This is a genomic window from Roseovarius bejariae (assembly GCF_009669325.1).
Taxonomy (GTDB): domain Bacteria; phylum Pseudomonadota; class Alphaproteobacteria; order Rhodobacterales; family Rhodobacteraceae; genus Roseovarius; species Roseovarius bejariae.
On the sequence record NZ_SZWE01000001.1, the window covers coordinates 1,900,493 to 1,958,163 of the forward strand.

A 57,671-nucleotide genomic window follows, 5' to 3' on the forward strand; every position below is an offset into this window, starting at 1 on the left:
GAAAAGGCCCGCGAACTGGGCGCCGAAGACAGCCTTATTGATTTCGAAGGCCTGACACCCCAGATGGTACAGGCATTGGCCGAGGATGGCGTGAAAACGCTGGAAGATTTCGCAACCTGCGCCGACTGGGAGCTTGCCGGCGGTTGGACCACCGTCGACGGTGAACGCGTCAAGGACGAAGGTTTGCTTGAACCCTTCGATGTGTCGCTTGACGAGGCGCAGAACATGGTCATGACCGCGCGTGTCATGCTGGGCTGGGTCGATCCGTCGGAACTCGAAGCCGAGGCCGAAGAAGAGGCCGAAAGCGACGAGGCCGAAGATGTCTTCGCATCCGAGGAGGCCGGGGCCTGATCCGTCAGGCCCCGAGAGGCACCTGATGGGTCGCGGCGGGCAACCCAAGGATCGCACGGACGGTCCCGAACGCAAGTGCATTGCCACCGGCGAGGTGCGGCCAGCGTCGGGGTTGATCCGGTTCGTGGTCGGTCCCGAAGGGCAGATTGCCCCGGATATCGCCGGGAAACTGCCCGGGCGTGGCATCTGGGTGTCGGCTGATCCTGCGGCCTTGAGCAAAGCGGCGCAGAAGGGCCTGTTCGCCCGCGCCGCCCGGCAAGCCGTCAAGGTCCCCGAGGATCTTCCGGCACTGGTCGAACAGCAACTGGCCGAGCGCGTTGTGAACCTGATAAGCCTCGCCCGTAAGGGTGGGCACGCCGTATCGGGGTATGAAAAGGTCAAGGATTGGCTTGCCAAGGACGAGGCCGAAATTCTGATCCAGGCGAGTGACGGATCAGAGCGTGGAAAATCGAAATTGAGCACGCCATATGGCGGTTCTTTCATTGGCTGGCTGACAGCCGAAGAACTGGGGCGGGCTTTTGGGCGACAAACCGCGGTGCATGCGGCACTGCACGCTGGAGGTTTGGCCCAACGTGTTGTAGAGGAGGCGGCAAGGTTGAAGGGCCTGCGCGTCTCGAACGGCGAAAAGACCCGCCGGAAAGGAAGTAGAAGCTGATGAGCGACAACGACGGTAAGAAAACATTGGGTGTGCGTGGCGGTCCCCGGTCGGGGAACGTGAAGCAGAGCTTCAGCCATGGGCGGACCAAGAACGTCGTGGTGGAGACGAAGCGCAAGCGCGTTGTGAAACCGGGCGCCAAGCCGGGTGCGGCCGGGGCCTCGGGGAACAAGCCGAATACGCCTGTGGGCGACCCCAAGAAGCGGCCCGCCGGTATCTCCGACTCCGAGATGGAGCGCCGCATGAAGGCGCTTCAGGCCGCGAAAGAACGCGAGGCGGAAGAAGCCGCCAAGCGTGAAGCCGAGGAAAAGGCCCGCGAGGAAGAGCGCCAGCGCCGCCGCGAAGAGGCCGAGGCCAAGGAACGCGAACAACGCGAGGCCGAGGAACGCGCCAAGGCCAAGGCCGAGGAAGAAGAACGCAAGCGCCGCGAGGCCGAGGAAGCCGCCCAGAAAGCGGCCGCCGCCCCCGCGCCGGAACCTGCGCGCGCCGCGCCCAAACCCGCACCGCGCAAGGAAAAAGAGCGTGAGCAACAGCAACCGCGCGGCGGCAAGGGCCGTCGGGGTGGTGACGATGGTCGCCGCTCGGGCAAGCTGACCCTCAATCAGGCGCTTTCGGGCGGTGAAGGCGGGCGTCAGAAATCCCTCGCCGCGATGAAGCGCAAGCAAGAGCGCGCGCGCCAGAAGGCCATGGGTGGCGGCGAACAGCGCGAAAAGGTCGTGCGCGACGTGCAACTGCCCGAGGCGATTGTCGTTTCCGAGCTGGCCAACCGTATGGCCGAGCGTGTCGGCGATGTCGTCAAGGCACTGATGAACAACGGCATGATGGTCACGCAAAACCAGACCATCGACGCAGATACCGCCGAACTGATCATCGAGGAATTCGGCCACCGCGTTGTTCGCGTGTCCGATTCGGACGTTGAAGACGTCATTCACCAAGTCGAGGACAAGGACGAAGACCTGAAACCGCGTCCGCCGGTGATCACCATCATGGGCCACGTGGACCACGGGAAAACCTCGCTTCTGGACGCCATCCGCGACGCCAAGGTCGTGTCGGGCGAGGCCGGGGGGATCACCCAGCACATCGGCGCCTACCAGGTGACTACCGATAGCGGCGCGGTCCTGTCGTTCCTCGATACACCCGGCCACGCGGCCTTTACCTCGATGCGCTCGCGCGGGGCTCAGGTGACGGATATCGTCGTGCTGGTTGTCGCCGCCGATGACGCGGTCATGCCGCAGACCATCGAGGCCATCAACCACGCCAAGGCCGCCGAAGTGCCGATGATCGTGGCGATCAACAAATGCGACAAGCCCGAGGCGAACCCCGATAAGGTCCGCACCGATCTCTTGCAGCACGAAGTCATCGTCGAGGCGATGTCGGGTGACGTGCAGGATGTCGAAGTGTCCGCCGTCACCGGGGCTGGTCTTGATGAACTGCTCGAAGCGATCGCGCTTCAAGCCGAGATTCTCGAACTGAAAGCCAACCCCGACCGCGCCGCCGAAGGCGCCGTGATCGAGGCACAGCTTGACGTTGGCCGTGGCCCCGTTGCCACCGTTCTGGTCCAACGCGGCACCCTGCACCAGGGCGACATCTTCGTCGTGGGCGAGCAATACGGTAAGGTCCGTGCCCTGATCAATGACCGCGGTGAGCGTGTGAAAGAGGCCGGGCCGTCGGTTCCGGTCGAGGTTCTGGGTCTCAACGGTACGCCCGAGGCGGGCGATGTCCTCAACGTCGTCAAATCCGAGGGTCAGGCCCGCGAAATCGCCGAGTACCGCGAAAAAGCAGCCAAGGAAAAACGCGCTGCCGCCGGGGCCGGTACCTCGCTGGAACAGCTTCTGGCGAAGGCCAAGGAAGACGAGAACGTCAAGGAACTGCCGGTTCTGGTCAAGGCCGACGTGCAGGGCAGCGCCGAGGCGATCGTTCAGGCGATGGAGAAAATCGGCAACGAAGAGGTGCGCGTGCGCGTGCTGCACTCGGGCGTTGGTGCCATCACCGAATCCGATGTCGGTCTGGCCGAGGCCAGCGGTGCGCCGGTTCTGGGCTTCAACGTCCGGGCCAATGCCCCGGCCCGCAACAGCGCCAACCAGAAGGGCGTCGAGATTCGCTACTACAGCGTGATCTACGACCTCGTGGATGACGTGAAAGCGGCGGCCAGCGGTCTGCTCGGGGCCGAGATTCGCGAGAAATTCATCGGCTACGCCGAGATTCGCGAGGTCTTCAAGGTCACCGGCGTCGGCAAAGTGGCTGGCTGTCTTGTCACCGAAGGCATCGCGCGCCGCTCCGCCGGTGTGCGCCTGCTGCGTGACGATGTGGTGATCCACGAAGGCACGCTGAAAACCCTCAAGCGCTTCAAGGACGAAGTCAGCGAAGTGCAGTCGGGTCAGGAATGCGGCATGGCCTTCGAGAACTACGAAGATATTCGCCCGGGCGATGTCATCGAGATTTTCGAGCGCGAGGAGATCGAACGCAAGCTCGACTGATCTCAGCCAACAAGCAAATAGAGAAGGGGGCCTGCGCGGCCCCCTTTTTCGTGCCTACCCTGCGATCCGGGGCCGCCCGCTGGCCTCGACCGTGATCGTCGCCTCAAGAAACACCTCACGCGCTTCTGCCTGCGCCGATTTGATATCCTTCGATACGATCACATGCACATCCAACGCCCCCGCTGCGTCGGCGTCACGACGCGCTTCCTCCTCCAGAATGCTGCGCAGGGCCTCCATGGCCTCCTCCGCATTGGTGAAATCCTTGGGGTTCTCGTCGGTATGCACCCGGAACTTGCCTTCGGCGGGGCAAGTCACCGTACCCGCCCGCCGGATCGTCACGCGCCCCACCACCGCGCCGATGGCATTGGCCACTGCCGCGTGCTGCGGCAGGATCATCCGACAGCCCAAACGCTCCCCGACCGCCGGATAGTAACTGGGCGCCGAGGCCCCAAGCCCCACCACCGGCACATCAAGCCCGGTGTCCAGCCGCACCAATCCGCGATGCCCATCAAGGCCGCGCTGCATCAGGACATGCCGCGCCAGGTCGGCGGGGGGTAGGCCAAACTCTACCTCTTCTTCGGCAAAAGCAGTCTCTAACAAGGCCAAACTCGTCTGAAACGTCAGTCGATCCACGATCATTTGCGCCAACTTCGCTGGTTCGGGACAAAGACGCGTGCCCACCCCCGTGCGCTTGCGCCCAATCAGCTCCAGCGCCTTCTGCGCGGCCTCGCTATCCCACGCATCCAGCCGCCCCAGAACATGCGCCGCGTCCGACGGCGTGACACCCGACACCTGCACCAAGCCCCGCGCTACAAGCCGCTTTAGCGCCCCTGCTTCCATCCGGGTTCTCAGAACCTTGCCAAGCGGCTGTACCGTGTCGCCGATACGCTCCAAAAGTGCGGCATCGCGGGTCTGCAACCCGCCTGCCTCCATCCCCGGCACGGCCCGAACGAACCGCGTGTCATATTCCCCCGGCGCCGAGTTGCGCAGTTGTTCCTCCAGCATGTCATGCACGACCTCCGGCGCCTCCTGCGCCATCAGGCTGACCGGCACCACCCGGCGGGGGCCAAGCGTGACGCCGCCTTGCAACCCCTCGTCGTTGACATGCACTTCACTATCGCCGCCAAGGCCCGTGGTGCGCATCGCCACGGCCTCCACCATGGTGCGCCACGGCCCCACCTGCGCGCCCGCCGGGTCGATCATCGGCCGCCCATCGCGCAGCACGGCCACATCCGTTGTCGTCCCCCCGATGTCCGAGACCAGCGCATGATCCGCCCCGGTCATCCACCGCGCGCCGACGATACTTGCCGCTGGCCCGCTCAGGATCGTTTCGATGGGTTTTTCACGGGCCTGTTCTGCCGAAATCAGTGCACCATCGCCCCGCACCACCATCAGGGGTGCGTCAATGCCGAAATCCTGCAACTTCCCCTCGGCCTTTTCGATCAACCGCGCGATCATTCCGATCAGCCGCGCATTGAGCAGCGCCGTCAGCGCCCGCTTCGGCCCATTCAGCTTGGCCGACAGGTGATGGGAACACGACACAGGCCGCCCCGTCACCTCCCGGATAAGCTCCGCCACGCGCTGTTCATGCGCGGGATTGCGGGTGGCGAACTGGCTGGCCACGGCATAGGCAGACGCCGCCGGATCAGTCTCTAACCATGCCAAAAGCGTCGTTTCATCCAGCGGCGCGGCCTCACTCCCGGCATAGCTATGCCCGCCAGCAATCACCAGTGCCGGGTCGCCCGCCAAGACCTCCTGTAAGCCATGCGCGGCCAAATCGCCCTCGCGAAACCCGACATAGACCAACCCGGCCCGCCCGCCCTGACCCTCGACCAATGCGTTCGTCGCCAGGGTGGTCGAAAGCGAGGCCATGCCGATGTCACCCACATCCGCGCCGCTGGTTTGCAACACGGCCTCCACCGCCTTGCCGATCCCTTCCGACAGGTCATGCCGCGTGGTCAATGACTTGGCGCTGGCCACCACGTCCCGCTCGTCACGGATCAACACCGCATCGGTGTAGGTGCCCCCGGTATCCACCCCCAAAAGCAAAGCCATGCACGTCACTCCTCATCACGTTCGGCATGGGTTTAGCGTGTTTGAGGGTCTATTCCATCCCGTTTGCGGCATGGCGCAGTCGCTTGACCGCCCATCGCGCCGCATCCGCCACCGTGGCGTCGGGATCGTCGCACAGCCCCTGCGCCACACCAATCAGCGCCGGGTCGCCGGAATTGCCAACCGCATAAAGCACATTGCGCACGAACCGATCCCGCCCGATCCGCTTGATCGGGCTGCCCGAAAACCGCGCACGAAACCCGGCATCGTCCAACCCGGCCAACTCCGCCAGCTTCGGCGCGGTCAAATCCTCGCGCGCATGGTACTTCACCTCACGCGCCTCTTGGGCAAACTTGTTCCAAGGACAGACCGCCAGACAATCGTCACAGCCATAAATCCGGTTACCCATCTTGCCGCGCAGTTCCTCGTCCACCGGGCCCTTATGTTCGATCGTCAGGTAAGAAATACAGCGCCGCGCATCCAGCTGGTAAGGCGCCGGAAAGGCCTCCGTCGGGCAAATATCCAGACAGGCCCGGCATGACCCACAATGATCCACTTCCGCAGGATCAGTGTCGATTTCCAGCGTCGTGAACACCGAGCCGATGAAAAACCAACTGCCCAGCTGACGACTCACCAGATTGGTGTGCTTGCCCTGCCATCCCAACCCCGCAGCCTGCCCAAGCGGCTTCTCCGGCACAGGCGCGGTATCGACAAACACCTTCACCTCGCCACCCGCCTCGGCAATCAACCACCGCGCCAATCGCTTCAGCCGCTTCTTGACCGTGTCGTGATAATCCTTATTGCGCGCATAAACCGAAATGGTTGCCAGATCGCCCCGCTCCAGCGTCGCCATCGGGTCGTCCTTCGGCGTATAACTCTCGCCTAACACGATCACCGACCGCGCCTCGGGCCACAGCGCATGAGGATCCCCCCGCCAATGGCTCCGCTCGGCCAGCCATCCCATCTGCCCGTGGTACCCCTTGTCTAGAAATGCGGCCAAACGCGGCGGCACCTGCCCCACGTCCCATGGCCGGCAGATGCGGCAGGCATCGAACCCTTCCTCAAGGGCCCGGGCCACCAATCTGTCCTTCAACCCGTCCATTTCATCTTTCCCGAAATACTCTGGGGGGAGGCCGCAGGCCGGGGGGCAACGCCCCCGATCTCAGAAATCCAGATCGGCATAATGCGGCGGCTGCGGGAAGCCGGGCACCTGGTCGGCCAAAATCCCCCGAAACGCCGGGCGTGATTTGATCTTGGCGTACCAATCCTTCACCGTATCACTGCGGTTCCAATCCACGTCCCGGATATAATCCAGCGAACTCAGATGCGCGGCGGCGGCGAAATCGGCCAGCGTCATCACGTCCCCCGCCAGCCACCGGCGATGGTCCAGCAGCCACGCCATGTAATCCAGATGATATTTGATCGCCTTGGCCCCGGCCTTGACGTTGGTACTGTCCGGGAAACCCTGTTTCATCACCTTCTTGTTGACCCGCTCGTACAGCAGTTTCGAGGTGACCTCGTGATGGAACTTGTCGTCGAACCACGATACCAGCCGCCGCACCTCATACCGTGCATCGGCGCTTTTCGGCATCAGGCTCGGCTCGGGGTATTTCTCTTCAAGGTATTCGCAGATCGCCGCGCTTTCGGCCATGGTCTTGCCGTCGATCTTCAGGATCGGCACTTTCCCGGCAGGATTGCGCCGTAGGAAATCGGGGTTTTCCTCCCAATAGCGCTCCTCGACCAGCTCACATTCGATCTTCTTCTCGGCAAGGCTCAGCCGGACCTTGCGACAGAATGGAGACAACGGAACGTGATACAGCTTGGCCATGCGTCATTCAAACCTTGCGTCGAAAAAGGGATACCCCTCCATGCCGTGAAAGCGCGGGGTTTTCAATCCTCGAAGCATGCCGCGCGACCGTCACGGCGGATCGTGGCCGCCCCGTCCATGATGCCCGCCGCCCGTGTCCTGAGCCAGCGTGAGGGCCGTGCCGCATTGCGGTCTTTGGGGGCGGGCAGCACCGCGGCCAGCCGCGCGGCCTGTACCGGGGTCAGGGCCTCGGGGCCGACGCCAAAGTAATGCCGCGCGGCGGCCTCCACGCCGAATACGCCTTCGTCGAACTCGGCCACATTGAGATAAACCTCGATGATCCGCCGCTTGGGCCAGATCGCCTCGACCAGCGGGGTAATCGCCGCCTCCAGCGCCTTGCGTGGCCATGAGCGGCCATGCCAGAGATAGACGTTCTTCACCACCTGTTGGCTCAGGGTCGAGGCCCCGCGCGTGCCGCCATCGGCGATAGCATCGCGGATGGCCGACATATCGAAACCCCAGTGCTGACAGAAATTCGCATCCTCGGCCGCCACGACCGACCGCGCCATGACCGGGGCCACCCCCTCCAGTGGCACCCACTGTCGGTCCAGCGTGCCCAGCCGCCATTTTTCCTGCATCATGTAAATCGTCACTGGCGGGTTGATCACGCGATAGGCCGCCACGGCCAACAGAACGACAGCCGCAACCACAAGGAACAACCGAAACAGCCACCGCCGCAGCCAGCGCAGCGGTTGAAACCGGCGTGCTTTGGTTTTCCTGTTGGTTTTGGATGTCCGCTTGGCCATATCTCACTTGCTATAGCGCGGTGCCGTGCGATGCAATTGTCGCGCCCCGGTCAGGCGGCGCTATTGATGTCGGATGTCTCGAACCCATCACGATCCGCTTCGAAGATGTGCCGCGGTATCGCACCCAAGCGCATCAATCTTTTGCCAAGGCGATGATGCCGCCCCTCGATCGCCAGATTGACGAGTGTCGGCAACGCGCCTTTCCTTTTCAATTTGATGGCAAGGCGATGCCCATACCCCGGGAGGATAAGATGCGACACTCTTTGAGAGGGTGGAAACCGAAGGGCATGGATCAACTCATCGGCCTCATCGCCGTGCAAGATGAAATAGGCCGTCTTCTCAGGCCGCAAACCTTGCACAGCAGGAAAGCGGAAATTCTCGATCTGCCGCCGGAAAAAACGCCAGCGGCGCTCCTCTGGCACGATGGCGGGATCGACTGAATACTGCGGGGTAAAGGCCAGGATCGTATCGAATGCCACGTCGCGCGACAGGTGCAACAGCATCGTTGCCCCCATCGAATTGCCAAGACCCACCAGGCGCTTTGCACCGATCTGCAAGGCGACGTCTTCAATGGTTGCGATCAGGCGTTCGGCCATACCGGGGCTGTTCAACCATGATCGGCTTTCGTCGATCACGAACAGCACATGATTTTCACCCTCTGCGGTCGCCATCCCGGAAAATTCCGGGGGCGGAGGCGTCTTGCGGTCGGTCCCACGCCGGAACAACTGATGACCAAGGTGTCATTGCGGCCCGGTGCGTACAGAACACGCAGCGGCCCGTCATGAACGATGGTTTTGACAGTCTCCGACACGAATAAGCCCCGCTTGCGTTTGACAATGCCGCAGCATTGTTCGCAAACGGGGCTTAAATAAGACTTAAATGGTGCCTTATCGCGTTATTATTCGGCCGGGATGGCATCCTCTTCTATGCCCAGCGGATGCGCCAGCTTGTCCAGCATCTCGGTGGGGCAAACCTGAAGGAAGTTGCCCTTCTCCACGTCCCAGTATTGCAGGATTTCCTGTGCCTTGCGGCTGCCGGTTTCGGCGGCGTGGCGTTCCACCAGTTCCTCCAGCTCGGCAAGCCAATGGTCCTGTGTGACCGGGCAAGTGACCAGCGATTCCATGTTGATCAGGTTTGCGACGGTCCCCTCGGGATCATAGAGATAGGCCATGCCGCCGGTCATCCCGGCACCAAAGTTCGCGCCGATGCTGCCAAGGATCACGGCAACACCCCCGGTCATGTATTCACACCCGTTAGAGCCACAGCCCTCGACCACCACTTTCGCGCCACTGTTCCGTACCGCGAAACGCTCACCGGCACGGCCAGCCGCGAAAAGATAGCCTTCGGTCGCGCCGTAAAGCACCGTGTTGCCGATGATCGTGTTGTCGGCGGCGACAAGCGGGCTGGCTTGTTGCGGGCGCACCACGATGGTGCCCCCCGACAGGCCCTTGCCGACATAGTCGTTGGCATCGCCCGAGACCTCGATCTTCAGGCCCGGCGCCGCAAAGGCGCCCAGCGACTGCCCCGCACTCCCCGACAGTTTCACCGTCAGGTGGTTGGGTTGCAGGCTGTTGCGCATGCCGAAGTTCTGCACGATGTGGCTGGAAACCCGCGTGCCCACCGTCCGGTGCGTGTTCTGCACCGCGTAGTGAAGCTGCATTTTCTCGCCGTCCTCAAGGAACCGCTGTGCATCGCGCACGATCTCGGCGTCCAGCGTGTCGGGCACCGGGTTGCGTGGGCGATCCCGGTCATAGGTGATGTCCTTGGCGCCATCCACGGTGATCAGCATCGGGTTGAGGTCCAGATCGTCGAGATGCGCGTTGCCGCGGCTGACCTGTGTCAACAGGTCGGCCCGCCCGATCACCTCGTCCAGACTGCGCGCGCCGATGCTGGCCAGCACCTCGCGCACTTCCTGCGCGTAGAAGGTGATCAGGTTCACCACCTTGTCGGCATTGCCGGTGAACTTGGCGCGCAGGCTTTCGTCCTGCGTACACACGCCCACGGGGCAGGTGTTCGATTGGCACTGACGCACCATGATACAGCCCATGGCGATCAATGCGGCGGTGCCGATGCCATATTCCTCGGCCCCCATCATCGCGGCCATGACGATGTCGCGCCCGGTGCGCAAACCACCATCGGTTCGCAGGGTGATCCGGTCACGCAGCTTGTTCATCGACAGAACCTGATGCGCCTCGGTGATGCCCATCTCCCACGGCAGACCGGCATATTTAATCGAGGTGGCCGGGCTGGCCCCGGTGCCGCCATTGTGCCCCGAGATCAGGATCACATCCGCCTTGGCCTTGGCCACACCGGCGGCAATCGTGCCCACGCCCGATTGTGCCACCAGCTTCACGGTGACCTTCACCGTCGGGTTGATCTGCTTGAGGTCATAAATCAGCTGCGCCAGATCCTCGATGGAATAAATATCGTGGTGCGGCGGCGGTGAAATCAGGGTCACACCCTTGGTCGAATGCCGCAGGCGTGCGATCAGGTCCGTCACCTTCATCCCCGGAAGCTGACCACCCTCACCGGGCTTGGCGCCCTGCGCCACCTTGATCTCAAGCTCCTCGCACTGGTTCAGATACTCGGCGGTCACGCCGAACCGGCCCGAAGCGACCTGCTTGATCTTGGCGCTGGGGTTGTCGCCATTGGGCTCGGGCACGAAATGCGCCGGGTCTTCCCCGCCTTCGCCACTGTCCGACCGCGCGCCGATCCGGTTCATCGCCACGTTCAGGGTCTTGTGCGCCTCGGGGCTGAGCGCCCCAAGGCTCATCCCCGGCGTGACAAACCGCTTGCGGATCGCGGTGACGCTTTCCACCTCTTCCAAGGGGATCGCATCGCCCATCGGCTTGATCGCCATCAGGTCGCGCAGGTGAATCGGCGGGTTGGCCTGCATCGCGGTCGAATACCGCTTCCACAACTCGTAAGAGGCAGTGTTACAGGCCATCTGCATCATATGCATGGTCTGCGCGCCCCAGGCATGGGTCTCGCCGCTCTTGCGCATCTTGTAGAAGCCGCCAATCGGCAACACATCCTTGCCGCCCTGGAAGGCTTGCCGGTGCACCTCCTCCAGCTTGCTTTGAATACCGCTCACGCCGATGCCGCTGATCCGGCTGGTCAGGCCCGGGAAATACTCGTTGCACATCGCCCGGCTCAGGCCGACGGCCTCGAAATTAAGGCCCCCGCGATAGGACGAGATCACCGAAATCCCCATCTTCGACATGATCTTCAGAAGACCCTGATCAATCGCATCGCGGAAACGCGCGACATTCTCGGTCAGCGTGCCATCCAACAACCCGCGATCAATCCGGTCGGCAAGGCTGTCCTCGGCCAGATAGGCGTTGACCACGGTCGCGCCCGCACCGATCAGCACGGCGAAATAATGCGGGTCGATGCATTCGGCCGACCGCACGTTGAGGCTGGTAAAGGTCCGCAGCCCCTTGCGCGTCAGGTGGCTGTGCACCGCGCTTGTCGCAAGGATCATGGGCATACCCACGCGGGCCTCACCCAGATGTTGATCAGTCAGCACCAGATGTCCCGCACCGCTGCGCACCGCGTCTTCGGCCTCGGCCCGGATACGCTCAAGCCCCGCCCGCAGCGCGCCTTCGCCCGCTTCGAAGGTACAGTCGATCTCAACCACGTCCCCATGGAACTGACGCATCAACTCGTCCCACTGGGCATTCCCCACGAAGGGGCTTTCCAGCACAAGGATTTCCGTCTGCGCGCTCGATTCATCCAGCACGTTCTTGAGGTTCCCGAACCGCGTTTTCAGGCTCATCACCCGGAACTCGCGAAGCGAGTCAATCGGCGGGTTCGTCACCTGGCTGAAGTTCTGGCGGAAGAAGTGGCTCAGCGGGCGATAGGTTTTCGACAAGACCGCGCTGGGCGTGTCGTCGCCCATGCTGGCAATCGCCTCCTTGCCGTCCTCGGCCATGGGGGCAAGAATCTGTTCCAGCTCCTCCACCGAATAGCCCGCCGCGATCTGACGACGGCGCAGGTCCGACCCGGTGAAAAGCGGTACTTCGGCAATCCCGGCCAGCTTTTCGTCAAGGTCGTTGATCTTGCCGACCCAATCGCCAAAGGGCAGGGCGCGGGCCAGCTTGTCCTTGATTTCCGTGTCGTGGAACAACATGCCCTTTTTCATGTCCACGGCCAGCATCTGACCGGGGCCAAGCGCGCCTTTCTCAACGATGCTCGCCTCGTCCACGTAAACCATCCCGGCCTCGGACCCGGCAATAACAAGGCCATCACCCGTCACAACGTAACGCATCGGGCGCAGCCCGTTCCGGTCCAGCCCGGCACAGACCCAGCGGCCATCGGTCATCGCAAGGGCGGCGGGGCCGTCCCACGGCTCCATCACCGAGTTGCAGTAGGAATACATGTCGCGCCATGCAACGGGCAGTTCCTCGGCCTGCTTCGACCAGCTTTCCGGCACCAGCATGGTTTTGGCCATCGGTGCGCTGCGGCCCGCACGCACCAGAACCTCGAACACCGAATCCAACGCGGCCGAGTCGCTCGACCCGCCCGGCACGATGGGCTTGATGTCATCCGCCATATCGCCAAAGGCACTGGAGGCCATGCGGATCTCGTGGCTTTTCATCCAGTTGACGTTGCCCTTGAGGGTGTTGATCTCGCCGTTATGGGCCAACATGCGGAAGGGTTGCGCCAGCCACCACTGCGGGAAGGTGTTGGTGGAATAGCGTTGGTGATAGATCGCAAAGGCGCTCTTGAATCGCTCGTCTTGCAGGTCGGGATAAAACACCGCCACCTGCTCGGCCAGCATCATGCCCTTGTAGATGATGCTCCGGCAGGACAACGAGGCGATATAAAGCCCGTTGATGCTTTGCGCGGCGGCGGCTTTCTCGATCCGGCGGCGAATGACGTAAAGCTCGCGCTCGAATTCCTCTTCCTCAATCCCCTTGGCATTTGAAATCAGGATTTGTTCGATCTCGGGGCGGGTCGCATTGGCCTTTTCCCCAAGGCAGGACACGTCAACCGGCACATGCCGCCAGCCATAGATCGAATGCCCCATGCGCAGCACTTCGGTTTCCACGATGGTCCGGCAGGCCTCCTGCGCGCCAAAATCGGTGCGCGGCAGGAACACCTGACCCACGGCCATCAACTGATCTTCGCGAGGCTCGTGGCCGGTGCGGCGAATCTGGTCATAGAAGAAAGGAACGGGAATCTGCACATGGATACCCGCGCCATCGCCGGTCTTGCCGTCGGCGTCCACGGCACCGCGGTGCCAGATCGCTTTCAGCGCCTCGATCCCGGCCTCGACAACCTTGCGGCTGGGTTTGCCATCGACCGACACGACAAGGCCCACCCCGCAGGAAGAATGTTCCTCGCTTTCGTGGTACATGCCGTTTTCCGAAAGCCACTTGCGCTTGGCTTCCTCGGTGGCTTTCCAGTTCAGATCCAGTTTCGTCATCGTTTACCCTTCCTTCGTCCGGTGGGTCAGGGCTGTTGCCCTGTTTGGTGTTCTTTGTGTCCGTTTCGTACGACTCGTACGAAGGTCAGTTCCGACTCCCCGATTTTCGTACGAAACTGCGGGGGTCATCGTACGAGTCGTACGAAAATTTACTCCGCCGCGACGGTCTGCGCCGCGTTCAGATGGTCAAGAATTGCCGCCGCGCTGTCGCGTCCGTCACGGATCGCCCAAACCACCAAGGATGCGCCACGCACGATGTCGCCCACGGCATAAACGCCCTCCATGGCGGTCTTGCCGGTGCCGAAATCGGCCTTGACGGTGCCCCAGCGTGTCACTTCCAATTCCTTTTGATTCCAAAGGGTTGGCAGGTCTTCCGGCTCAAAGCCCAGCGCCTTGATCACCAGATCGGCGGGTTCGTCATGCTCTGCACCTTCGATGGGTTCGGGGCTTTGGCGGCCTGTAGCGTCGGGTTGACCAAGGCGCATTTGCTGCACTTTGACCGCGCTCACCGGGTCGCCAACAAAGCCTTTGGGCGCGCTAAGCCATTCAAAAATAACGCCTTCTTCCTCGGCGTTCTGCACTTCGCGCTGCGATCCCGGCATGTTGTCCCGGTCCCGGCGGTAGAGGCATTTGACCGATTTCGCCCCTTGGCGAATGGCCGTGCGAACGCAATCCATCGCGGTATCGCCACCGCCGACAACCACCACGTTCTTGCCTTCGGCGTTCAGTTCGCCGCTATCGTATTCAGGAACGACATCGCCAAAAGACAAGCGATTACTTGCAGTTAGATAATCCAGTGCCCGCACGATCCCTTGTGCGCCAGATCCCGGCCCTTGCAAATCGCGGCTTTTGTAGACGCCCGTGGCGATCAGCACGGCGTTGTGCTTGTTGCGGATATCTTCGAACGTGATGTCTTCGCCCACGTTGCAATTCATCACGAACTCAACGCCACCTTTTTCAAGCTGCTCCATGCGCCGCATGACCACGTCTTTTTCCAGCTTGAACCCTGGAATCCCGTAGGTCATCAGCCCGCCACCGCGATCATAGCGGTCATAAACCGTCACCTGTACACCTTCGCGGCGCAGCACGTCTGCGGCGGCCAGGCCGCCGGGGCCGGCACCGATTATGCCAACGGATTCAACACGTTCCGCCTTGGGCGCGATGGCTTGAACCCAGCCTTTGTCCCATGCGGTATCAGTAATATACTTCTCGACCGCGCCGATCGTCACGGTGCCATGACCCGATTGTTCGATCACGCAGTTGCCTTCGCACAAACGGTCCTGCGGGCAGATACGCCCACAGATTTCCGGGAAGGTATTGGTGGCCTGGCTGAGATCATACGCCTCCTGCAACCGTCCCTGTGCCGTCAGGCGCAGCCAGTCGGGGATGTTGTTGTGCAGCGGGCAATGGCTTTGGCAGTAGGGCACGCCGCATTGGCTGCAACGGCTGGCCTGCTCTTTCGCCTTCGCATCGGCAAACTCGGCGTAGATCTCATGGAAATCCTTGTTGCGTGCGTCCGCCGCCCGTTTCTCGGGCATGTCACGCTCAACATTAACGAACTTCAGCATCGGTTGCTTTGCCACGGCATGGCCTCCGGAATTGACTTGTGCCGAGCCTGTCTAAAGCAACCCCTTGATAAATTAAAGTCAGAAAGAGTTACCTAATGTTAAAAAATTCCGTCTTCTGCGAGCGCACAGGTAGTATTTTGTTCATAAATTTAGTCCGAATCGGACTTAAATCATGACTTTCCTCACAATCTCAATCAGTTATAGCTAGACCAGCTTTCCTTGCGGGACTTCGCCGATGCCGCTGTTTCATCTTCTGTTGGTCGCCATAATTCAGGGCGTAACCGAGTTCTTGCCGGTTTCGTCCTCCGGTCACCTGATTCTGTTGCCGAATCTCACCGGCCTTGATGATCAGGGACAAGCGATTGATGTGGCGGTCCATGTGGGGACGCTGTTCGCGGTTATTCTGTATTTCTGGAGCGATGTCAGGGGTGCCATAGCCAGCCTGCCGCGCGCATTGACCGGCAAGATTGACACCGAAGGCTCCAAGCTGGCCTTTCTCTTGCTCGTATCGTCAATTCCTGTTGTGGCATTTGGTGTTTTACTCACCCTGACAGGTCTGGACGATGAGATGCGCTCAATCACCGTGATCGGTTGGACAATGCTTGTATTCGGGATCGTGCTTTATTGGTCCGATCAGGCGGGTGAAACCACGCGAGATGCAAAGGATTGGTCACTGCGTGATGCCATGGTCATGGGCGTGTGGCAGGCGATTGCCCTTATTCCCGGCACCTCGCGTTCGGGCATTACGATCACCGGGGCAAGGTTCATGGGGTATGGCCGGTCTGATGCGGCGCGCCTGTCCATGTTGATGTCGATACCGGTGATCATAGAAAGCGGCACGCTTTTGGCCGGAGAGGCCGCGTTGGAAGCCAACGCCGCCGTTTTGCGCGACGGGGCGATTGCGGCCGCGTTCGCCTTTATTTCAGCGCTTTTGGCGCTGACGCTGATGATGCGGTTATTGCGCAGCGTCAGCTTCACGCCCTATGTGATCTATCGGATCGGTTTGGGCGTTGTGCTGTTGGGTATCGCCTACAGTTAATTGGCGCGCAGGTTGCCAGCCGATTCCTTGATCGCCTCGTATTGGCCCGCCGGACGGAAGCGCCAGAGGTAATCGGGCAGAACCGCCTCAAGAGAGGTGGGTTCGATTCCGAGATCGGCAAAGCCCTTGGCATCGTTCGAGACGATGTTATCAGTCTTCAGGCTGCGCACTTGATCGCGAGTGATCTGCGGTGGGATAAGGCCAAGGCTTATGCTTTGAACCAATTCCATGACACCTCCCATGATGCTGGCCATCCAGAAGGGTAGATTGATGATGATCCGGCGACGACGGATTACCTGCAACATGTGCTGCATCAACTCGCGGAATGTGTTCACGTCGGGCCCACCCAGTTCGTAAATCCCAGGTGCAGCTTCGCCCATCACGCCCTTGGCGGCGGCATGGGCCACATCATCCACATAAACCGTCTGGAACTTGGTATTGGCCCCGACCACTGGCAGGAAGGGGCTGAAGCGGGTCATTCCAGCGAAGCGGTTAAAGAAGTTGTCCTCTGGACCGAAAATCACCGACGGGCGCAGGATCACGGCGTTCGGGAACGACTCAAGAATACCGGCTTCACCCTGCGCTTTTGATCTGGCGTAGAGGCTGTCTGACACGGCATTGGCACCGATGGCCGAGATATGCACCATCCGCTCGACACCTTCCTCAGATGCAAGCCGCGCAATTCGCTCGGCGCCTTCATGCTGGATAGCGTCGAAATTGTTACGGCCTTTGCGATCAAAGGTTCCGACGCAATTCACAACCGCATCCGCCCCCTGCATCACCGAGCGGACGCTTTCATCGTCACGGATGTTGCAGAATACCGGCTCGACCTGCCCGACAACGCCATAGGTTTTGACATGCATCGCCTCGTTGGGCCGTCGCACGGCCACGCGAACCCGCCAACCCGCTTGTGCCAGACGTCGCGCGATGTAGCGGCCCACAAATCCCGATCCGCCATAGATGGTGACAAGTTTCGACATGGGTGGCCTCCGGCGCTTGATGCGTATTCGATCACTTTCCTACCCTTGAAGTGCGGTTTGGACAAGGCGATATGATGAATGCGGGGATTGTCGCAAAATCGCCGTTGACAGTTCCTTGGGGCAAGGATACATGCCTGCCTCACGACACCTGCCCAGGTGGCGGAATTGGTAGACGCGCTAGCTTCAGGTGCTAGTGTCCGTATGGACGTGGAGGTTCGAGTCCTCTCCTGGGCACCATTCGTAAATACCCAAAAATCTAGGTATTCAGGATTCGCTAGTGAACAGAGTTCCTATGATTCTCCGTGGACCCCGGAAATTGGATAGGGAATATCGGGGCGGTCTGCGGTAACCTACCGCCCCTGGTTTTGCGATACGGAAATTAAGGGGTTTTACCCTCCCCCACATCCCAGAACAGACCCGCCATCAGCCTAAGTGCATCACGGCACACCGGCTTGAGCACATGTTCATCCGGCGCGTGTTGCGAGCATCCACGGTAAGAATGAGGCACCCAGACGGTGGGAAGGCCCAGGATGTCGGCAAAGGCGTCGTTGGGCAGGGACCCGGCAAGATTGGGCAGGATATGCGGGTTTTGGCCCGCGGTTTTTTCAAGCGAGGCGGCCACGAATTTCACCCAAGGATGATCCGGCGCCAGCCGGGTCGCACGGAAAAAGCCGCGGTCATGCGGGACGATCTGCACGACTTCGAACCCAAGTGCATCAAGGTGGCGTCGCAGCGCAGTAATGATGTCTTCCGGGTCGGTTCCGACGACATAGCGAAGTTGACAGGTGGCGCGGGCATGCGCCGATATGGCGTTGACCGGCGCCTCGGGGACACCGCTTTTCATGGCCAGTATCGCGAAGCTGTTCCAGCCATAGGCGCGTTCCGCCGGTGTCAGGCTCTTCTCGCCCCAGTCTTCGTCTATGGATGGCCCGTCACCCCCGGCAATCGGCAACCCGCGCAAGGCGGCGCGCACGTCATCGGTGAGGCTGTCGGGGCGCCATTCGGGAATACGGATCTGGCCCCGGGCATCGGTGATCATGGCAAGAGCTTGCGCCAGGATCATCGCCGGGTCGGCCAGAAGCCCGCCCCAGTTGCCCGAATGATGCGCGCCGTCGCGCAAATCCACGACCAGATCAAAGGTTACCCCGCCCCGCGATCCCATGAACATCGTGGGTGTCTCGGGTTGCAGGCGCGGCCCGTCAGACGCGATCAGGACATCGGCAGACAGGTCATCCTTGTGGGCCTCGAAAAACTCGGCCAGTCCGGGTGATCCGGTTTCTTCCCCGGTTTCGATCACCACGCGGCAGTTGAAGCCAAGCTTGCCACGGGTCTGCAAGACCGCATCAAGGGCGGCGATATTGATCAGGTGCTGGCCCTTGTTGTCGGCGCTACCCCGACCATAAAGGCGCTCGCCTTCTTCAACCAGTTTGAAAGGATGCAGGCCCTCGCGCCACTGGTCTGTCTGGGCACGGATCACGTCACCATGCCCATAGGTCAGAACGGTGGTCAGGTCGTCGCCCTCGTGCCGTTCGGCCACAAGGATCGGACCCGCGCCTTCGACCGGGTTGGGATGAATTTCACAGGAAAATCCCATGGCACTCAGGCGTTCGGTCATCGCCTTGTCCAGATAACGCGCGAGTTCAGGGGCCTGATCGGGGTTCTGGCTTTCGGTTTCGTAGGCGACAAGATCGCCCAGTTCGTTTTGGAAACGGCCGTCGTCAAAATAGGCGGAAACGGTGTCGATAGCGGAAGTGCGTGTCATGGTCTACCTGTCAGGTTCTTCACAAATGGCGTCGCCCCAGGGCGACATGATTTCGGTGCAGCCGCTGTTGAGACGGCCTTTACGCATGACGCCTGCGGGGCAGGCGAAGGCATAGGGGAACGGGCTGCGGCGGGTGGTGACAACCGGGTGCTGGGCTGCCAGTGCGTCTGTCACTGCGGCTGGCAGCGTGTCGTCTGCGACAATGGTGTTGCCACCCGAGACATCAATGCGCGGGTGGTGGAAGGCGGCCTCGGCATCCATGCCGAAGTCTGCGACGAACGAGGCCATCTGCGACATGGCCGAAACGATCTTGCGGCCCCCCGACGCCCCGTAGGCAAAGCGCGTCTCGCCAGCCTCGCCCAGAATTGGGCAGACATTCATCAGGCAACGTTTGCCCGCCACAAGCGAATTGGGCCGCCCTTGAACCGGATCGAACCACATGATCCCGTTGTTCATCAGGAACCCTGTCGAAGGCGACACCACGCGTGACCCGAAGATCGACAGAAGGGTCTGGGTTTGGCTCACCATGTTGCCGTCCCGGTCCACCACCGAAAAATGCGTGGTGCAGCCTGCATGTGTTTCAGTTTCGCCGGTGTCCCCCATGGTCTGAAGGCGGGTTTCATAGGCCCGGAACAGGCCTTCGGAGGTGGCAACGAAGGAGGTCGCATCGGGTGCCGGGCCGAATTCGGTTCCTGCCATGGAATCGAGTGTTTGCTGGAAAGTGGGGCCAGCTGTCAGGCCGGGCACCACATGGAACCTTGCATTGCGATAGTCGAAGCTGAGCGGCGCGGAAAACTCGGCGTGATAGGCCCGCAGATCATCATGGCCCAAGCTTCCGCCCTTGGCCTGAATGTCGGCGGCCATGGTCGCGCCAAGATCGCCGTCATAGAATTCCCGCGCGCCCTTGCGGGCCAGCCGTTCAAGACTGTCCGCCATGCGCGTCTGATCCAGCCGCTGTTCGGCCAGTGCAGTCCAGCCACTGATTTTCGGCCACTGCCCGTCTTCAAGGAAAAGTGTCGCAGCGTCCGGGTCCTTGGCCAACTCACGGGTGGCCGAGGCGATGATAAGCGCCGCATACCAGTCGACAAGAAGCCCCTCGCGGGCAAAATCCACGGCGGGCGCCAGCAGGTCGGCCCAAGGCATCCGGCCATAGCGCTCATGCATCTGGCCCATGCCATCGACGACCCCGGGCACTGCCACGGCAGTTGCGCCTTGCACATTGCGGTTGCCCTCGACTTCCTGCCAGGGAAACAGGTCGCCCGCCACACCGTTGCCGGACAATGGGTAATCCGCAGGGTTCAGGCCCGAAGGCGCACGCATCCCATAATTCAGCGCCTCTGCCCGACCTTCATCGGCGCGCCAGAGCATCAGTGCCCCGCCACCCGCCGGGCCACTCATCCAGGGTTCGAGAACGCCAATGGCAAAGGAGGTCGCGATCGCCGCATCGACGGCATCACCGCCCGCGGCAAGAACATCCGCCCCCGCCTGGGCGGCCAGCCGGTGCTGGGCCGCAACAACGCCGTGTTCAGTCTCGATGACGGTTTTCCGGGTCTGCGCCGTGCGCGACAGGTTCACGGACATCTCAGGCAACCTTCGCGTCGTGCATGGGGCTCTGCGGGTCAAGCAGGTGGCATTCCACACGGCCACGCGCTGTTTCAACGGGGCGTGGTGCCACTTTCTTGCAGAGATCCGTGGCCATGGGGCAGCGCGGATGGAACTGGCATCCCGCAGGCGGGTCGATCGGGTTGGGATAGGCCATGCCAAGCTGGGTGTCGGGAACGCCCAACCCCGGTTCGGGTGTCAGGACCGATTTCAACAACGCTTGGGTATATGGATGACCCGCCTCGTCGAAGAGGCCCGCCACGTCCGATTCCTCGACGATCCGGCCCAGGTACATCACCGCGACACGTGTCGCGAGATGCTCGACCACGGCAAGGTCGTGGCTGATGAACAGATAGGTCAGGCCGAATTCCCGGCGCAGGTCGCCAAGCAGGTTGAGAATCTGGCTTTGCACAGACACGTCCAGTGCCGATGTAGGCTCGTCGCAGATGACGATTTCGGGCTTCATGATGAGGGCCCGTGCAATTGCAACGCGTTGGCGCTGTCCGCCCGACATTTGGCTGGGGAATGTGTTCATGACCCGTGCGGGCAATCCAACAATGTCGAGAATTTCGCGCACTTTGCGGTCCCACTCCTGCGGGCCGCCCACACCATGGACGCGCAAGGGCAGCGATACGATGTCGAAGATGCTTTTGCGCGGGTTCAGTGACGAGTAGGGATCCTGAAAGATCGGCTGGATACGCCGCGCGAGGCTAAGCCGGTCCTGTGCAAGAATCTCCTTGCCGTCGATCAGGACCTGACCGCTCGTCGGTGTTTCCAGCCCCAGCAAGATCTTGGCGAGGGTGGATTTGCCGCAACCCGATTCGCCCACAAGGCCCAACACTTCGCCACGCGGTAGGGACAAGGATACATCGTTGACGGCGGTCAGGGGCTTGGCCTTGCCGAAAATACCCTGCTTGACGCGGTAGGTCTTGGTAACGTTACGCAGTTCCAGAACGGGGGGTGAGGTCTCAGGGCTCATGCGGGCACCTCCTCTTCGGCGTGACGTTTGCCGTCTGCATGGATGCAGCGGAATTCGTGGCTGTCATCGCCGTGCATCGGGATGGTCCCCTGACAGGCGCCTTCGGCATAGGGGCACCGGGTCCGGAAGGCGCATCCATGCACATCGCCGACCAAGGACGGGACGATGCCCGGGATCGTGCCAAGCTCGCTGCCGCGTTCGGTCTTGCCGGGCAAGGGAATGCAGCGCAGAAGCCCCCGTGTGTAGGGGTGCGAGGGTGTGTTGAACACCTCGGCGGCCGGGCCGGTCTCGACCAGTTCACCGGCGTACATCACCGCGACCTTGTCGGCGACGCGCGCCACCACGCCCAGGTCATGGGTGATCAGGATCATCGCCATGTTCATTTCGCGGCCCAGATCATACAGCAGCCGCAGGATTTGGGCCTGAATGGTCACGTCGAGTGCCGTGGTCGGCTCGTCGGCGATGATCAGTTCGGGTTCACACATCAGGGCCATGGCGATCATCACCCGCTGGCGCAACCCACCCGAAAGCTGGTGGGGATATTGCGACAGACGGCTTTCGGCGGCGGTGATCCCGACCTTCTCCAGCAGTTCCACGGCACGGGCACGGGCAGCTTTGCGGCCAACGGGTTTGTGCAGCAAAAGTGCCTCAATCAACTGATCCCCGATCGTGTACGCCGGATTGAGTGAGGTCATCGGCTCCTGGAAGATCATCGACATCCGCCCGCCCCGCAGCGCGCGCATTGTGCGCGGGCTGGCATTGATCAGGTCGGTCCCGTCGAACTCAAGTTGATCGGCGCTGCGGCGGATGTTGTTTCCCAACAAGCCCATCACCGCCAGAGAGGTCAGTGATTTGCCTGACCCGCTTTCGCCGACGATACAAAGGGTCTCGCCACGGTTCAGGTCAAAGTCGATGCCCCGAACGGCGTGCAGTGTGCCCGCTCCGACCGGGATGTCGATTGTAAGATTGCGGACGCTTAGCAAGGGTTTGCTCATTGTGTCAGCTCCGGTTTTCCGGGGCGGTCACGTCACGCAGACCGTCCCCCATGAGATTGATCGCCAGCACCAGCAGGAACAGCACCGCCCCGGGGATAAGCACCATCCACGGTTCAAACAGCATCATGTTCTTGCCTTCCGAGACCATGAGGCCCCAGCTTGGCGTCGGTGGCTGAACGCCCAGGCCCAGGAAGGACAAGGCTGCCTCCAGCAGGATGGCGTGCGCCATCTCCAGCGTGACCACGACGATCAGGTTGTTGGCGATGTTGGGCATGATCTCGGACAGGATCACCCGTGGGGTCGAGGCCCCGATGGCCCGGGCGGCGGCGACGTATTCGCGGCCCCGGACCTGAAGCGTCGAGGCGCGCATGACGACGGCGAAGCGATCCCACAAAAGAAGCCCGAGAACCACGATCACCACCTGCAACGATCCGCCAAGGATCGCCACGACGGCAAGGGCCACCAGAACCACCGGCATGGCCAGCCGCACGTTGATCAGGAAGGTCACCACCATATCGACACGGCCACCGAAATATCCGGCGGCCACCCCCATCGCGGTGCCGATCACACCCGAGATGAGCGCTGCGATGGCCCCGATCATCAACGAGACACGCGCCCCGTAGATCAGGCGTGACAGGTAATCACGCCCAAGGTGGTCGGTGCCCAAGGGGTGCTCCCAGCTTCCGCCGAGGAAGACAGGCGGTTCCATGCGGCTCATCAGGCTTTGCGCATAGGGATCATGTGGCGCCAGAAGCGGCGCGAAGATCGCCACGACAAGCAGAACGCCCAATACGCCTGCGCCGATCAAAAGGCCCTGATGCCCGAAGATGCGTTTGCGCAGCATCTGTGCCGGGGTCGGGCCGGTGATCTCCTGCAAAAGAGGGTCATTTGTTTCGGTCGTGGCCATATCAGCTACTCCGCATCCGAGGGTCCAGCCACGCGTTCAACACGTCTGCCAGAAAGGTGAAAACGATGTAGAACATCGAGAAAACAAGGATCAGCGCCTGCACCGTGGGCAGGTCATTCCGTGCGATGCTTTCCCATGCCAGATACCCGGCCCCGTGCAGGGCAAAGATCGATTCGACAACGATCGAACCACCCAGCATGAAACCCATCTGAACAGCCGCCAGCGACACCACCGGGATAATGGCATTGCGCAGGGCATGGCGGAACAGCACCCTGCCCTCGGACGCGCCCTTGGCGCGTGCCGTTCGGATATACTCGGACGACAGAACCTCAAGCATCCCGGCCCGTGTCAGGCGCATGATAGCGGGCATGGCATAGTAGCCCAGAACGATGGTGGGCATGATGAAATGCATGGGCGATGATGCGCCCGAGGGCGGAAGCCAGCCAAGTTGGATGGCAAAAATCACGATCAGGATCAGGCCGAACCAGAAGCTGGGCATCGCCTGTCCGGCGACCGACAGGAACAGGGCCAGCCGGTCGATCAGGGAATTCGGCCGGATCGCGGCGGCAACACCAAGCGGCACCGCCGTGAGCAGGGCAAAGGTGATACCGCAGACACCCAGCGTCATGGTCACGCTGAGGCGCTCGACGATCAACGACGAGACGGGCAAGCGGAAGTAGTAACTTTCGCCAAAGTCGCCCTGAACCGCAGAGAGCAGCCAGTCGAAGTATTGCACCAGCATCGGGCGGTCAAAGCCGTAAAGCTTGCGGATGGCTTCGATGTCTTCGCCACTGGCGGTTTCACCGGCCAAAGCCGCGGCCGGGTCGCCTGCCAGAAAGAGAAGCGTGAAGCTGATGAAGGAGACGGTGAAGGCCACCATGATGGCCAGCCCCAGTCGTTTGGCAATAAAAATGAGCACGGGCAAACCCTTTTTGCATTGCTCGCACCAGTGCGAGGAGTCTGTCAGGTGTCAGGCTGTTCGGAAGAGAAGGGCGGGCGCGGGTTAACCCGCGCCCGTTTAGATCACTTCCAGGACATGGTCGTGAATCGCAGGACCTCGTCGGCCGTCGGCGTATACTCGACCTCGTTGGTGAACACGTAGTTCGTGTTGTACGAGAACATCGGTGCCCAGTAGGCCTGTTCGGTGATGCGCTTGATCGCTTTGGCATAGTGCTCGATCCGCTGTTCGGGGTCGGTCGAGCTATCAGCCACGTTCAGATCCGCAAGCACCTGATCGTCACGTGCATCGTCCAGCGAGCCATGCTTGAAGAACTGGCTGACCATGGCCGATGCGTCATTGATCGAAAAACTGCCCCAGGTCAGGAATGCCAGTGGCACGTCGCCCTTCATATTCAGTTCGCGCAAAGCGGAATACTGAAGGAATTTGAAGTCCGTCTTGATGCCGACCGCGTTCAGGTAGCTGATGATGGCCTCGGCGTACTCGCGGTTGCGATAGGCGTAAAGCTCGGTGGTGAAACCGTCGGGATACCCGGCCTCGGCCAGCAGCGCCTTGGCTTTCTCGGGATCGTACTCATAGGTTTGCGCCGCGTCTTGCTCACAGCCGAACTGACTGGGGAAACACGGTGTCCAGACGACCTTCGATTTCCCTTTCAGAAGCGCATCAACCAACTCCTGCCGGTTGATCGCGTGGTTGACGGCTTGCCGCACACGCAGATCCGAGAACGGCGTATCGCCAGAGCGGCCAGCCGCATCCATCGACAGATACCCGACCCGCATCGTGGATTCGTTCTTTACCGTAAACTGGCCCATCTCGGCCAGTTTCTCGGCCTGATCCGCAGGAACCTGCCAGATTACATCAAGTGAGCCACTGAACAGCTCGGCCATCTGAGTGTTCACGTCGGGGATTGTCCGAATGTCGATATTGGTGACTTCGGGCTGTCCTTTGGGGCTGTCGTGGTAGTTCTCGTTTTTCTCAAGCACAAAGTGCTGCCCGGGAACCACGGAGACAACCTTGTAGGGGCCGGTCCCTACGGGCTCAAGGCCCATGCCGCTGGGCCCGACCTCGGCGTAATACTGATCGGGGTACATCGACACCGGGCCGGACAGGAATTCGATGGCCGCCGGGAACTTGTCTTTCAGGTTGATGCGAACCGTATAGTCGTCGATCTTCTCGGCGGACTCCATCCAGTTCACGTTGCGCTGTGTCTTGACGCCGTTTTCCTCTTTCGAGACGAAATTCACGGTATAAACCACGTCATCGGCGTTGAACGGTTCACCGTTGTGGAAGGTGACGCCCTCGCGCAGCTTGAGCTCCAGCGTGGTGTCGTCAATCCATTCCCACGATGTGGCCAGATTGCCGGTATATTCATTGGTCACCGGATCACGATAAATCAGGCCGTCCCAGATGGCGCGTTGCAGGACAACGCCTTCGCGCGACGAGTTGAAGAAGCTGTCGACATTCTCAAGCTCCTTCGTGAATGCCACGCGCAGCGTGTCATTGGCCTTTTCGGCCGAAGCAGCACCCGCCGCGGCCACCAGCGCAAGGCCAGCGATGGAGGATTTCAACCAGGATGGTTTCATGATGGTCTCCCTATGGTCTGTGGCGCCCCTTCTCGGACAGCCAGTGGATTTCTTTCTTGACTCGTGTATTACATTACGATACGAGCAACTTTTATATGATCCATTAACGCGGTCTGTCACAAAACCGTCAACCCCCTTTCGGTCGTTTTGGGGTAAGCTTTCCGGTAATTGCATGAAAACAAAACAGAACACGCTCTATGTTGCTTCGGTTGCCAAGGGGCTGCGGCTCTTGCAGGCCTTCGACGAAGGCCATACCGACCTTTCCCTGGGGGAGTTGGCCCGACGTAGCGGCTTGGACAAAAGCGCGACTCAACGTTTGGCGAATACGCTTCACATCGAAGGTATGCTGGACAAGGACCCGGATACCCGGCGCTTCCGACCCTCTCACGCCTGGTTGCAGCTGGCCTATGCCTATTACTGGTCGGATCCCCTCGTGGGGCAAGCGATGCCCAAGCTGATCGATCTTGCACAGGAATTGGGCGAAACGGTCAACCTTGCCGAACTGTCCGGTGATCATATCGTTTATGTCAGTCGCCTGCCGTGCAAGCGTACATACTTTGCCGCCACGATCATCGGGCGGCGTCTTCCGGCCCTGTCCACGTCCGCAGGGCGCGCAATGTTGTCAACCTTCCCGGAAGACAAGCGAAACGAAGCGATCGAAAATTGGCCGATCAAGAAGTTCACCGCCAGCACGACGACCGATCGCAACAAGGTCCGTGAAAGCATCGAGCAGGCCGTCGTGGATGGTTTCGCCATATCCAGTGGCCAGATGATATTGAACGAAATCGGTGTAGCGACGCCGATCATCGGCCCGGAAGGGCGCGCCTATGCGGCAGTGCAGTGCTCGGTATCTGCACACGTCTGGACGCGTGAAAAGATCGAACGTGAAATACTTCCCAAGCTTCAGGATACGGCGAATGCCATCTCGCCCTCTTTTCAGTCATACCGGGCAAGCGCGGTGTGATCACCAGACCGGCCTCGGAAAGAGGGTGATGAGGCCTGCGCGGGCGAGGGTCAGTAGCAAACATACCCTTGGCTTGCCTCTTTCGCGCCATGCTGCAAGTATTGCGCGGCACGGAACTCAGGCGTGTGCGAGAGACCGTGCGCGAGGGGGATCGCCTGCGGCATTCGGGGGAGGCCGAAGATGAAACTGGGATATGTCCTTGCCAAGGAGCGCGGCGCCACTGACCGTCTGTTGGCGCGGCTGGCCGACAGATGCCTTGCCCGTGGCTTGCGTCTGGCCGGTGTGGTGCAGACCAATACCGCCTGTTCCGATTCCTACCTTTGCGACATGGATGTAAAGGTTCTTCCCGATGGCCCGGTCTATCGAATCTCGCAATCATTGGGCCGCGAGGCGCGCGGGTGCCGTCTTGACCCCGCCGCGCTTGAGGCCGCCGTTGGCGAGGTTTCGAAAACCCTGTCGTCGCGGCCCGACCTTTTGATCGTCAACAAGTTCGGCAAGCACGAGGCGGATGGCCGTGGATTTCGCGATATCATCGCTCAGTGCCTTATCGACGGCGTGCCCGTGATCGCTGGCACAAACAGCCTGAACCTGCCTGCGTTTCAGAGCTTTACCGATAACCTGGCCGAGGCCGTCCCCCCACAGGACGACGCCCTGCTGGCTTGGGCCGAGGCTGCCATTGCCGAGAAAAACCGCGCCGCATAATCCGTTCTTGACCGGGGTCAGGCGTTGCCGCCTCGCGCCGTGGCCAAATCGGCCAGAATTGGACAGTCGGGGCGGTTATCGCCTGCACAGGCCTTGACCAGATGTGCTAATGTCTGGCGCATCCCTTGAAGTTCCGCGATCTTGGCGTCGATTTTCTCCAAGTGGCCTTCGGCGATCTGTTTCACGTCAGCGCTTGCGCGTGCCTTGTCCTCGTAAAGTTCCAATAGGCTGCGGCAATCCTCGATCGAAAACCCAAGCGATCGTGCCTGCCCCAGGAATCGCAGTTTGTGCAGGTCATTCTCGGAAAAATCGCGGTATCCATTCAGGCCGCGATCCGGCTGAATCAGGCCGATATCCTCATAGTAGCGGATGGTTTTGGCTGGCAGGCTGGCGCACTTGGCCGCATCTCCGATGTTCATCGCGTGCCTCCTATTCCGCCGGGGCGGGTTTGACCGTTGCTTTTTGCGGCATGGCTCCATCCTTCGGCTTGCTTGCCGCTTTCATCCCCCGCAGGCGCAGCGCGTTGGACAGGACAAATACCGATGACAGGGCCATGGCCCCCGCCGCCAGCATCGGCGACAGCAACACATCGAAGGCCGGATATAGCGCCCCTGCGGCCACGGGAATCAACGCCACGTTATAGCCAAAGGCCCAAAACAGGTTCTGTTTGATGTTGCGCATTGTCTGGCGTGACACTTCAACGGCGTTGACGATGCCCTGCAAGTCACCTGACATCAGAACCACATCGGCACTTTCGATGGCCACGTCCGTTCCCGTGCCGATGGCCACGCCGATATCGGCATGGGCCAGCGCGGGGGCATCGTTGATCCCGTCGCCTACGAAAGCCACGCGCCGTTCACCTTCGCGTAGGCGATCAAGGGCTGCAACCTTCCCATCGGGCAGGACATCAGCGACCAGTTGGTCTATGCCGACATCATCTGCAATCGCCTTGGCGGTGCTTTCCTTGTCGCCGGTGATCATCGCCACATGCAGGCCGCGGGCGTGCAGTGCCTTGATCGCGGCGGCGCTGGTGGGTTTCACGGGGTCCGAAACCGCCAGAAGCGCGGCCAGTTCCCCGTCGATCGCGGCGAATAGCGCGGTGCGTCCCTTGGACGATAGATTTGCCTCGGCCTTGGAGAGCGGTGCAGGGTCAATCCCCTCGCGCTCCATCAGACGGCGGGCCCCGACCAGAACGTCGTGCCCGGATACCGTGGCGCGCACACCATACCCGGTGATGGACTCAAAGCTTTCGACCTTGGGCAGGATTACCCCCTCGGCTTCGGCCGCATGGGTTATGGCCTGTGCGATGGGGTGTTCCGATTGCGCCTCGACCGCGCCCACAAGGCGCAGCACATCGGCCCGATCAAAACCCTTCGCCAGTTCCAGATCGGTCAGGTCGGGTCGCCCTTCGGTGACGGTCCCGGTCTTGTCCAAGGCCACCACATCCACCGACGCTAGCTGTTGCAGGGCATCGCCCTTGCGGAACAGAACGCCCAGTTCCGCCGCGCGCCCCGTGCCGACCATGATCGAGGTGGGCGTGGCCAACCCCATGGCACAGGGACAGGCGATGATCAGTACCGAAACTCCAGCCACAAGCGCCAGCGTCAGTGCCGGATCGGGCCCCAGGATCAGCCAGACAGAAACGGTGAGCACGGCCAGTGCCAGCACCGCAGGTACGAACCAAAGCGTGATCTTGTCCACCAGCCCCTGAATCGGCAGTTTCGCGCCCTGTGCCTCTTCGACCATGCGAATGATCTGGGCCAGTGTGGTATCGCGGCCCACCCGTGTTGCACGGAATTGCAGACTCCCTGCGCCGTTCACCGTGCCACCCGTTACCTCGTCGCCGGGGGATTTTTCCACCGGGATCGGCTCCCCGGTGATCATGCTTTCATCAACGTGGGCCGTGCCCTCGATCACCTCGCCGTCCACGGCAATCCGTTCGCCGGGGCGGACGAGAATGGTCTCACCCACGGTGATTTCGGCGATGTCCACATCCTGTGGTTTTCCATCCCGGATGACCCGCGCCGTTCGCGCCTGCAAGCCCATAAGCTTGCGAATGGCCGCCCCCGTGCGCCCCTTGGCCCGGGCCTCAAGTGACCGGCCCAGAAGGATCAGCACGACGATCACCGCCGCGGCCTCGAAATAAACCGCACGAACACCTTCAGGCAGCAGCGCGGGCAGGAAGGTGGCGATACAAGAGTACAGGAAAGCCGCCGAGGTGCCGACCGCGACAAGGCTGTTCATATCCGGCGCGCCTTTGAACAGCGCGGGGAAACCCTTGGCATAAAAGATCCGTCCCGGACCGATCAGAACCAATGACACAAGCACGAACTGCAATATCCAACTGGTCTGTTGGCCGATGGTGGAGTGGATCAAATCCTTGAATGCCGGAAAGACATGACCACCCATTTCGATGATGAACACAGGCAGGGTCAAGGCCGCCGCGATGGCGGTCTTGCGAAACATATCCCGCGCTTCTGCTGTTTTACGGTCGCTTGCATCTTCGGCCACCGTGTCGGATTCCGCCGGTGTCGCCGGATAACCCGATTCACGCGCCGCCGCCATCAGGTCGCCTACAGATGCGATTCCGTCCACGAAACGTACCGTGGCCGTTTCCGAGGCGAGGTTGACGTTGACGTCCAACACCCCGTCAACCTCGGCAAGGGCCTTGTCCACCCGCCCCACGCAAGAGGCGCAGGACATCGATTCGACATTCAGAACCACTGTTTCGATACGTGCCGGATAACCCGCTTCGTCGAGGGCCGCGATGGCATCCGACAACTGGCCATTCTCGGTCAGGTCAAACTGTGCCCGCTCGTTGGCAAGGTTGATCGAGACATTCTCGACCCCCGGCACCGCGGCCAGGGCGCGTTCGGCTCGGCCCATGCAGCCGGCACAGGTCATGCCTTGAATACTCAGGGTCAGGTGGCGGGACATGGCGGAACTCCTTCTTGTTCCAGCTTCAGATAAGGCTTCCAGTTACAGGAAGGTCAAGGCTTACAAGCAAACTATTTTCAGGTCATTCGGTGGATTTCGCTGAAAGTTGCCCCCGAACACCCCAGATTCCCCTTCATTTGCGCGTCAGGCTGCCGCACAAAGCGTCTTGAACCCCGAATCATATGGCTTACCTGCCTTTAAAGGGCGTGGCCTGATACGACGTGACCCAAGACAAGGGCCGGACACCGGCGGCCCGCCAAGGAAACACAACATGGCAAACCACCTATACAAAAACGATCTGCCCGACGGGCTTGACCTTGGGCCTGTCGTGGCAATCGACTGTGAAACCATGGGCCTTAACCCGCATCGTGACCGGCTCTGCGTGATCCAGATGTCGGGTGGGGATGGTGATGCCCATCTGGTTCAGGTGGAGCAAGGCCAGACCGAGGCCCCCAACCTGTGTGCGATGCTGGAAAACCCCGATGTGCTCAAGCTGTTTCACTTTGGCCGGTTCGACATTGCCGCGATGTATAATGCCTTTGGTGCACTCACCGCGCCGGTCTATTGCACCAAGATCGCCAGCAAACTGGTCCGGACTTACACCGACCGGCACGGCCTCAAGAACCTGCTGCAAGAATTGCTGAGCGTGGATATTTCAAAGCAACAGCAATCCTCGGATTGGGGCGCGCCCGCGCTGACCACGGCACAGCTTGATTATGCTGCCTCGGATGTCCTCTACCTGCACCGCCTGCGCGAAGAGCTTGACCGCATGCTGGCCCGTGAAGGCCGCACCGATATGGCGCAGGCCTGTTTTGATTTCCTGCCGATGCGTGCCAAGCTTGACCTTGCAGGTTGGCCCGAGATCGACATTTTCGCGCATTGATCATGCTGGGGGCCGATAATTTTCATTCGCGACTCGTGGCCTGGATGAAAATCATCCTGCCGCTTTTGGCGCTTGGGCTTTTATCGACCCTGTTTTTGATTTCGCGCACCGTCGACCCGACAAAGAACATACCGATCACCAGTATCGATCTTGAACAGCGGGCCGATGATCTGGGCGCGACGAACCCTTCGTTCGCGGGTGTGACCAACCGCGGCGATCAAATATCGGTACGGGCCGATCAGGCCAAGCCCGATGCAAATGACCCCGAACACCTGATGGCTCGGACCGTCGTTGCACAGTTGAGGCTGACCTCGGGCACGGTGATCGACATCACGTCGAATCGTGCAGAGATGAACCAAGGCACGTTGACCGCGAACCTTGAGGGGGCTGTTCATGTCGTCACGACCAATGGGTACGACCTGACGACCGAGCGTCTCAATACAAGGTTGGATCGCCTTTTCGCTGAAACCCCTGGCCCCGTTCAGGGCGCCGCGCCGGTCGGTACGATTGAGGCAGGGCGTATGTTGCTACAAACCAACGATGATTCCGGCGCGGCACATTTACTTTTCACCGATGGTGTCAAGCTGCTATACACTCCGCAAAACGTTAAGGAATAATTCCCGTGTCCCGATTTTTGCGGCTTGCCGCGTTCCTGTTTGTTACCGTGCTGCCCGTGCCCCTTATGGCACAAGGGGCGCAAGTGGCCTTCGGAAATACGCAACAGAACTCGAACCTGCCGGTCGAGGTGACAGCGGACAACCTGGACGTCAATCAGGCCGATGGTACGGCTATTTTCACTGGTAACGTCTTGATCGGACAAGGCGAAATGCGCCTCTCCGCCCCGCGCGTCCTTGTCGTTTACAACGAGGACCAAAGCCGTATCAAACGGCTTGAGGCCACGGGTGGCGTGACCTTGGTGAGTGGTGAAGACGCCGCCGAGGCGCAGCAGGCCGATTACAACATGGATAACGGGGTGATCGAAATGCAGGGCGATGTCCTGCTGGTCCAAGGGCCGCAGGCCCTGACCGGGGATCGCATGTTCGTCGATACCCGCGCCGGGACTGCGCGGGTCAGTGGCCGGGTCAAGACCATCCTGCAACCCTCCGAGAATTGACAGATGGCCAAGCCCGATCTTCATATCGCCCATGAAAACACAGGGCTCCAGGTTAAGAATCTGCGCAAAAGCTACAAGAAACGCGTTGTTATTCGCGATGTGTCGCTGGATTTGCAGCAGGGCGAGGTCGTGGCACTTTTGGGCCCCAACGGGTCGGGCAAAACCACAACATTTTATGCCATTGCCGGGCTGATCTATCCCGAAGGCGGGCATGTCCTTCTGGATGGGCGCGAGGTGACAAACCTGCCGATGTACCGTCGCGCCAAGATGGGCATTGGCTATTTGCCACAAGAGATGTCGATCTTTCGCGGCCTCTCGGTCGAAGATAATATCATGGCCATCCTCGACATCTCGGAATCCGACCGGCACAAGCGGCGTGAGCGGCTTGAGGAATTGCTATCCGACTTCTCGATCGAGCATCTGCGCCGTGCACCCGCCCTGGCCCTGTCAGGGGGGGAACGCCGCCGCGTGGAGATTGCCCGCTGCCTTGCGGCTGATCCGAAATACCTGCTTCTGGACGAACCTTTTGCCGGGGTCGATCCAATTTCGGTTGGCGATATCCGGCATCTTGTCGCTGACTTGAAGAAACGTGGCATCGGCGTGCTGATCACGGATCACAACGTGCGCGAAACGCTCGAAATCGTGGATCGCGCCTATATTTTACATGATGGTAAGGTGCTTATGTCCGGCAGCCCCGAAGAGGTGGTTGAAAACGAAAACGTACGCCGTGTCTATCTTGGCGATAGCTTCCGGATTTCGTGATCCTGATTGGATACAACTGTCATCCGAATGTCATTGACAAGATGGGGCCAAAGGGCCTCAAATAGGGTATGACATTCGATCATTCCGCGCTGTTCTCGCAAGTGGCCCCATCGTTCGGGCCTAAACGAACACAAGCCATTCGAATGTCATGTTTCCGCATCCGAACTTGATTCTCGTACAGGCGCCAAGCGTCATGTTCGCGGGTTCGGAATGTTCAAATGAAGGAGATAAGATGCGTTATCAAATCAGTGGAAAACAGATCGATGTTGGCGAAGCCCTCCAAACCCACGTGAAGGCGGAACTTGGCGAAGCCGTGGCCAAATATGCCGAAAGACCCACTGACGCGCATATCATCTTTTCCAAAAGCGCCAGTGAATATGTCTGCGAATCCATCGTGCATCTATCGACCGGCCTGACAGCTCAGGCCAAGGCCCACGCGCATGAAATCTATGCAGCTTTCGACAAGTGCTGTGAGAAGATGGAAAAGCAACTTCGGCGGTACAAGCGTCGATTGAAAGATCACCATCGCGACCGGGCGCAGCCGGTTGAAGTTCTGGGTGCATCCTCTTATATCCTCGCCTCAGAAAGCGAAGATGAGGATTCGGAGCCAGAAAACCTGCAACCCGTGATCGTCGCCGAGATGGAAACACAAATTCCCTCTCTGTCGGTTGGTGAGGCGGTTATGCAGATGGAACTGGCTGAGGCTCCGGTTTTGATCTTCCGTAATGAGCAAAATAACGGGTTGAACGTGGTGTATCGTCGGGATGACGGAAACATCGGGTGGATCGATCCGTAAATCAGGAAGAGAGGCGCGCTTGCGCCAACCTGTCGGAGCGACGCTGAACAGATGGAAATGTCAATGATCCTCAAGCCTGAGGCCGTCCGCGTACTGTCTGCTGCATCCAGCAAAAAGCGGTTACTCCATGAACTCGGCGATCTTGCCGAGGCGGCCTACGGCATCAAGCAGCTTGGTGCCGTCGAGGCCCTGCAAGAACGCGAAAGCCTTGGCCCCACTGGTGTGGGCCATGGCGTGGCCTTGCCACACGCACGGATTGACGGGATTGATGAGGTTGTCGGGGTTTTTGTCCTGTTGGACAAGCCGGTTGATTTCGACTCTGTGGACAGACAGCCCGTTGATCTGGTCTTTGCCCTGTTCGCGCCACGTGACGCGGGCGTTGAACACCTCAAGGCGCTGGCGCTTGTCTCGCGGACTCTGCGTGATCCGTCGGTTTGTGCGAAACTGCGTTCGAACAGCGATCCGGCAACCCTTTATACCATCGTTACCGAAGCTCAGGCCGTTCAGGCGGCCTGAGGTATAAGGGGCGTCAATCGCCCCATTTTCCAAATCCGAACATCATGTAATCGCGCTGATATACCGCGCGGGCCAGGTCTTCGAGATCGTCGTCGTAGATTTCGGAAAGGGCAAAGGGCACATCGGCCTGCGCCTTTGCCGGGCGTGGTGGTTTGGCATATCCCACCTGCTTGGCCAGAACTGGCAGAAGGGTCTCCATCTCGTCCTCGCGGATCACCATGTCGGGCAGGGCAAATTCCCCCATGCCCTGCATGACCGAGGATTGAGTGGCCCAATGCGCATCAATCCGAATACCCGTCTGCCCGGCCAGATTGGCCTTGAGGAACTCCAGAAACGCACCGAATGCCGCGCGATGGGCACGCCGGTCATAGGTGTCATCGGGGTTGCCGCCGGGGATCGGCAGCTTGTGGAAATTGCGCAGGGTTTTTCGAATATCCGAGAATGTCCCCGGCCCCCGCATCAGGATCCGGGTGCAAAACACGTGATGCGCCCGCGCCAGCGGATGGCGCAGCACGGTGAAACTGCGGTGCCTGCGGTTGCGCCGCTTCCATTGGCGCAGGCCCTTTTGCTGCATCTTGGTTGGCAGGGTCTCTGACGGGACACCATCCAGGGCCGCCAGCCACGCGCGCACCTCTTCTTCCGGGCCGGCACGCATCGGCATGTACAAAATCGGCGCCTTGGCCCCGGTGACATACCCCGGAACCCCCGGCCCCCGGCGCGGTTCGAAATTGGGCGTCCTCGTCAGGTTGAAAGGGTCCAACCCCGATAGCGCGCGCTCCATCTCGTCAAAGTTCGAGACCTTGTCTTCAAGGCTACTCGGGTTCTGTTTCTTCAGCGAGGCATCCAAAGCTTCAAGACGCTCGTCGCTGCCAAGGAATTTTGCCAGACCGTTAACCACATCGAGGTTCTGCAAATCCTCGTAGGCCACGTAGAACGCCGTCTGGCCCGTGGTTTGCAAACGGTTCAGCAGCATCACCTGAAACTCTTGCAGGCGGGCCACGTGTTTCTCGAACTCCGGCCCGTCAAAGGCAACTTTGCTGTCCTTGCGCCGCTTCACATTGGTCAGCTTCCACTGCCCCGTGGCCTGCGCGATTTTCCAGCTTACGTAACTGTCCACCGGATTGCGCGTCAGGATGATCTTGGCACAGCGCGGATCGTCCAGGCAAAGGTCCAGAACCCTTTGGTCGTGATCGTTGAAAAACCGGAACCCGCCCAACCCCTCGGACTGTTCCTTGATGGTGTTGACCAGGCGCGCGGGGTCGGCATCGCGCATGTCCTGCGTGACACCCAGAATCTCGGTCTTGTTGGGGTAGCCGATGAAATGCGGGTTGAATGCCTCGCCGTGACACTGAAAGCTGTCGAAAGCGTTCAGGTTGCTTTCAAGGAAGTTCGATCCGGTGCGCATTTCGGCGAACACGACGAAGTAATCAAAGGGGCCAGACATGCGGGGTTACTGCACCAGATAGGGTTTCGGTTTGTCGTGATGCGGCTCATGCGGGTCATGCGCCACCGGGAAATCCCCCATCAAGTAGGGGTGCATCCCTTGGTTCTTGAGGTTCTGAAGGAACTGCCCGAATCCGCTCAGGTCCGACATGCGCGGCACTTCGGCCAGACCACGCAGGTTTTGCTGCCCGATCTCGTCGATAATGGTTTGCAGCGGCTCCATCGGGGCCTCGATGAACTCGGCCATGGTCCAGATGCGCACGCGCGCCTTCGTCCAGGGCGACCGCAAGACTTCCAGATACTTGCTTTCGATCTGTTGCAGGCGCGCGGCTTCGCGTCGGATGTCCGAGAAATTGGCGTTGGATTTGAACAGTGGCACGGCCCATGCCCCGGTAATGACCGAGATTTGCGCATTGGGGTCTTTTGCCAGATCCCACTCAAGCTTCTTGATGTGATCGCGCGGTCCCATCTGGAAGCACTGCCGTTCGCCGCGCGTATTCCAGATCAGGCTGGCAAGAAAGGCCCGCGGATTGTAATCGCGCAGGGCGGCGCTATCGCTCAGGGCACCGTTCATCACCGTTTGCCCGTCCGAAAATTCGGCCCTCTCAGGTGCAAACAAATGGCCATGCACCCGGGTGCTCGTGGCCTTGGCCAGCCACGTCTCGAAATTCTCGAAAAGATCGCTGAACCCTTGGAACACCGAATATTGTGCGCAGGTCAGGCCGTTCTCGCGCCCTTCCACGGGAAACCGGCTTTGCATCAGAAGGCCGGGCCGCCCGCGTGTGCGCCGTTCGACCGCCTTGGCGAAAATCCGGTCGATCTTGCCGGGGTTCGGCTCGGTCCGTTTCATGGCGCCTGATTTATCATTCAGGAAGGCATCGTACAGGCGATTGGCAAAAGGCCAGATCTTGCGCGCCACAAAGCAATCCGAACGGCGCAAAAGCTGTAGATGGTCATCGTAAAAGATGTGTGGCTTGCCCTGGTAATCGAACTTCGACAGAGTCAGGGACCGGCTTTCGATTTGTCGCGAATACTGCCGGGCGAGCGTCTGGAAATAGCTCTCGTCGGGGATCCAGACCTTCTTGAAGTAGCGGTCATATGTGTCCCGCTCAGGGTCCGACAGAATCGCCGACAGGGTTTGCCGGGTCAGACACCACCACTGGCTTCCCATATGCGGCACAATGCCGTTGGGGATACGCCGCTTGTAGCCGATGACGCGTTGCAGGGCGACATAGCGGTCGAACAGGTAGCGATGCTTGCGCCACGAAAACGGGAACCGCAGGGTGAATCGCTCATGGTCCAGCCCGCCGATTGTCCAAGGCACATCCGCCGTGGTGGCGGATTCGATGAAATCGGTCTGCGGGCGCGCGGCCAGGTGATCGATCAACTCCTGAACCGGACGCAACGGAAGACAGGACCCGGAGGCGAGGTAGACATGCCGAACCTGCGGGAATTCCTCCAGCATCACCTCCGCGGCACTTTGCGTCGCCGCCACAAGGCCCCATGTCCCCCATTCACAGCGATGTCGCTTGGAAAACCGCACGTCGGGCAAATCAGACAGGGATTTGACGAACGCATCATAGGCCGCCTTGGGCACCGATTTGTCGGCATGGATCACCAGCGGGCAACCGGCCGCCGCCCAATGGCGCGCCACCTGCTCGGCCCGGTCAAAGGCCGTATGCACCAGCATGATAATCCCGACACTCACCCGTGACTGCCCTTTCCTCAGGCCCAGTTCCCCTTGGACATCAGTCCAAGAATTTCCAACTGGCGCCAGTTTATATATTTCTCCGACCATTTGCACCAAAGGTCGGGGTTGTCGCGAAGGCTTTCGGCATAGGCCTTGTATTCGATGCTTGCCGCATAATGTTCCCGGCGTTGCAATTCTTCTTCCGCTTTCGCAGTGAAAGTATCCAGAAACTTGGTGTGAAGCAAAATGCCACTGGCCTTTTCGCCGCCCCATTCGTCATACGTCAGGTTCAAACCCCTTGGCAAAAGCATGTGGGTCGAGCTGACATAAGCATTGCGCTTGTCCCATTTGACCAATGGCGTCTTGTTCAGGGCCGGGGCCTTCTTGGGGGTGTCATAGAAGAAAACCCTTGCCCGTGGCCCGCCTTGAATCCACAGGTTGCCGAAGGCCTTGTTCTTTTCGATGGTATAATTTCCGGGGTCAAACCACGAGGCAATCTCAAGCGGGTCCTGCCCAAGCTGATAAGGAACCGAGTCGATCCGCCCCTTGGGGTACATATCCAAAAGCATCGCCCCGAAGGACCGCACCTGCGAGGTGTCCAGCCAATCGGTCAGGGCCCGGATGGGCCGTGTGTCACAGAAGGGGTATATGAAGAACTCATCAGGATCGACGACAAGCGTCCAATGCCCGTGGCCATACTTCCCTTGTAGCCAGTTCAGCCAATCAACACCGAAACGCGCCTTCTTGTAGCTGGCCTTGGTCGTCCAGAGCGAGACATCGTCCTGCGCGGCAAGGTACTCCCGCCCGCCGTCCTGGCTGTCGTTGTCGACCATGATGAAATGCGACACGCCCAGATTGCGGTAGTATTTCATGAAATAGGGCAGGCGCACGTATTCGTCTCGGAAGGTTGAGAACAACAAGACATCACCGGGCCGGATTTTGGCCGTCCGGTCCTGCACTGGTAACAAGGAAAAATGCTTGCGCCACGCGCGCAGCTTGGCGCGTTTGCGTTTGAGCCGCATGCGATATGATTGCAACGGCCGCACCGCTTAACCCTCATCTCTTGTCTTGTTTTTCATGCTCGAAGTTACCTCACCAGAGCTTAACACACTCTTGTGCGCACTTAAAAACGAACCGGCCTCAAGGACGGTATTGTTTATCGTTTCGAAACACCGCTCCGTCAAACCCAATTTCCCTTTGACATCAGGCCCATGGCCTCCAGTTGTCGCCAGCTTATGAACTTGGTCGAGGCCCGGCACCATAAATCCGGGTCGTCGATCAGGCTGTTGTAGTAGCCGTCGTAAAGGTCACTGTTCGCGAAATGCTCGCGACGGCGCTTTTCTTCGGCGGATTTCTCGACGACCACGTTCAGGAATTTGCTATGCAGCAGAATACCCGAGGCCATCTCGCCCCCGTCATCGGCATAAACGCGGTTTAACCGCCGCGGCAACAGCGAATGGGTGGAGCTGACATAGGCGAACCGTCGGTTCCATTTGACCAGCGGGATTTTCCCCATGGTGGGGGCGCGTCGCGGCTCCCCCCCGAAAAAGCACCGGGCGCGCACGCCGCCCTGAATCCACAGGTTCTGTAAATCCGGCTTGCGTTGGATCATGTAATTCCCGCCATCGAACCAGCACAGCGCCGCAAAGGGATCATCGCCCGCCTGATATGGATGCGCGCTCAATTTCCCCTTGGGGTACATGTCCAGCATAAGCGCCCCGAAGGATGTGCGGCCTTGCCGATCCAGCCATTCGGTCAGGGCGGGCAGGGGGCGCGTGTCGTGATGCGGGTAAATGAAAACCTCATCGGCATCGAGGGTCAGGCACCAATGCCCATGCGCATAGCGCGCCTGAAGTGCCGTCATCCAATCCATCCCGAAGCGCGACAGCTTGTAACTCTGTGGCGTCGTCCACAGTGAAACATCGGGCTGCTCGGCCAGAAATTCGCGCGTCCCATCATCGCTGTCGTTCTCAACGAACAGGAAATGCGCGACACCCAAGCGCCGGTGATGGTCCAGAAAATGCGGCAAGCGCATCATCTCGTTGCGGACCGTGACCGCGCCAAGAATATCGCTCTTTTCAATCTGTTCCGTTCGATTGACGATACAACGCAACTGGGGCCGCTTGCGCAAGGCCCGGAACAACAGGCGGCGGCGTTTCCACCGCAGCCTGTAAGCCGTTATCGCATTGCTCAGTAAGTCCATTTTGTCCCGTGCTCAGCCACCTGCCGGATCACGGAATCATCCCGCCCGCAGCTGGCGTTTATTGCGCTGCCTTCTGTGCATGGACCACGTCATTCAAGTAGGCCCAAAGATCATCGCGCAGGTCGTCACGGCCCAGCGCGAAAGATACAGTCGCCTGTAGGAATCCCGCTTTCGAGCCACAGTCGAAGCGTTGCCCCTCAAACCGGAAACCATAGACTTCTTCACCGCTTTCACGCGCCTCGTCGATGGCATCGGTCAGCTGGATTTCCCCACCGGCGCCGGGCTTCTTCTTGTTCAGATTGCGCAGGATCTGCGGCGTCAGGATATAGCGGCCAATCACGGCAAGGTTGGACGGTGCCGCGCCCGGCTGTGGTTTTTCCACCATGCCCTTTGTCGATACGATCCGGCCCATATCTTCCTTGATGTCCAGAACACCATAAGCCGAGGCCTTGTCCTCGGGCACTTCCATCGCGGCAACTATGTTGCTCTGGGTGTCTTCGAAAGCTTCGACCATCTGCGCAAGGCAGGATTTCTCGGCGGCAATCACATCGTCGGGCAGGATCACGGCAAAAGGTTCGTTCGCGATCAGGCGACGCGCGCACCACACGGCATGCCCAAGGCCAAGCGGCTTGTGCTGGCGCACATAGGCAACGGCCCCGCTGTCCATGTTGGTGGCCTTCAGGATTTCCAGAAGGTCTTCCTTATCCTTCTTGCGCAACTCCTGTTCCAGTTGCGGTGCAATGTCGAAATAATCCTCAAGCGCACCCTTCCCGCGCGAAGTGACAAAGATGAATTCCTTGATACCGGCTTCGCGGGCCTCGTCGATGGCATATTGAACCAAGGGCCTGTCGACCAAGGTCATGATTTCCTTGGGCACCGATTTCGTCGCAGGCAGGAAACGTGTTCCCAATCCCGCTACAGGAAATATGGCTTTGGTTACTTTGTTTCGCATTTACCCATACCTCACTGGTTCCGAACACTCGCCGGTTTTCTTCAACTCTTACCCAATGAAGGAAAAAGGTGAAGAAATTTGGTCAAAACTCGTACCATTTTTTCTTTTTCTGGCGAATGCGCCACGACATCACAGGTCGCGCGCCGAAATATCGCCTGGAACGAGCCGACGCTACGCTGGCTTCAACTCAACCGTGGGCGAATAGGCGATGAAGAACGGGTTGGCATAACCGTCCTTGCCGTAGGTCAGCGGCGTGTGATCCTCAAAGCGCACCACTTTTCCGCCCGCGCCGTGCAGTACCGCATGCCCTGCGGCGGTATCCCATTCCATCGTACGGCCAACACGCGGATAGACATCCGCCTCGCCCGTCGCGATCAGGCAGAACTTGAGGGACGAGCCCGCACTTTTCATATCTTTCACGGCGTATTTGTTGATGTAGTCGTCGGTGGCCTGATCTCGGTGCGATTTACTGGCAACCACCATCAGCGCGCCGTTGTCGGCATTCGATACCTCGATCGGCCGTACCACACCCATTGTGCCGGCCACGAAAGGGGCCACTTCTTCCGCCGCGCTGCCATCGGCCAGTGTCAGGAACATACGATCACGCGCCGGGGCATAGACCACCCCGCGCGTCGGCACGCCGTTCTCGACAAAGGCGATATTGACGGTGAAATCGCCGCGCCGGTTGATGAACTCCTTGGTGCCATCCAGCGGATCGACGATCAGAAAGGTATCTCCGGTCTTGCTGTGCGAACTGGCCTGTTCCTCGGTGATCAACAGAACATCGGGAAATGCCTCCCGAAGCCCCGCCGAGATCAGCGCATCGGCGGCTTCGTCGGCTTCGGTCACCGGGCTATCGTCGGATTTCACTTTCACGTCGAAATCATCGGCGTTGTAAATCTCCATGATCTTGTCACCGGCCTCCAACGCAAGACGGCGCATCACATTTACCAATTTCTCGTAATCCAATGTCATTCTCCGGTTAACCATACTGCACAGCGCGACACACAGGCCGCATATTGCGGGATTGCTCGCCGCCCCTTATGATACTTGGGTAACGGGACAGCAAGAAACCTGTGCAAGAAAACCCATAGGCAGCCGGGCAGAAATTGAAATGTTCCAGAACGTAAGGCCAAAATCCACGCTTCACTCGGCCATCGCCCTGGTCGAACTGATCTATCACGCCACCGTTCGCAGTGTTCGGAAATCCCACGGAAATGCTCTCTGGGCGATCGGAAGCAATATGTTGCAGGCGGTCATTTTCGTGCTGGCCTTCTACATCATGTTTTCGGTGCTCGGGCTCAAAGGGGCGCGGTTGCGTGGGGATTTCCTGCTCTACATGATGTCCGGCATTTTCCTGTTCCTGACACATGTAAAATCGATGGGTGCCGTTGCGGGGGCGGAAGGGCCGTCGTCTCCCATGATGCAACATGCTCCGATGAATACCATCATCTCGATCACCTCGGCGGCGCTGGGCACACTTTACATCCAGGTTCTCTCGCTCACGATGATCCTGTTTGTCTACCATGTGGGGTTTAAACCTTTCGAAGTCGAAGAACCCATCGCGGCTTTTGCCATGCTCCTGTTGTCATGGTTCACGGGCGTGGCCATCGGGCTGTGCCTTTTGGCGATCAAGCCCTGGTTTCCGACATTCGTGTCGATCTTCACCACGGTCTACCAGCGGGCCAACATGATCGCTTCGGGCAAGATGTTCATCGCCAACAGTCTGCCCCCAACCATGCTGATGATGTTCGACTGGAACCCGTTGTTCCACACCATTGACCAGTGCCGCGGGTTCACGTTCGTCAACTACTTCCCGCGCAATTCCAATTGGGAATACCCGCTGTATGTCGGGATTGCCTTGCTGATGGTCGGCTTGATGGGCGAATTCTATACACGTCAATACGCCTCGGCCAGTTGGAACGCCCGCCGGTAAGCCCTTGTTTCGCGGTTTTTTCTTGGCAAAAATACCCGCCGCGCAGCGACCGCCCGACAGGGCGGTTCAATCCACCACGCGACAGGTCAGATTGATCCGCCCGCCTTTCTCCAGAAGGGTCGATGATCCGAACCTGATCTTGTCCACTCCATGATAGGTCAAGCGCGCGTCTCCACCCATCACCACCACATCGCCCGATTGCAACCAGATCGACTCGGTCTTGCCGCCGCGTGTCGTGTTGCCGATCCGGAAAAGGCCCTCATCGCCCAGCGAAATCGACAACACAGGCCATGAAAAATCCGCCTCGTCCCGGTCTTGATGCATACCCATGCGGGCGCCCTCGCCATAGTAATTCACAAGGCAGCAATCCGGTGTACGCTCGCAGCTGACCAATGCCTGCCAGACCGCCAGCACCCGCTGCGGAATCGCGGGCCACTCCACCCCGTCGGGGTGTTGCGTGACATAGCGATAACCACTCTTGTCCGACATCCAGCCATATTTGCCCGCCGAGGTCATTTTAACCCGCATGGGTTTGCCATATGGGGTCATCGGCGAAAACATCGGCGCGCGCGTTGCCACGTCTCGCAAATCTTCTACCAGGGCCGCTTGTGCGGGCCCGTCCAAGAACCCCCGATGGATTCGGAATCCACGTATTTCGACAGTATCCATATCCATGACCATGGCAGATTCGTTGAAAATATGCCCGCGATTAACCCCAAAATTGCAGAATCTGAGCCCTCCAAGCGCTTGCAGGTCAACAGACCCCTGCCTATATACGCCACGAAGCGCGGGACGGGCCATGCCCTCCGCCTCGAAACCGGGGGCCTGATGCCGAAACGGGTCGGGCGTCCGCACAATCGCCTTGAGATAGAAGGGATCGAAAAACATGTCCAAAGTCATTGGTATTGACCTCGGCACCACCAACTCCTGCGTCGCTATCATGGACGGTAGCCAGGCACGGGTAATCGAAAACTCCGAAGGGGCACGCACCACGCCCTCCATCGTGGCCTTCACCGAAGATGAACGCCTCGTCGGCCAATCCGCCAAGCGGCAGGCCGTGACCAACCCCGAAAACACCGTCTTTGGCGTCAAGCGCCTGATCGGTCGTCGCAATGACGACAGCGATCTTGCCAAGGACAAGAAAAATATGCCGTTCAACGTCATCGACGGCGGCAACGGCGATGCATGGGTCGAAGCCCGCGGTGAGAAATATTCGCCCAGCCAGATTTCGGCCTTCATCCTCGGCAAGATGAAAGAAACCGCCGAAAGCTACCTTGGCGAAGAAGTGACGCAAGCCGTCATCACCGTCCCCGCCTACTTCAACGACGCCCAGCGTCAGGCGACCAAGGACGCCGGCAAGATCGCCGGGCTCGAAGTGCTGCGCATCATCAACGAACCAACCGCCGCGGCCCTCGCCTACGGTCTGGACAAGGAAGACACCCACACCATCGCGGTCTATGACCTTGGCGGCGGTACCTTCGACGTCACCATCCTTGAGATCGACGATGGCCTCTTCGAGGTGAAATCGACCAACGGTGACACCTTCTTGGGTGGCGAAGACTTTGACATGCGCATCGTCAACTACCTTGCCGATGAGTTCAAAAAGGAAAACGGCGTCGACCTGACCAAGGACAAGATGGCCCTCCAGCGCCTGAAAGAGGCCGCCGAGAAAGCCAAGATCGAACTGTCCTCGTCCAGCCAGACGGAAATCAACCAGCCCTTCATCTCGATGGGCTCGGACGGTCAACCGCTGCACATGGTCATCAAGCTGACCCGCGCCAAGCTGGAAAGCCTCGTGGGCGACCTGATCAAATCCTCGATGAAGCCTTGCCAGGCCGCATTGAAGGACGCGGGCCTTGCCGCCAACGAAATCGACGAGATCGTTCTCGTCGGTGGTATGACCCGTATGCCCAAAGTGGTCGAGGAAGTGACCAAGTTCTTCGGGAAAGAGCCGCACAAAGGCGTCAACCCCGATGAGGTCGTCGCCATGGGCGCCGCCATTCAGGCCGGTGTTCTGCAAGGTGACGTCAAGGATGTCGTCCTGCTCGACGTGACGCCGCTCAGCTTGGGTATCGAAACCCTTGGCGGTGTCTTCACGCGCCTGATCGACCGCAACACCACGATCCCGACGAACAAGTCGCAGATCTTCTCGACCGCCGAAGACAACCAGGGCGCCGTGACGATCCGCGTGTTCCAGGGTGAACGTGAAATGGCTGCCGACAACAAGCTGCTGGGTCAGTTCAACCTCGAAGACATCCCGCCGGCACCGCGCGGCATGCCGCAGATCGAGGTGACCTTCGACATCGACGCCAACGGCATCGTTTCGGTTTCCGCCAAGGACAAGGGCACCAACAAGGAGCAGAAGATCACGATCCAAGCGTCCGGTGGCCTGAGCGACGAAGACATCGAGAACATGGTCAAGGAGGCCGAGGAAAACGCCGAGGCCGACAAGGAACGCAAGGAATTGGTGGAAGCCAAGAACCAGGCCGAAAGCCTTGTTCACTCGACCGAGAAATCGCTTGAGGAACATAGCGACAAGGTTGACCCGACAACAGTCGAGGCGATCGAACTTGCCGTTGCGGCCCTCAAGGAAGACCTCGAAAAAGACGATATCACGGCTGAGAAAATCAAGGGTGGCATCCAGAACGTGACCGAAGCGGCCATGAAACTGGGCGAAGCCATCTACAAGGCGCAAGCGGAAGAAGCTGACGATGCCCCCGCTGGCGCCGATGAGGCCACCGGACCGGCCGATGACGATATCGTCGACGCCGACTTCGAGGACCTCGACGACGACAAGCGCTCGTAAGGCGCCTGACGGGACCAATGGGGCCGGTCCGAGTATTGGGCCGGCCCCGCGTGTTCCATAAAAAGGAGATCCCCGATGGCCAAACGTGATTATTACGAAGTGCTTGGGCTTTCCAAGGGCGCCTCGGCGGACGAGATCAAGAAGGCCTACCGCAAGAAGGCCAAGGAACTGCACCCCGACCGCAACAAGGACAACCCCGACTCCGAGACACAGTTCAAGGAAGCGGGCGAGGCCTATGACGTGCTCAAGGACCCCGAGAAGAAAGCCGCCTATGATCGTTTCGGTCATGCCGCTTTCGAAGGGGGCAATGGTGCTGGCGCACGCCCCGGTGGCGGGTTCGGCGGCCACCCCGGTCAGGGTGACTTCGCTTCGGCCTTCTCGGATGTCTTCGATGATCTCTTCGGCGACTTCATGGGCGGCGGGCGTGGCGGCCCCGGCGGACGGCAACGCGCCGCCCGCGGGTCCGACCTGCGCTATAACCTGCGCGTGACCTTGGAAGAGGCTTATAACGGGCTGCAAAAAACCATCAACGTGCCGACCTCGGTGCAATGCGATGCCTGCGATGGCTCGGGCGCCGAAGGCGGGGCCGAGCCCACCACCTGCCCCACCTGTTCGGGCATGGGCAAGGTCCGCGCACAACAAGGGTTCTTTACCGTTGAACGCACCTGTCCCACCTGTTCGGGCCTGGGGCAGATCATCAAGAACCCCTGCAACACCTGCCACGGGCAGGGGCGCGTTGAAAAAGACCGCGCGCTTAGTGTGAACATCCCCGCAGGTGTCGAAACCGGCACCCGTATCCGCCTTGCCGGCGAAGGTGAGGCCGGGATGCGCGGCGGCCCTCCCGGTGACCTCTATATTTTCATCGAGGTTGCTCCGCATGAGTTGTTCGAGCGCGAAGAAAGCAACCTTTTCTGCCGAGTGCCTGTCTCGATGACGACAGCCGCGCTTGGGGGCGACATCGAAGTGCCGACCATTGATGGTGGCCGCAGCCGGGTGAAGATTCCTGCTGGCTCCCAATCGGGTCGACAGATGCGCCTGCGCAACAAGGGCATGCCCGCCCTGCGTGGCGGCGGGGCCGGGGACATGTTCATCGAACTGGCCGTGGAAACCCCGGTCAACCTGACCAGCCGCCAGAAGGAGCTGTTGCGTGAGTTCGAGGCACTGTCGGAAGACAACAACCCCGAAAGCAAAAGCTTCTTCTCGTCGGTCAAAAGCTTCTGGGATTCGATGAAGTCCTGATCCGGCAGACGGACAAAAAACCAAAGGCGCGCGGCCTTCGCGCGCCTTTTTCATGTCCGACGATTCGTCCTGACCTGATTCTCGTTTGCAATCGCGGCAAACTGCTGTATAGGCGGGCGTCATACATGCGCGTGCGGCCCGCTCTGGCCAGAATCACCCCGGTTGATGCAATGCCGGTTCGGGTTGGCGACGTGCAGCACAGTTAACAGACAGAACCCGAAGCAAAGGTTTGATTCAAAAATGGCAAATACGCCCCAGTCCAAGAAACGCGCGCGTCAGAATGAACGCCGCCTCGCCGTCAACAAAGCCCGCCGTTCGCGCATCCGCACCTACCTGCGCAGCGTCGAAGAGGCCATCGCCTCGGGCGATAAGGAAGCGGCTCAGAATGCTCTGCGTGCTGCCCAGCCCGAATTGATGCGCGGCGTCACCAAAGGCGTTTTCCACAAGAACACCGCGGCGCGTAAAATTTCACGCCTCGCGGCACGTGTGAAAGCTCTCGGCTGAACCACGGCCTAAGCTATTGAATCCAAAAGGCGCCCCTTTGGTGGCGCCTTTTCGTGTTTCTTGTGGCTATCCGAACGGATAGAGATTCTTTTTCCCCAAACTCCGAGTCAAGCGCTAAGAACAGTTGCCGCGGCACCCTGCAAATTGCTAGCTTCGTACCTGCGATTCACGCTTGGGGGGACAGGCAGTCGCAGCGTCGCAAAAAGGTCAATCAGGCCGAACACGCGATGTTGCTCCCGGGGCATATGCTTCGGTCGTCCGACAAGTAGACACGCAACAGACTAGGTTGATTTTACAGTGATGGGGATTTCTGCTTCAACCGGCCTGTTGCCGCATTGAGAGTTCTGTTTCGGCCAAGGCCCTTCCTCCGTTGCTTTGTCAGCGGATCGAATGACCTATGCCAAATGTCTCCCGGCTTGCATCGCATTCGCCGCTATTCGGCGGTCGGGGAATGTGGATATTGTGGAACGGGACAGCATGACACAAGAACAATGGGGCCAGGTCAAACAACAGCTTCTCAAAACGGTTGGGAGCAACAATTACAAAACCTGGATTGAGCCGCTCGAATTGCAGGAGGTTGCCGATGGGGTGGCGACTCTCGCGGCACCCACCAGCTTTCTGGGCAATTACGTATCGCAGAATTTTGGTGATCTGATCCTCTATCAAATGGGCAACATCAACGGCGACGTGCGTCGCATCAATTTCAGCGTCGCCGCCAACAGTGCCGCACGCCCGACTGCGCCCAAGGCCGACAGCACGGCCACGTCGACATCCGAAGACACCGCGTCCCCCGCGCCCGGCGCCAAAGTGGCCGCGGCCAGCGAAAGCCTTTTTCCCACCGCGCCACTGGATGATCGCTTCACCTTCGACAGTTTCATCGTCGGCAAGCCCAACGAACTGGCCCATGCCGCGGCCAAGCGTGTCGCCGAAGGTGGCCCCGTCACCTTCAACCCGCTGTTCCTCTACGGCGGCGTGGGCCTTGGTAAGACCCACCTCATGCACGCGATCGCGTGGGAGCTTCAGGCACAGCGCCCCGACCTCAGCGTGATCTACCTGTCTGCCGAACAGTTCATGTACCGCTTCGTGCAGGCCCTGCGCGACCGCAAAACCATGGACTTCAAGGAAATGTTCCGCTCGGTTGATGTGCTTATGGTGGACGACGTGCAATTCATCGCCGGTAAGGAAAGCACGCAGGAAGAATTCTTTCACACCTTCAACGCGCTGATCGACCAGAAAAAGCAAATCATCATCTCGGCCGACCGCGCACCCGGTGAAATCGCCAACCTCGAAGAGCGGATTCAATCGCGCCTGCAATGCGGCCTTGTCGTTGACCTGCACCCGACCGATTACGAATTGCGCCTCGGCATCCTGCAATCCAAGACCGAACAATACAGCGCTCAATACCCGGGCCTGAAGCTGGCCGATGGCGTGCTTGAATTCCTCGCGCACCGCATTTCAACCAACGTGCGCGTGCTCGAAGGGGCCTTGACCCGGCTTTTTGCCTTCGCCTCGCTCGTGGGCCATGAAATCACGCTGGAACTGACGCAGGACTGCCTTGCCGATGTCCTGCGTGCCTCCGAACGCAAGGTCTCGGTCGAGGAAATCCAGCGTCAGGTTTCGGATCACTACAACATCCGTCTCAGCGACATGATCGGCCCCAAGCGCCTGCGCAGCTTTGCGCGCCCCCGTCAGGTGGCCATGTACCTGTGCAAGCAACTCACCAGCCGTTCCCTGCCGGAAATCGGCCGCCGCTTCGGCGGGCGGGACCATACCACCGTGATGCATGGTGTGAAACGGATTGACGAGTTGAAACAGCAGGACGCCCAGATCGCGGAAGACCTCGAAATCCTGCGCCGGACGCTCGAAGGCTAAGCGCCTTTCCCGCCACACATCCAAAGAGCGGCCCGCTTCCGCGGCGCCGCTCTTGACGCGCCTGTGAATAAACCCGAAAACACAACAAAAGGCTTGAGGCCAAAGGGGAAGTTGCTAACGTGCTCCCCCGGCCAGAAGGTCGGCACCTGACTAGGGAGCGAGGGTATGAAACTCAGCATCGAACGCGGAACGTTGCTCAAGGCCGTGGCGCAGGCTCAATCGGTCGTCGAACGCCGCAACACCATTCCGATCCTCGCCAATGTGCTGATCGAAGCCGAAGGTGACGCCGTTCATTTCCGCGCCACCGACCTTGATATCGAGGTGGTCGACAAGGCCCCGGCGCAGGTCGAACGCGCCGGCGCCACGACGGTTTCCGCCGTGACCCTGCACGAGATCGTCCGCAAGCTGCCCGATGGCGCGCTTGTCACCCTCACCGACGATGGTGCCGCAGGGCGCCTGACGGTCGAGGCGGGCCGCTCGAATTTCAACCTCGCGACCCTGCCGAAAGAGGACTTCCCGGTGATGGCCTCGTCGGAATACAGCGCCAATTTCTCGGCCCCTGCGCCGGTGCTGCGCCGCCTTTTCGACAAGTCGAAATTCGCCATCTCGACCGAGGAAACCCGTTATTACCTCAACGGCGTCTACATGCATGTCTCCGAGGCCGAGGGCGGTAAGGTCCTGCGCTGTGTGGCCACCGATGGCCACCGCCTTGCCCGGATCGACGCCGACCTGCCCGAGGGGGCCGAGGATATGCCCGGCGTCATCGTGCCCCGCAAAACCGTGGGTGAATTGCGCAAGCTCTTGGACGACGACGATATGAAAATTGCCGTGTCGGTCTCGGAAACCAAGGTGCGTTTCGCCACCCCCGACATCACCCTGACCTCCAAGGTGATCGACGGCACCTTCCCCGATTACACCCGCGTCATCCCGCAGGGGAACACCCGCAAGATGGAAGTGGACGCCGCCGAATTCGCGCAGGCCGTGGATCGTGTGGCCACCGTCAGTTCCGAACGCTCGCGCGCGGTGAAACTTACCCTCGACGAAGACCGGCTTGTTCTCTCGGTCAACGCGCCCGATAGCGGCGCGGCCGAGGAAGAATTGGCCGTGGCCTATGGCGACGAACGGTTGGAGATTGGCTTCAACGCCAAGTACCTGCTGGAAATCGCCAGCCAGGTGGACCGCGAAAACGCCGTGTTCCTGTTCAACTCCTCCGGCGACCCGACCCTGATGCGTGAAGGCAATGACACCTCGGCGGTCTATGTGGTCATGCCGATGCGCGTGTGACACGGGCAGGACGCCTCCGGCGGGAGTATTTTTGGAAAGATGAAAGGGCGTGAATGCCCGGCCTCTACCTTTCGACCCTGACACTCTCGCATTTCCGCTCTCATAAGGGCGCGCGACTGTCATTGGATGACCGCCCCGTTGCGATTTACGGCCCCAACGGCGCGGGCAAGACCAATATCATCGAGGCGGTTTCGCTGTTCTCTCCCGGTCGCGGGTTGCGCCGCGCCGCCGCGCAGGACATGGCCCGCCGTCCCGAGGCCTTGGGCTGGAAAGTTACCGGCCACTTGCATTCCCTGCATCAGGTGCACGAGGTCGAAACATGGTCCGAGGAGGGGGCCGCCCGCCAAACCCGGATCGACGGCAAAACCGCAAGCCAAACCGCGCTTGGCCGTATTGCCCGTGTGCTGTGGCTGATCCCCTCGATGGATCGCCTCTGGATCGAAGGCACCGAAGGGCGCCGCCGCTTCCTTGACCGCATGACGCTCAGTTTCCGGCCCGATCATGCCGATGTGACGCTGGCCTATGACAAGGCCATGCGCGAACGGAACCGCCTGCTCAAGGATCAGGTGCGCGACGGGCATTGGTACATTGCCCTTGAACGGCAAATGGCCGAGGCCGGGGCGGCGATCCACGCCAACCGCCTTTTCGCGCTTGAACAGTTGCAGGCCGCGCAGGCGCAGGCCGAAACCGCCTTCCCGGCGGCGGACTTGGAGCTGACCACCACCGAGGGCGAGATGCCAGAGACTGTCTCGGACCTGCGCGATGCCCTCTCGGAAAGCCGCTTTCGCGATCTGGCCGCCGGGCGTACGCTTGTCGGGCCGCATCGTTCGGACCTCTACGGGGTCTATGCGGCCAAGGGCGTGCCGGCCCGCGATTGCTCGACCGGCGAACAAAAGGCTCTGTTGGTCTCGCTCATCCTTGCCAATGCCCGCGCGCTGACACAGGATTTCGGCGCTCCGCCGCTTCTTCTGCTCGATGAGGTCGCCGCCCACCTCGATGCCACCCGCCGCGCCGCGCTATATGATGAAATCTGCGCGCTTGGGGCACAGGCCTGGATGACAGGCACCGGGCCGGAACTTTTTTCCGAGATGGGCGAGCGTGCCCAATACCTCGAAGTGACCGAGGCTGACGGCGTCAGCACCACCCAAGAAAGGCCCACACCATGACCCCACAACGCGTTACCCTCGTTACCCTTGGGGTTGCCGACCTTGACCGCGCCAAGGCGTTTTATGCCGCCCTCGGCTGGACCCCGGCGGAAGAAAACGAAAGCATCGCCTTCTACCAACTCAATGGTCAGGTTCTTGGCCTCTTCGGGCGCGCGGCCCTTGCCGCCGATCAGGGGCGGCCCGATACGCCCCTTGGCACCGGGGCCATGACCCTTGCCCAGAATTTCGAAACCGAGGCCGAAGTCGATGCTGCCTTTGCACTCGCTCTTTCCGCCGGGGCGACAAAACTCAAAGCCCCTGAGAAAGTTTTCTGGGGCGGTTACTCGGGTTATTACGCCGACCCTGACGGGCACGTCTGGGAAGTGGCGATGAATCCCTTCTGGCCCTTGGCCGAAGATGGCAGTCTCACCTTGCCGGACAGTACGTCATGAGCCTCACACCGTTTGACCTCTGGCTATATGCGGGTGCGATGCTCGTGTTGTTCCTGACGCCCGGCCCGGTCTGGCTGGCCCTGATGGCGCGTGGCATGGGCGGGGGCTTTCCCGCTGCGTGGCCTCTCGCCCTCGGTGTCGCCGTGGGCGATATTCTTTGGCCCCTTCTGGCGGTGCTTGGCGTCACATGGGTGGCCTCCACCTTCGATGGCCTCATGGTCGCCCTGAAATACGTGGCGGTGGTGATGTTCGCGGTCATGGGCATTTTGCTTATCCGCAACGCCGACCGTACCATCGCCGCCGACAGCCGCCTTACACGTCCCGGTGCCTGGGCGGGCTTCATGGCGGGGCTGGCGGTGATCCTCGGAAACCCCAAGGCGATCCTGTTCTACATGGGCATGCTGCCGGGGTTCTTCGATCTGGCCTCTGTCACCCCTCTGGACATTGTCGCCATCGTCGCGATTTCCTTTATCGTGCCATTGGGCGGCAACCTGACCATGGCGTTCTTCATCGACCGGTTGCGCCGCCTTCTGGCCTCGCCCCGGGCGTTGCGCCGGACGAACATCGTTTCGGGTGTTTTGCTGATCGTCGTGGCGGGTCTCATCGCGGTTAGCTAGCGGAGTTTCGTACGACTCGTACGAAACACTTTCGAGCCCCCCGGATTTTCGTACGAAAATGGCCGGTGTGGCGTACGACTCGTACATTCGTACGCCTTGTTAACCCCTTGATTCGCGAGGCGATTTCAATTCGGCATAAAACCACAATCTGTTGTGGTGTTTGCGTGACATTGCCACAAGAAAAGCGTATAAAATCGCAAACTTGTCAGGGATAAAAACGCATGGCCGAAGCAGTACCGTCGCCCGAAGATTATGGCGCCGATTCTATCAAGGTTCTCAAAGGGTTAGAGGCTGTCCGCAAGCGGCCCGGCATGTATATCGGCGATACCGATGATGGCTCTGGTTTGCACCACATGGTCTATGAGGTGGTCGATAACGGCATCGACGAGGCGCTTGCCGGTCATGCCGATGCCGTAACTGTCTCGATTCACAAGGATTCTTCCGTTTCGGTCAGCGACAATGGCCGTGGTATCCCTGTGGACATGCACGAAGAAGAGGGGGTTTCCGCCGCCGAGGTCATCATGACCCAACTGCACGCCGGCGGGAAGTTCGACAGCAATTCTTATAAGGTTTCCGGGGGGTTACACGGTGTGGGTGTCTCCGTGGTGAACGCCCTTTCGGATTGGCTGGAACTGCGCATCTGGCGCAACGGCAAAGAGCACTACGCCAAGTTCGAGCGCGGGGAAACCGCCGAACACCTCACTGTTGTGGGGGATGCGGAGGGCCGGAAGGGTACCGAGGTGCGGTTTCTTGCCTCGACCGACACTTTTTCCAACCTCGATTACAGTTTCGAGGTCCTCGAAAAACGGCTTCGCGAACTGGCCTTCCTGAACTCGGGTGTGCGGATCATCCTGCGCGATGAACGCCCTGAGGAGCCGCTTGAAACCGAGCTGCACTACGAGGGCGGCGTTAAGGAATTCGTCAAGTACCTCGACCGGCACAAGACCCCGATGATCGAAGAGCCGATTTTCGTGACAGGCGAACGCGATGACATTGGGGTCGAGGTGGCGATGTGGTGGAACGACAGCTATCACGAGACGGTTCTGCCCTTCACAAACAACATTCCGCAGCGGGATGGCGGCACCCATATGGCGGGCTTTCGTGGCGCGCTGACGCGGACCATTCAAAAGTACGCACAGGAAAGCGGGATCGCCAAGAAGGAGAAGGTTAATTTCACTGGTGATGATGCGCGCGAGGGCCTGACTTGCGTGCTATCCGTGAAGGTGCCCGATCCGAAATTCTCCAGCCAAACCAAGGACAAGCTGGTCAGTTCCGAGGTGCGCCCCGCGGTTGAGGGTCTGGTTAACGAAAAGCTGTCCGAATGGTTCGAAGAGAACCCCAACGAAGCCAAGATGATCGTCGGAAAGATCATCGAAGCCGCCCTTGCACGCGAGGCCGCCCGCAAGGCGCGCGAGCTGACTCGCCGCAAGACGGCAATGGATGTGAATTACCTTGCCGGGAAGCTCAAGGATTGCTCCGAGAAAGACCCGGCCAAGACCGAACTTTTCATCGTCGAGGGTGACAGCGCCGGGGGTTCGGCGCAGACCGGGCGCGACCGGGGTACACAGGCGATTCTGCCGCTCAAGGGTAAAATCCTTAACGTTGAGCGCGCGCGTTTCGATCGCATGCTCTCAAGCCAGGAGATCGGCAATCTGGTGATGGCGCTTGGTACCGGGATTGGCCGGGATGAGTTCGACATTTCGAAACTGCGCTATCACAAGATCGTTCTGATGACCGACGCCGACGTCGATGGCGCACACATTCGGACGTTGTTGTTAACCTTTTTCTACCGGCAGATGCCCGAGTTGATCGAAGGCGGTTACCTCTATATCGCGCAACCCCCCCTCTACAAGGTTATGCGAGGAAAATCAGAGGTTTACCTCAAGGATGAGCCGGCGCTTGAGGATTATCTGATCCAACAAGGAACCGTCGATGCGGTTCTTCGGTTGGGGTCGGGTGAGGAGATCGTGGGCCAGGATTTGGTGCGCGTGGTCGAGGACGCACGACAAGCCAAGCGAATTTTGGAAGCCTTTCCAACGCATTACCCGCGCCACATCCTTGAGCAGGCAGCCATTGCCGAGGCCTTTGTTCCGGGTCGTGCGGATGCCGATTTGCAAGGCGTTGCCGATGCCGTCGCGGCCCGTCTCGATCTTATCGCGCTTGAGTATGAACGCGGCTGGCAAGGTCGCCCGACCCAAGATCAAGGTATGCGACTTACCCGCATTCTGCGCGGTGTGGAAGAGGTCCGAACACTTGACGGGCCCGTCTTGCGCGGCGGTGAGGCGCGCAAACTCGGACAGATGACCGAAGCCTTGCGGGACATTTACAAAGAGCCCGCAACCCTTGTTCGCAAGGAGCGCGTGCAACAGATTTACGGACCTCTCGACCTTCTGGATGCGATCCTGAAGGAGGGTGAAAAAGGTCTGACGCTTCAGCGCTACAAGGGTCTGGGCGAGATGAACCCCGATCAGCTTTGGGAAACCACTTTGGACCCAGAGGCGCGTACGCTGTTACAGGTGAAAGTGGATGACGTGGCCGAGGCCGACGACCTCTTTACCAAGTTGATGGGCGACGTTGTGGAGCCCCGCCGCGAGTTCATTCAGCAAAACGCCCTGAGTGTAGAAAACCTTGATTTCTAAAGTCTCTGCGCCGCCTGTGAGGGCGGCGCATGCGGTTAGTTGATGGTGGTCTCAATTCCCTCGGGCTGCCCCGTGATCACGAAGGTCAGGCGCGACGGGTCAAGCAATTCCCTGGCCACCCGGTTCACATCTTCCAAGGTGACAGCCTCGACCATATCGTTGCGGTTCTGGATATAGTCTTTGGGTAATCCTTCCATCTGCATGGCGACGGTGATCTCGGCAATCGGGCCATTCCCGTCGAACCGCAGAGGATAGGCACCCGTCAAATATGTCTTGGCGTCCTGCAATTCCTTTTCGGTCACGCCGTTTTCGCGGATGCGAGCCCATTCATCGCGGATCACCTTGACCGCTTCGGCAATCCGGTCGTTCGCGGATGAGACCGACCCCATCCAAAGCTGTGCGCCGTCTTTGTCTGACAGATAGGAATAAACACCGTAAGTCAGGCCGCGTTTCTCTCGTACCTCGTTCATAAGTCGGCTTTCGAATGATCCTCCGCCAAGGATATGATTCAGAATAAAGGCGGCAAAGAAATCCGGGTCTTCGCGATCAATCCCCGGTTGGGCAAATAGGGCAACGGATTGCGGGGTTTCGAAATCAACGACCTTGACGCCACCCGGTAAGTTTAGTTTCGCGGGACCGGGCAGAGGCGGGCCTTCTTCCGGTAAATCGGCTAGAAGGTCATCAAGCAGGGTTTTTAATTCTTCGGCGGTAATGTCACCAACGGCGCTGATATAGAGCCTGTCGCGGACCAAGGCGGCCCTGTGCGCTGTCACAAGGTCATCGCGAGACAGACTGGCGACGCTGTCCAATGTGCCGTTGACAGATGTGGCATAGGGGTGATCTCCATAGACGATGTTGTCAAATGCCATTCCAGCCAGATCGCGAGGATCCTTGAGGGAGGAACGGATGTTCGATTCCACTTGCGCCCGAACACGTTCGATCGCCGCCGAATCGAAACGTGGATTCACGAGGCTCTCGCGCAGCAGCTTAATAGCCTCGTCCCTGTTTTCTGTCAGGAAGCGGGCGGAAATACTTATGGCATCATCGCTGGCATTGTAGCGGAACGATGCTGCAAGGCCTTCTGTGGCCTTGGCAAAGGTGCGGGCGTCCATGTCGCCGGCTCCTTCCTCCAATAGACCCACCATCAGATTGACAGCGCCCCGTTTGCCGGGGGCATCAAGAGATGCACCACCCCGAAACCTGAGTTGGAGCGAGGCAAAGGGAATGTTGTGATCTTCCACCAGCCAGGCCTCAAGCCCGCCGGGCGTGGTGATTTCCTGTACATCGACATCTGCCTGTGCCGGAAAGGCCAAGAGGGTCAGGCAAAGCGCGAACACATAGCGGATCATTGGGTTACCTCCGGTGCGGTCAGCCATCCGGTTACGGATTTCTTGCGGTCCAGGACCTCACGCGCGACTGTCATGATGTCCTCGGGCGTGACGGCCTGAAGGATGTCAGGCCAGGCTTGCACATCCTCGACCGTCAGGCCTTGGGTCAATGCGCGGCCATAGCGATTGGCAAGCGCATTCACATCGTCGCGGGCATAGATTTGCGCGGCGCGGGCCTGCATCTTGATACGCTCCAATTGCTCGGGGTCTACGCCGGTGTTGAGGAACTCCGTCAGAACGCTGTCCAATCCGGCCTCGGCCTGCTCCAGAGTCACGCCTGGGGCCGGAACCACGTAAAAACTCAGGGTCGTGTCATCCAGAGACTTGCCGCGATAATAGGCCGAGGTATGGACGGCGAGTTGTTTGTCGAATTGCAGCTTCTCGGCCATGATGGATGTGCTTCCACCCCCAAGAATATCGGCCAGCAGGGTCAGGGCCGCCGCTTTTTCCTGTGCACCGCTGTCGCGTTCGGGCGCAAGGTAGCTACGGGTGACGTAAGGCTGTGCCACGCGGGGATCCTCAAACGTCAGGCGGCGCTCGGCCATTTGGCGCGGCTCGGTTGCACGGCTGCGTTCGGGAAGATCCGGATTTGCCGGGATTGCCCCGTAATAGGTTTCGGCGAGGTTGCGCACCTCATCGGGTTGAACATCGCCAGCGACTACAAGGACCGCGTTGTTGGGGGCATAATATGTCTTGTAGTAATCAAGTGCCGCGGCAAGGTCCAAATCGCGCATTTCGTGCTGCCAGCCGATGATTGGCACACCATATCGATGGTTCAGATACTGGGCGGCGTTCTTCTGTTCACGGAACAGGGCGCCGGGATTATTTTCGACGCGTTGATTGCGTTCTTCGATGATTACGTCGCGTTCAGTTGC

General features: G+C 60.0%; 48 protein-coding genes and 1 tRNA gene (2 of these 49 running past the window's edge). 23 read left to right on the forward strand and 26 right to left on the reverse strand.

Annotated elements, in window-relative coordinates; all coding sequences use genetic code 11:
• The 3 genes in view from nusA to infB are tightly spaced (at most 25 nt apart) and all read left to right on the forward strand, a layout consistent with a single transcriptional unit that may run on beyond the window.
• On the forward strand, positions 1 to 351 hold the 3' end of the coding sequence (nusA, locus tag FDP25_RS09125; RefSeq protein WP_154150999.1) for a transcription termination factor NusA. The gene continues 1,287 nt to the left of window position 1, outside the view; the window shows 351 of its 1,638 coding nt (coding positions 1,288-1,638); its start codon lies off the left edge, out of view; the stop codon is at positions 349 to 351.
• A 25-nt stretch (positions 352 to 376) separates the two neighbouring features.
• Positions 377 to 1,006, forward strand: coding sequence for an RNA-binding protein (locus tag FDP25_RS09130; protein WP_154151001.1), 630 nt, complete (start codon positions 377 to 379; stop codon positions 1,004 to 1,006).
• Positions 1,006 to 3,483: a translation initiation factor IF-2 gene (infB, locus tag FDP25_RS09135; protein WP_154151003.1), complete on the forward strand. Its 2,478-nt coding sequence runs from the start codon at positions 1,006 to 1,008 to the stop codon at positions 3,481 to 3,483. Before FDP25_RS09130 ends, infB begins: the two co-directional genes overlap by 1 nt.
• A gap of 54 nt (positions 3,484 to 3,537) precedes the next feature.
• Here infB and FDP25_RS09140 read toward each other — a convergent pair whose 3' ends face one another.
• The 7 genes from FDP25_RS09140 to FDP25_RS09170 form a co-directional block, all read right to left on the reverse strand.
• Positions 3,538 to 5,538 carry a hydantoinase/oxoprolinase N-terminal domain-containing protein gene (locus FDP25_RS09140; RefSeq protein ID WP_154151005.1) on the reverse strand — a complete coding sequence of 667 codons (2,001 nt, stop codon included), beginning with the start codon at positions 5,536 to 5,538 and terminating at the stop codon, positions 3,538 to 3,540.
• Positions 5,539 to 5,587: 49 nt separating this feature from the next.
• Positions 5,588 to 6,637 (reverse strand): tRNA epoxyqueuosine(34) reductase QueG, encoded by a 1,050-nt coding sequence (queG, locus tag FDP25_RS09145; RefSeq protein ID WP_154151007.1) that lies wholly within the window; start codon positions 6,635 to 6,637, stop codon positions 5,588 to 5,590.
• Between the two features lie 60 nt (positions 6,638 to 6,697).
• Positions 6,698 to 7,363 carry an FtsZ-binding protein FzlA gene (gene fzlA, locus FDP25_RS09150; RefSeq protein WP_154151009.1) on the reverse strand — a complete coding sequence of 222 codons (666 nt, stop codon included), beginning with the start codon at positions 7,361 to 7,363 and terminating at the stop codon, positions 6,698 to 6,700.
• Positions 7,364 to 7,425: 62 nt separating this feature from the next.
• On the reverse strand, positions 7,426 to 8,148 hold the full coding sequence (mtgA, locus tag FDP25_RS09155; RefSeq protein ID WP_154151011.1) for a monofunctional biosynthetic peptidoglycan transglycosylase: 723 nt from the start codon (positions 8,146 to 8,148) through the stop codon (positions 7,426 to 7,428).
• Between the two features lie 50 nt (positions 8,149 to 8,198).
• Positions 8,199 to 8,819 (reverse strand): hypothetical protein, encoded by a 621-nt coding sequence (locus tag FDP25_RS09160; RefSeq protein ID WP_154151013.1) that lies wholly within the window; start codon positions 8,817 to 8,819, stop codon positions 8,199 to 8,201.
• Between the two features lie 227 nt (positions 8,820 to 9,046).
• Positions 9,047 to 13,579 carry a glutamate synthase large subunit gene (gltB, locus tag FDP25_RS09165; protein WP_154151015.1) on the reverse strand — a complete coding sequence of 1,511 codons (4,533 nt, stop codon included), beginning with the start codon at positions 13,577 to 13,579 and terminating at the stop codon, positions 9,047 to 9,049.
• Positions 13,580 to 13,728: 149 nt separating this feature from the next.
• Positions 13,729 to 15,162 (reverse strand): NAD(P)-dependent oxidoreductase, encoded by a 1,434-nt coding sequence (locus tag FDP25_RS09170; protein WP_343032006.1) that lies wholly within the window; start codon positions 15,160 to 15,162, stop codon positions 13,729 to 13,731.
• A gap of 220 nt (positions 15,163 to 15,382) precedes the next feature.
• Between FDP25_RS09170 and FDP25_RS09175 the strand changes: the two genes are divergently transcribed.
• Positions 15,383 to 16,186, forward strand: coding sequence for an undecaprenyl-diphosphate phosphatase (locus FDP25_RS09175; RefSeq protein WP_154151017.1), 804 nt, complete (start codon positions 15,383 to 15,385; stop codon positions 16,184 to 16,186).
• Here the strand turns inward: FDP25_RS09175 and FDP25_RS09180 are convergent.
• Complete coding sequence (locus tag FDP25_RS09180) at positions 16,183 to 17,166, reverse strand: complex I NDUFA9 subunit family protein (RefSeq protein WP_154151019.1); 984 nt, start codon at positions 17,164 to 17,166, stop codon at positions 16,183 to 16,185. The two genes, FDP25_RS09175 and FDP25_RS09180, sit on opposite strands and share 4 nt — an antisense overlap.
• Before the next feature lie 150 nt (positions 17,167 to 17,316).
• On the opposite strand from FDP25_RS09180, the gene FDP25_RS09185 reads away from it, so the two are divergent.
• A tRNA-Leu gene (locus tag FDP25_RS09185) sits at positions 17,317 to 17,403 on the forward strand.
• Positions 17,404 to 17,545: 142 nt separating this feature from the next.
• On the opposite strand, the gene FDP25_RS09190 is transcribed toward FDP25_RS09185, so the two are convergent.
• From FDP25_RS09190 to FDP25_RS09220, 7 genes are all read right to left on the reverse strand, one after another.
• Positions 17,546 to 18,928 carry a M20 family metallopeptidase gene (locus FDP25_RS09190; protein ID WP_154151021.1) on the reverse strand — a complete coding sequence of 461 codons (1,383 nt, stop codon included), beginning with the start codon at positions 18,926 to 18,928 and terminating at the stop codon, positions 17,546 to 17,548.
• Positions 18,929 to 18,931: 3 nt separating this feature from the next.
• Entirely contained in the window at positions 18,932 to 20,509 is a 1,578-nt protein-coding gene (locus tag FDP25_RS09195) for a gamma-glutamyltransferase (RefSeq protein ID WP_154151023.1), read from the reverse strand.
• Position 20,510: 1 nt separating this feature from the next.
• On the reverse strand, positions 20,511 to 21,509 hold the full coding sequence (locus FDP25_RS09200; RefSeq protein ID WP_154151025.1) for an ABC transporter ATP-binding protein: 999 nt from the start codon (positions 21,507 to 21,509) through the stop codon (positions 20,511 to 20,513).
• Complete coding sequence (locus FDP25_RS09205; RefSeq protein ID WP_154151027.1) at positions 21,506 to 22,504, reverse strand: ABC transporter ATP-binding protein; 999 nt, start codon at positions 22,502 to 22,504, stop codon at positions 21,506 to 21,508. The genes FDP25_RS09200 and FDP25_RS09205 overlap by 4 nt, the downstream gene beginning before the upstream one ends.
• A gap of 4 nt (positions 22,505 to 22,508) precedes the next feature.
• Positions 22,509 to 23,411: an ABC transporter permease gene (locus tag FDP25_RS09210; RefSeq protein ID WP_154151029.1), complete on the reverse strand. Its 903-nt coding sequence runs from the start codon at positions 23,409 to 23,411 to the stop codon at positions 22,509 to 22,511.
• A 1-nt stretch (position 23,412) separates the two neighbouring features.
• On the reverse strand, positions 23,413 to 24,330 hold the full coding sequence (locus FDP25_RS09215; protein WP_343032007.1) for an ABC transporter permease: 918 nt from the start codon (positions 24,328 to 24,330) through the stop codon (positions 23,413 to 23,415).
• A gap of 104 nt (positions 24,331 to 24,434) precedes the next feature.
• On the reverse strand, positions 24,435 to 25,952 hold the full coding sequence (locus FDP25_RS09220; RefSeq protein ID WP_154151030.1) for an ABC transporter substrate-binding protein: 1,518 nt from the start codon (positions 25,950 to 25,952) through the stop codon (positions 24,435 to 24,437).
• Between FDP25_RS09220 and FDP25_RS09225 the strand changes: the two genes are divergently transcribed.
• Positions 25,924 to 26,916 carry an IclR family transcriptional regulator gene (locus FDP25_RS09225; RefSeq protein ID WP_246175802.1) on the forward strand — a complete coding sequence of 331 codons (993 nt, stop codon included), beginning with the start codon at positions 25,924 to 25,926 and terminating at the stop codon, positions 26,914 to 26,916. The two genes, FDP25_RS09220 and FDP25_RS09225, sit on opposite strands and share 29 nt — an antisense overlap.
• Positions 26,917 to 27,096: 180 nt before the next feature.
• A complete protein-coding gene (locus FDP25_RS09230) occupies positions 27,097 to 27,618 on the forward strand; it encodes a DUF2478 domain-containing protein (protein WP_154151032.1) in 522 nt (173 codons plus the stop codon).
• 17 nt (positions 27,619 to 27,635) lie between these two features.
• Here FDP25_RS09230 and cueR read toward each other — a convergent pair whose 3' ends face one another.
• Complete coding sequence (gene cueR, locus FDP25_RS09235) at positions 27,636 to 28,037, reverse strand: Cu(I)-responsive transcriptional regulator (RefSeq protein ID WP_154151034.1); 402 nt, start codon at positions 28,035 to 28,037, stop codon at positions 27,636 to 27,638.
• Positions 28,038 to 28,047: 10 nt separating this feature from the next.
• Positions 28,048 to 30,555: a heavy metal translocating P-type ATPase gene (locus FDP25_RS09240; RefSeq protein ID WP_154151036.1), complete on the reverse strand. Its 2,508-nt coding sequence runs from the start codon at positions 30,553 to 30,555 to the stop codon at positions 28,048 to 28,050.
• Between the two features lie 271 nt (positions 30,556 to 30,826).
• On the opposite strand from FDP25_RS09240, the gene FDP25_RS09245 reads away from it, so the two are divergent.
• From FDP25_RS09245 to FDP25_RS09270, 6 genes are all read left to right on the forward strand, one after another.
• On the forward strand, positions 30,827 to 31,438 hold the full coding sequence (locus tag FDP25_RS09245) for a ribonuclease D (protein WP_154151038.1): 612 nt from the start codon (positions 30,827 to 30,829) through the stop codon (positions 31,436 to 31,438).
• Positions 31,439 to 31,440: 2 nt separating this feature from the next.
• A complete protein-coding gene (lptC, locus tag FDP25_RS09250) occupies positions 31,441 to 32,055 on the forward strand; it encodes an LPS export ABC transporter periplasmic protein LptC (protein ID WP_154151040.1) in 615 nt (204 codons plus the stop codon).
• A 65-nt stretch (positions 32,056 to 32,120) separates the two neighbouring features.
• Positions 32,121 to 32,552: a lipopolysaccharide transport periplasmic protein LptA gene (lptA, locus tag FDP25_RS09255; protein WP_154153332.1), complete on the forward strand. Its 432-nt coding sequence runs from the start codon at positions 32,121 to 32,123 to the stop codon at positions 32,550 to 32,552.
• A 3-nt stretch (positions 32,553 to 32,555) separates the two neighbouring features.
• Positions 32,556 to 33,314 carry an LPS export ABC transporter ATP-binding protein gene (gene lptB / locus FDP25_RS09260; RefSeq protein WP_154151042.1) on the forward strand — a complete coding sequence of 253 codons (759 nt, stop codon included), beginning with the start codon at positions 32,556 to 32,558 and terminating at the stop codon, positions 33,312 to 33,314.
• A 232-nt stretch (positions 33,315 to 33,546) separates the two neighbouring features.
• Positions 33,547 to 34,110, forward strand: coding sequence for a ribosome hibernation-promoting factor, HPF/YfiA family (hpf, locus tag FDP25_RS09265; protein ID WP_154151044.1), 564 nt, complete (start codon positions 33,547 to 33,549; stop codon positions 34,108 to 34,110).
• Between the two features lie 51 nt (positions 34,111 to 34,161).
• On the forward strand, positions 34,162 to 34,626 hold the full coding sequence (locus tag FDP25_RS09270; protein ID WP_154151046.1) for a PTS sugar transporter subunit IIA: 465 nt from the start codon (positions 34,162 to 34,164) through the stop codon (positions 34,624 to 34,626).
• 13 nt (positions 34,627 to 34,639) lie between these two features.
• Here FDP25_RS09270 and FDP25_RS09275 read toward each other — a convergent pair whose 3' ends face one another.
• From FDP25_RS09275 to cysQ, 6 genes are all read right to left on the reverse strand, one after another.
• A complete protein-coding gene (locus FDP25_RS09275) occupies positions 34,640 to 36,070 on the reverse strand; it encodes a sulfotransferase family protein (protein WP_154151048.1) in 1,431 nt (476 codons plus the stop codon).
• Between the two features lie 6 nt (positions 36,071 to 36,076).
• Positions 36,077 to 37,777: a DUF5927 domain-containing protein gene (locus FDP25_RS09280; protein ID WP_343032008.1), complete on the reverse strand. Its 1,701-nt coding sequence runs from the start codon at positions 37,775 to 37,777 to the stop codon at positions 36,077 to 36,079.
• A gap of 17 nt (positions 37,778 to 37,794) precedes the next feature.
• Positions 37,795 to 38,781, reverse strand: a complete 987-nt coding sequence (locus FDP25_RS09285) for a glycosyltransferase family 2 protein (RefSeq protein WP_154151050.1) — start codon at positions 38,779 to 38,781, stop codon at positions 37,795 to 37,797.
• A 158-nt stretch (positions 38,782 to 38,939) separates the two neighbouring features.
• Complete coding sequence (locus FDP25_RS09290) at positions 38,940 to 39,962, reverse strand: glycosyltransferase family 2 protein (RefSeq protein WP_154151052.1); 1,023 nt, start codon at positions 39,960 to 39,962, stop codon at positions 38,940 to 38,942.
• 58 nt (positions 39,963 to 40,020) lie between these two features.
• Positions 40,021 to 40,914 (reverse strand): UTP--glucose-1-phosphate uridylyltransferase GalU, encoded by an 894-nt coding sequence (galU, locus tag FDP25_RS09295; RefSeq protein WP_154151054.1) that lies wholly within the window; start codon positions 40,912 to 40,914, stop codon positions 40,021 to 40,023.
• 171 nt (positions 40,915 to 41,085) lie between these two features.
• Positions 41,086 to 41,883 (reverse strand): 3'(2'),5'-bisphosphate nucleotidase CysQ, encoded by a 798-nt coding sequence (cysQ, locus tag FDP25_RS09300; protein WP_154153339.1) that lies wholly within the window; start codon positions 41,881 to 41,883, stop codon positions 41,086 to 41,088.
• A 145-nt stretch (positions 41,884 to 42,028) separates the two neighbouring features.
• Here cysQ and FDP25_RS09305 point away from each other — a divergent pair, with 145 nt between their 5' ends.
• Positions 42,029 to 42,850, forward strand: a complete 822-nt coding sequence (locus tag FDP25_RS09305) for an ABC transporter permease (RefSeq protein ID WP_154151056.1) — start codon at positions 42,029 to 42,031, stop codon at positions 42,848 to 42,850.
• A gap of 66 nt (positions 42,851 to 42,916) precedes the next feature.
• On the opposite strand, the gene FDP25_RS09310 is transcribed toward FDP25_RS09305, so the two are convergent.
• Complete coding sequence (locus tag FDP25_RS09310) at positions 42,917 to 43,531, reverse strand: alpha-ketoglutarate-dependent dioxygenase AlkB family protein (protein ID WP_425500521.1); 615 nt, start codon at positions 43,529 to 43,531, stop codon at positions 42,917 to 42,919.
• A gap of 205 nt (positions 43,532 to 43,736) precedes the next feature.
• Between FDP25_RS09310 and dnaK the strand changes: the two genes are divergently transcribed.
• The 9 genes from dnaK (at position 43,737) to gyrB (ending at position 55,408) form a co-directional block, all read left to right on the forward strand.
• Positions 43,737 to 45,656 carry a molecular chaperone DnaK gene (dnaK, locus tag FDP25_RS09315; RefSeq protein WP_154151058.1) on the forward strand — a complete coding sequence of 640 codons (1,920 nt, stop codon included), beginning with the start codon at positions 43,737 to 43,739 and terminating at the stop codon, positions 45,654 to 45,656.
• Between the two features lie 75 nt (positions 45,657 to 45,731).
• The gene (gene dnaJ / locus FDP25_RS09320; protein ID WP_154151060.1) at positions 45,732 to 46,895 is read left to right on the forward strand and encodes a molecular chaperone DnaJ; all 1,164 of its coding nucleotides are present in this window, start codon (positions 45,732 to 45,734) and stop codon (positions 46,893 to 46,895) included.
• A gap of 240 nt (positions 46,896 to 47,135) precedes the next feature.
• Complete coding sequence (gene rpsT, locus FDP25_RS09325) at positions 47,136 to 47,399, forward strand: 30S ribosomal protein S20 (RefSeq protein WP_154151062.1); 264 nt, start codon at positions 47,136 to 47,138, stop codon at positions 47,397 to 47,399.
• 477 nt (positions 47,400 to 47,876) lie between these two features.
• Positions 47,877 to 49,271 (forward strand): chromosomal replication initiator protein DnaA, encoded by a 1,395-nt coding sequence (gene dnaA / locus FDP25_RS09330; RefSeq protein ID WP_154151064.1) that lies wholly within the window; start codon positions 47,877 to 47,879, stop codon positions 49,269 to 49,271.
• Positions 49,272 to 49,436: 165 nt separating this feature from the next.
• Positions 49,437 to 50,555: a DNA polymerase III subunit beta gene (dnaN, locus tag FDP25_RS09335; protein ID WP_154151066.1), complete on the forward strand. Its 1,119-nt coding sequence runs from the start codon at positions 49,437 to 49,439 to the stop codon at positions 50,553 to 50,555.
• A 53-nt stretch (positions 50,556 to 50,608) separates the two neighbouring features.
• Positions 50,609 to 51,721 (forward strand): DNA replication/repair protein RecF, encoded by a 1,113-nt coding sequence (gene recF / locus FDP25_RS09340; RefSeq protein ID WP_154151068.1) that lies wholly within the window; start codon positions 50,609 to 50,611, stop codon positions 51,719 to 51,721.
• Positions 51,718 to 52,152, forward strand: coding sequence for a VOC family protein (locus FDP25_RS09345; RefSeq protein ID WP_154151070.1), 435 nt, complete (start codon positions 51,718 to 51,720; stop codon positions 52,150 to 52,152). Before recF ends, FDP25_RS09345 begins: the two co-directional genes overlap by 4 nt.
• The gene (locus tag FDP25_RS09350; RefSeq protein ID WP_154151072.1) at positions 52,149 to 52,769 is read left to right on the forward strand and encodes a LysE family translocator; all 621 of its coding nucleotides are present in this window, start codon (positions 52,149 to 52,151) and stop codon (positions 52,767 to 52,769) included. The genes FDP25_RS09345 and FDP25_RS09350 overlap by 4 nt, the downstream gene beginning before the upstream one ends.
• A gap of 221 nt (positions 52,770 to 52,990) precedes the next feature.
• Positions 52,991 to 55,408, forward strand: coding sequence for a DNA topoisomerase (ATP-hydrolyzing) subunit B (gene gyrB / locus FDP25_RS09355; RefSeq protein ID WP_154151074.1), 2,418 nt, complete (start codon positions 52,991 to 52,993; stop codon positions 55,406 to 55,408).
• A gap of 35 nt (positions 55,409 to 55,443) precedes the next feature.
• Here the strand turns inward: gyrB and FDP25_RS09360 are convergent, their stop codons facing one another.
• Together FDP25_RS09360 and FDP25_RS09365 are read right to left on the reverse strand one after the other, a co-directional pair.
• Entirely contained in the window at positions 55,444 to 56,757 is a 1,314-nt protein-coding gene (locus FDP25_RS09360; RefSeq protein WP_154151076.1) for a M16 family metallopeptidase, read from the reverse strand.
• Positions 56,754 to 57,671 carry the 3' portion of a M16 family metallopeptidase gene (locus FDP25_RS09365; RefSeq protein WP_154151078.1) on the reverse strand. Its footprint extends 414 nt past the window's final position, so 918 of the gene's 1,332 nt are visible here — the last part of the coding sequence; its start codon lies off the right edge, out of view; it ends in the stop codon at positions 56,754 to 56,756. Before FDP25_RS09365 ends, FDP25_RS09360 begins: the two co-directional genes overlap by 4 nt.

Bases quoted from the DNA above. Each gene is read 5' to 3' on its own strand.
- FDP25_RS09130 (WP_154151001.1), top strand. From the start codon at position 377: ATGGGTCGCGGCGGGCAACCCAAGGATCGCACGGACGGTCCCGAACGC.
- infB (WP_154151003.1), top strand. From the start codon at position 1,006: ATGAGCGACAACGACGGTAAGAAAACATTGGGTGTGCGTGGCGGTCCC.
- FDP25_RS09140 (WP_154151005.1), bottom strand. From the start codon at position 5,538: ATGGCTTTGCTTTTGGGGGTGGATACCGGGGGCACCTACACCGATGCG.
- queG (WP_154151007.1), bottom strand. From the start codon at position 6,637: ATGGACGGGTTGAAGGACAGATTGGTGGCCCGGGCCCTTGAGGAAGGG.
- fzlA (WP_154151009.1), bottom strand. From the start codon at position 7,363: ATGGCCAAGCTGTATCACGTTCCGTTGTCTCCATTCTGTCGCAAGGTC.
- mtgA (WP_154151011.1), bottom strand. From the start codon at position 8,148: ATGGCCAAGCGGACATCCAAAACCAACAGGAAAACCAAAGCACGCCGG.
- FDP25_RS09160 (WP_154151013.1), bottom strand. From the start codon at position 8,819: ATGGCGACCGCAGAGGGTGAAAATCATGTGCTGTTCGTGATCGACGAA.
- gltB (WP_154151015.1), bottom strand. From the start codon at position 13,579: ATGACGAAACTGGATCTGAACTGGAAAGCCACCGAGGAAGCCAAGCGC.
- FDP25_RS09175 (WP_154151017.1), top strand. From the start codon at position 15,383: ATGCCGCTGTTTCATCTTCTGTTGGTCGCCATAATTCAGGGCGTAACC.
- FDP25_RS09180 (WP_154151019.1), bottom strand. From the start codon at position 17,166: ATGTCGAAACTTGTCACCATCTATGGCGGATCGGGATTTGTGGGCCGC.
- FDP25_RS09190 (WP_154151021.1), bottom strand. From the start codon at position 18,928: ATGACACGCACTTCCGCTATCGACACCGTTTCCGCCTATTTTGACGAC.
- FDP25_RS09195 (WP_154151023.1), bottom strand. From the start codon at position 20,509: ATGTCCGTGAACCTGTCGCGCACGGCGCAGACCCGGAAAACCGTCATC.
- FDP25_RS09200 (WP_154151025.1), bottom strand. From the start codon at position 21,509: ATGAGCCCTGAGACCTCACCCCCCGTTCTGGAACTGCGTAACGTTACC.
- FDP25_RS09205 (WP_154151027.1), bottom strand. From the start codon at position 22,504: ATGAGCAAACCCTTGCTAAGCGTCCGCAATCTTACAATCGACATCCCG.
- FDP25_RS09210 (WP_154151029.1), bottom strand. From the start codon at position 23,411: ATGGCCACGACCGAAACAAATGACCCTCTTTTGCAGGAGATCACCGGC.
- FDP25_RS09225 (WP_246175802.1), top strand. From the start codon at position 25,924: ATGGAGGATTTCAACCAGGATGGTTTCATGATGGTCTCCCTATGGTCT.
- FDP25_RS09220 (WP_154151030.1), bottom strand. From the start codon at position 25,952: ATGAAACCATCCTGGTTGAAATCCTCCATCGCTGGCCTTGCGCTGGTG.
- FDP25_RS09230 (WP_154151032.1), top strand. From the start codon at position 27,097: ATGAAACTGGGATATGTCCTTGCCAAGGAGCGCGGCGCCACTGACCGT.
- cueR (WP_154151034.1), bottom strand. From the start codon at position 28,037: ATGAACATCGGAGATGCGGCCAAGTGCGCCAGCCTGCCAGCCAAAACC.
- FDP25_RS09240 (WP_154151036.1), bottom strand. From the start codon at position 30,555: ATGTCCCGCCACCTGACCCTGAGTATTCAAGGCATGACCTGTGCCGGC.
- FDP25_RS09245 (WP_154151038.1), top strand. From the start codon at position 30,827: ATGGCAAACCACCTATACAAAAACGATCTGCCCGACGGGCTTGACCTT.
- lptC (WP_154151040.1), top strand. From the start codon at position 31,441: ATGCTGGGGGCCGATAATTTTCATTCGCGACTCGTGGCCTGGATGAAA.
- lptA (WP_154153332.1), top strand. From the start codon at position 32,121: ATGGCACAAGGGGCGCAAGTGGCCTTCGGAAATACGCAACAGAACTCG.
- lptB (WP_154151042.1), top strand. From the start codon at position 32,556: ATGGCCAAGCCCGATCTTCATATCGCCCATGAAAACACAGGGCTCCAG.
- hpf (WP_154151044.1), top strand. From the start codon at position 33,547: ATGCGTTATCAAATCAGTGGAAAACAGATCGATGTTGGCGAAGCCCTC.
- FDP25_RS09270 (WP_154151046.1), top strand. From the start codon at position 34,162: ATGGAAATGTCAATGATCCTCAAGCCTGAGGCCGTCCGCGTACTGTCT.
- FDP25_RS09275 (WP_154151048.1), bottom strand. From the start codon at position 36,070: ATGTCTGGCCCCTTTGATTACTTCGTCGTGTTCGCCGAAATGCGCACC.
- FDP25_RS09285 (WP_154151050.1), bottom strand. From the start codon at position 38,781: ATGCGGCTCAAACGCAAACGCGCCAAGCTGCGCGCGTGGCGCAAGCAT.
- FDP25_RS09290 (WP_154151052.1), bottom strand. From the start codon at position 39,962: ATGGACTTACTGAGCAATGCGATAACGGCTTACAGGCTGCGGTGGAAA.
- galU (WP_154151054.1), bottom strand. From the start codon at position 40,914: ATGCGAAACAAAGTAACCAAAGCCATATTTCCTGTAGCGGGATTGGGA.
- FDP25_RS09305 (WP_154151056.1), top strand. From the start codon at position 42,029: ATGTTCCAGAACGTAAGGCCAAAATCCACGCTTCACTCGGCCATCGCC.
- FDP25_RS09310 (WP_425500521.1), bottom strand. From the start codon at position 43,531: ATGGTCATGGATATGGATACTGTCGAAATACGTGGATTCCGAATCCAT.
- dnaK (WP_154151058.1), top strand. From the start codon at position 43,737: ATGTCCAAAGTCATTGGTATTGACCTCGGCACCACCAACTCCTGCGTC.
- dnaJ (WP_154151060.1), top strand. From the start codon at position 45,732: ATGGCCAAACGTGATTATTACGAAGTGCTTGGGCTTTCCAAGGGCGCC.
- rpsT (WP_154151062.1), top strand. From the start codon at position 47,136: ATGGCAAATACGCCCCAGTCCAAGAAACGCGCGCGTCAGAATGAACGC.
- dnaA (WP_154151064.1), top strand. From the start codon at position 47,877: ATGACACAAGAACAATGGGGCCAGGTCAAACAACAGCTTCTCAAAACG.
- dnaN (WP_154151066.1), top strand. From the start codon at position 49,437: ATGAAACTCAGCATCGAACGCGGAACGTTGCTCAAGGCCGTGGCGCAG.
- recF (WP_154151068.1), top strand. From the start codon at position 50,609: ATGCCCGGCCTCTACCTTTCGACCCTGACACTCTCGCATTTCCGCTCT.
- FDP25_RS09345 (WP_154151070.1), top strand. From the start codon at position 51,718: ATGACCCCACAACGCGTTACCCTCGTTACCCTTGGGGTTGCCGACCTT.
- FDP25_RS09350 (WP_154151072.1), top strand. From the start codon at position 52,149: ATGAGCCTCACACCGTTTGACCTCTGGCTATATGCGGGTGCGATGCTC.
- gyrB (WP_154151074.1), top strand. From the start codon at position 52,991: ATGGCCGAAGCAGTACCGTCGCCCGAAGATTATGGCGCCGATTCTATC.
- FDP25_RS09360 (WP_154151076.1), bottom strand. From the start codon at position 56,757: ATGATCCGCTATGTGTTCGCGCTTTGCCTGACCCTCTTGGCCTTTCCG.